Raw genomic sequence first — 56,769 nt, 5'->3', positions numbered from 1 at the left:
TGATAAACTGCCTTTCCGTCATTTTCGTGGGATCAACCTCCAAATTCAAAATATCCTTTATTTTATTTGAAAGTTTGGAGATGACGGATATGTCATCAATTTTCAGCGCCTTATGAAAGTTTTCTTTGATGATTCTAACGTCGTTATCCGAAAGCGCAATAACCTGTGGAAACCGCGGTATATAATCTTCTTTCAGATGTTCTAAAATAGTGTGTGAAATATTGACTTGATTTTTCAGCGAAATCACCGCCGTTCCGGAGGCAATTCCGCCCAACCGCTGATTGTTTTTCGAAACAATCATACTAATCAGGCCCACAACGCCGGAATTGGAAAATACATCGACCAGCCGAAAAAACCAGCGCATCAGATAATCACCGAAACCCGCCTGAAAGCCATCGATTTTCACCACTTTTATTTTCAACATTCTCTTTCCAAAAGTTTGGCCTTCCATCAAACTTTCTGAGACTAAAGTGTAAATGTGAATTGGAACGGTTAGAATGATATAAACCGCCATCACCGACCAATTATCAAGACCGTGTAATATTGAACCTAAATTCAAAATTCGAAAGAAGAGGAAATAAATTACTAAAATATAAGCGCCTTTTATCAGGAGGTCGATCGCGAATGCGCCAATCCTTTCCCCGATACTGGCAACGCTAAAATTAATATTTACATTTTGGGAAGTATTTATGGCGATCTGCGACATTTTTCATTATTTTAGCTTCCTATGAGAGAGGTGGCATTCATCAAACAAAATAAGGAAAAATGGTTGGGAATCGAGCAGGTAATCGCGGGAAAATTGAAAAAAAATCCAGATGATCTCTCTTCCCTCTACATCAATCTTGTGAATGATTTATCCTTTGTCCAAACCTACTACCCGAAAAGCAAAACCACCATCTACCTGAACAATCTTTCCGCCCTGGTTTTCCAGAAAATTTATAAAACCAGAAGAGTAGAGAAAAACCGGTTCTTTTATTTTTTTAAAACAGAAGTTCCGCTGTTAATTTATCAGTACCGCAGGTATTTGTTTTATGCCTTTGGTTTTTTCATCTTATTCACGCTTATCGGTTTCATGTCTGCGTACTATGATAAAGAATTTGTTAAAATTATCCTGGGCGAGGATTACGTAAATATGACCATTGAGAATATTAAAAAAGGCAACGCAGTTGGTGTTTATCAGCAAGGATCGAATTGGGGAAGTACCATTGCCATTACCTTTAACAATTTAAAAGTGGGTGCCGTTCTTTTTATTTTCGGAATTTTTGGCGGTGTCGGAACTTTATTTGCTCTTTTGCAAAACTGCATCATGCTTGGTTCTTTTCAGTACTTTTTTCACGAGCACGGTGCTTTAAAAGACAGTGCGAAAGGGATTTGGCTACACGGCATTTTCGAAATTTTCAGTATGGTTGTCGAAGCGATGGCGGGTTTAATTCTGGGCGCTTCTATTCTTTTTCCGAAAACCTTTTCACGGTTTAATTCTTTTAAAATAGGATTTAAAGATGCTTTCAAAATATTTCTCAGCACCGTTCCTTTTACCATTTTTGCCGGAATCATCGAAGGCTTTTTTACCAGATACGCACTTACAATGCCTGCAGTTCTAAATGGTTTTATTATTTTTGGAACGCTGTCTCTCATTGGTTTTTACTATTTTATTTACCCTTATTTTATTTCAAAAAGACAAACTTATGATGCAGTTTTATAAGAAGCGTGATTTCGGTGCGTTTATCAGCGATACTTTTCTATTTTTTAAGGAGAACGGCAGAAATTATTTCAAGAATTATCTTTTGATCAATGGATTACTGCTCATTCTTCTGGTCTTTATTTTTGTTTTCGGCTACCGCGAATTATTTTCGCAGATGTTGGGCTCCAACACGGGTGGGCAAAATTATTATTTCGAAGCTTATTTTCAGCAGAACAGTACCATGTTGATTTTGGTTTCAACCATTGCCTTTATCCTGTTTCTAGCAGTAACAATGGTTTCTTACTCCTATCCGATTTTATACATGAAAAGATTGAGCGAAACCGGAAATAAGAATATTAAAGCCGACGAAATCCTATCCGACTTAAAAAATAATACCGTCAGATTTGTTAAATTTTTCTTCGGTTTGGTATTTATTATTGCGCCTTTAGCAATGATTATTTTTGGAATTTCTTTTATGTTGATCGTCCTTTTGATCGGGTTTTTTCTTTTGATTTTATTAGGACCTGCAATGATGAACGTCATTAATTTTTTGATGTTTGATTATTTTCACACGCAAAAAGGCTTTTTCGAATCTTTGAGTTACGCAGTACGAGCACAGTTTTCCTACAAACACGGCCGCGAAAAATCACCTTTTTGGAAATATTGGGGTTCCACCGCGGTCATTTATTTGATGATCCAAATGATCTCCGGCATCTTTACGTTTATTCCCCTGCTTTTGATGATGGGCGGAATGTATACTGTGCCGCAAAATGGCGGTGATGACAATCCTTTTCAGGGAACCATGGGCGTCTTGTTTTTTATCATTTACGGCATCTCAATTTTAGTCTCATTTATAATGATCAATGTGGTGTTTATAAACGCCGGACTGCAATATTACGACAGCAGAACCGACCTTCACAGAAATGTAGACCTGTCCGAAATCGACACGATTGGAACTCATGAAATTTAGAATTTTAATTTTCTTTCTGCAGTTTTCGGTCTTCGGTTCTTCGCAGGAAATTCCGCCGGTGTCGCGCGTTATGGATTCACTCACTTTATCTTCTCCGGGATTACCTGCAGATTCATTGCTTCGCGAAAATCCATTATCTGATAATAGTATTTTCCCGAAAAATTTCGACGAAAATTTTCAATCTAAATACAAAGGATCAGACTTTGATTATACGACCGTAAAACCTAGAGAATCTCTTTGGCAAAGAATTCAAAAGCGCGTTTTCAAATTTATTCAATCTATACTTGGCGACGTAGATCCGACCAAAACCGGAAAATATGCCGAAATGATAATGCGGCTTTTCGCGATTGTAATCACCGGCGGCGTTCTTTATTTTTTGGTGAAATTTCTTTTGAATAAAGATGGCAATTACTTTTTTGGTAAAAAGAATAAAAAAATTACCATTTCCGATCAGGATTTAAATGAAAATATTCATGAAATAAATTTTAACGAAACCATCCAAAATTTCGAACAGAGAAATGAGTATCGTGCAGCAATCCGCTATCAGTTTCTCTTCATTTTAAAGAATTTGGCAGATCAAAAACTGATCGTCTGGAATGCAGAAAAAACGAACAAAGATTATTTAGCGGAATTAAGAAAGGCGACTTTACAAAGCAGTTTTAAAGAACTCATTTATATTTTCGACTATGTTTGGTATGGCGAATTTGAGGTTGACGAAACCGATTACCGTTATTACAAACAAAAATTTCTGAATTTTAAAACAGCGCTTTAAAAAATCCCAAGGAGCAAAAATTGGGGATTAAGAGAACTATGAATAAAACGTTCAAATTATACGGTATTATTTTCATCATTGTGATGGCGGTTTTGGCTGTGCTGGAATTGAACAGAACGGAAGTCACGGATTGGCGAAAAAATTTCGATCTGACCAAAAAAACGCCGTTTGGCCTTTTCGTCTTTAACAAAGAAGTTAACAAACTGCTTCAAAATGAAGTTACAAAGACGGATTTGTCGCCCTATAATTTTTACAAAAATTCTCAAAAAAAGCCACATAATATTCTTCTGATACAATCTAAAATTGACGCTGAATCCTGGAATAAAATCCTTCGAAGTGTATATTCCGGTTCCGATGCTTTGGTGATTTCCGAAGATTTTCCTCCGTCACTGGCAGATTCCTTAGGGTTTACGCCTGCAAATGTGAGTTTACGAACAGAAAATACGCTCAAACTGACGGATGAAAAATTGAAGACAGATTCTCTCATTTTAGATAAATTGCCCGGCGGACAGGGATTTTATTCGGTTCAAAAATCCCACGGGATTTTAGGAAAAGCCGTTCTGGATGGAGGTAAAGTAAATTTCATCAAGATTAAATACGGGAAAGGTCATTTTTATCTGCATTCAGAACCTTTATTTCTTACCAATTATTACTTGCTGAAACCGGGCAACCAAAAATATGCACAGGATGTATTTTCTTATCTTCCGGCTCGGGAAACGGTTTGGTTTTCCGGCGCCAATAAACCGACAGCCGAATCTCCTTCGCCTTTGCGCTTCATATTATCGAAACCCGCCCTAAAATATGCATGGTGGCTTTTTCTGGGCGGACTTTTATTATTCGCTATTTTTAATGCCAAAAGAAAACAGCGCATTGTGCCCATCATCGAACCTTTGAAAAATAAATCGGTCGAATTTGTGAAAAGTATCGGAAATCTCTATTTGCAGGAAGGCGATTTTCACGATATGATGGAAAAAAAAGCGCAGTTTTTTCTTCACCGCGTTCGAATGGATTTAATGATAGATACGCAGCATCTGGACGAGAAGTTCGCTCACTTGCTTCACTTAAAAACAGGGACGGATTTGAAGGAAATAAATGACGCCATCGATCTTATAAAAAGAGGCCAGGATCCCTACGCCAGCGTAATAAAAGACGATTTGGTAAGAATGAATACCTTGCTCGACAAAATATTAAAATAAAAAAACCACAGTAGAAATAATAAGGCTCAAAATAGTAATTATGGAAAACATGGAAAATTTAAATCAGGAAAATATCAGTCCGGAATTTCACTCACGGCTCGATATGGCTGAACTTCAACAAAGTCTGGAAGCGGTAAAAGCAGAAATTGGCAAAGTGATTATCGGACAGGAGGTGATGATCGAACATTTGTTGGCAGCGCTGCTATCCAACGGACATGTTTTAATCGAAGGCGTTCCCGGTGTGGCAAAAACCATCACCGCAAAATTGTTGGCCAAAACCATCGATGTCGATTTCAGTCGTATTCAGTTTACGCCGGATTTAATGCCGTCCGATATTTTAGGAACCTCTATTTTTAATGTAAAAAATTCGGAGTTTGAATTTAAAAAAGGTCCTGTATTTTCCAGTTTTATTTTGATTGATGAAATCAACCGTTCTCCCGCAAAAACCCAGTCCGCTTTGTTTGAAGTAATGGAAGAGCGCCAAATTACGATGGATGGGAAACAGTATGAAATGCAGGAGCCTTTTTTGGTTGTGGCGACGCAAAATCCTATCGAACATGAAGGAACATATCGCCTCCCAGAAGCGCAACTCGACCGTTTTCTCTTTAAAATAAATGTGGGCTACCCGAATTTAGCACAGGAAGTTCAGATTATAAAAAATCAACACCAAAACAAACTCGAAGATAAAACCGATGCAGTTCAGAAAGTGATGACGGGAGTTCAGCTGAAAAACTACCAGCATTTGGTGCGGAATGTTCAGGTAGAGCCCCAATTGCTGGAGTATGTGGCGAAAATAATTGTGAATACGCGCGAGAATCAATTTCTCTATTTGGGTGCTTCGCCGCGGGCCAGTTTAGCCTTATTAACGGCCTCCAAGGCTTTTGCAGCGATTCGTGGAAGAGATTTTGTAACGCCGGAAGATATTAAAGAAGCGAGCTACGCTGTGCTGCGCCATCGAATTATGGTTTCGCCGGAGCGCGAAATGGAAGGCCTGACCGCCGACGAAATCATCAGACAAATTGTCGATGCAATCGAAATTCCGAGATAGAATTTAACTGATAAACGAACGCTTCCTTTTGAGCTATAAAACAAGATTGCTCTTATAATTTTAATGCGACATAAAAGGTAATAAACATTTTGTCTTTTGTGGTAAAGGAAAAAATAAATGAAAAACTTATACATCAATAACCATTTTTTCTTCGCGCTTTTCGGCGTGGGAATCGCGTATGTTCTGGCGTTTTTCTTTGCCTTTTTAATGGTCGTGGCGCATGGATTGTTGATTGTACTTTTCCTTTTGTTTATGATTGATTTTCTGCTTTTATTCAACCAGAAAAATGCGGTTCAGGCCCAGAGAATTTTACCCGAAAAATTATCGAATGGCGACCAAAACTCCATAAAGATCGATCTTAAAATCAATTATCCTTTTACCATTACAACGAAGATTATTGATGAAATTCCCTTTCAGTTTCAAAAGCGGGATTTTTTAATCTTACGGACCATTCAGCCGAAGAAAAATATCCTTTTTGAATATATTTTAGAACCGAAACAACGCGGTGAATACCGTTTCGGAAGCCTTAATATTTTCGCAAATTCTCCCCTCAACTTGGTTTCGCGGCGGTTTACTTTTCAAAAAGATGCTTTGTTACCAAGCTACCCGTCCTTTATCCATTTACGGAAATACGAATTGATGGCGCTTCAGAATGAATTTCTTTTGGGTGGAATTAAAAAGATCCGCAAACTCGGACACACAATTGAATTTGAACAGATTAAAGAATATGTTCCCGGCGACGATGTGCGAACAATCAACTGGAAGGCGACCGGAAAACGAAATCAATTGATGGTCAACCAGTTTCAGGATGAAAAATCACAAAGAATTTTTATGATTATTGATAAGGGACGAACCATGCAAATGCCCTTCAACGGGTTAAGTTTGCTCGATTATTCCATTAATGCTACGCTGGCTCTCAGTCACATTATCCTCAAAAAAAGCGATCGCGCCGGAATGATGACTTTTTCTAAAACAGCGGAGAACAAAGTGGCGGCGGATAACAAATCGGGACAGCTGAAGAAAATTTCCCAGGCGTTGTATAATATTCAGACCAATTTTTTCGAAAGTGATTTCAGCAGATTGTATCAGGAAGTGAAATTTACAGTCGGCCAGCGCAGTTTAATTTTACTTTTTACCAATTTTGAAACGCTGGATGCCGTGAACCGGCAAATGAAATATTTGCGCGGTATAGCGAAAAATCATTTACTCGTGATTATTTTCTTTAAAAATACCGAACTTCAACATTTAATTCAAAAAAAGCCGGGAAATATGCAGGAGATTTATGACCAAATTATAGCCGAGAAATTTGAGTATGAAAAAAAACTGATTATTCAGGAACTTAAAAAATACGGGATTCACACGGTTTACACCTTGCCCGAAAACCTGAATATCGAAGTCATAAATACCTATTTGGAAATTAAAGCAAGAGGAATTTTATAATTATTTTGATACATTTGAAAGATGAAAATTACACTGAACAGAATTAACGACGATTATCTATTTGAATGCAAAAACTCAATCGGTAATTCGATCCTTTTAGATAATATTTCGGAGTCGGCAGGAACAAAAGCCGTGTCGCCGATGGAAAGTTTATTAATGGCAGTTGCAGGCTGCAGCGGAATCGATATGGTTTCCATTATGAAAAAGCAACGTCAGGATTTAACCCGGTTCTCCGCAGAAGTTGAAGGCGAAAGAATTCAAAAAGATGAAGCAAAACCCTTTAAAAATATTATGGTGAAGTTCTTTCTGGAAGGAAAAATCAATCCAAAAAAAGCCCAAAAAGCGGCGGAACTTTCCTTTGAGAAGTACTGTTCGGTTTCCAAAACTTTGGATCCTAATGTCTCAGTAAGTTATGAGGTTTTTGTGAATGGGGAGAAAGTGGAATCTTAAACAGATTCATCGGAAAACTAAAAAGCAGCGTTTAAAAACACTGCTTTTTTATTTTTTTATCGTGGTCGCGATCCCATTCTCGGTTGAATGAGTTTTGCAATCGTCGCCGTCCAGCCGGTTTGGTGTGAGGCACCAATTCCTTTTCCTGTATCACCGTTAAAGTATTCGTGAAACATAATGTAATTTTTGAAAAACTCGTTGTGATTCAGCAGGTCATTTCCACCGTTGAAGGCGCGGTTTCCGTTTTCGTCTTCTTTAAAAATGGAGTAGAGTCTTTTGCTTAAATCGGTCGCCACAAAGTCGAGATTTCGCATTTCGCCGCTGTTCGAGGGATATTCCACCTGCAGGTTATCGCCATAATAATAGTGAAATCGCTGCAGACTTTCGACAATAAGAAAATTGATGGGGAACCAAATGGGCCCGCGCCAATTGCTGTTCCCACCGAACATGCTGCTGTCGCTTTCCGCCGGCGTATATTTTACCGTAAAGTTTTTCCCATCCACATTAAATTCATAGGGCTCATTTTCGTACACTTTCGACAAAGAGCGAATACCGTAGTCGGACAAAAATTCTTTTTCATCTACCATTCTGCATAAAACCCTTTTCAATCGTGTTTTGCGGAGGATACTCATTAAATGTTTTCCGCCTTGTCCTTCTACTTCCCAATGCGAGACCAGTTCTGCCAGTCGTGGTTTGTTCCGAAGGATCCATTCCATTCTTTCCAGAAAGTTGGGTAATTTTTGCAGCAAACTGTGTTCTACAATTTCTACCGCGAAAAGTGGAATTAAGCCCACGATACTCCTCAATTTCAATGATTTTGAATCACCGTCATTCAATTGCAGAACATCATAGAAAAAACCGTCATCTTCATTCCACAAACCGTTTTTGGCATCGCCTAAATTTTCCATTGCTTCGGCGATATAAAGATAGTGCTCGAAGAATTTGATTGCCATATCTTCATAAATCGGATTATAAAGGGCCAATTCCATAGAGATGCGCATCATATTTAAAGCAAACATGGCCATCCAACTGGTTCCGTCGGCCTGTTCCAAGTGATCACCGTTTTTAAACTCCATATTCCGGTCAAATGCGCCGATGTTGTCTAAGCCCAAAAAGCCCCCGCCGAAAACGTTGTTTCCGTTCTTGTCTTTTCGGTTGACCCACCACGTAAAATTCAAAAGTAATTTTTGAAAAACACTTTCCAGGAAAGGCACATCGGCTTTTCCGTTGAGCCTTTCATCAATTTTAAAAACGCGAAACGTGGACCATGCATGAACAGGCGGATTAACGTCGCTGAAATCCCATTCGTAAGCAGGCAGCTGACCGTTTGGGTGAATGTACCATTCTTTGGTTAGCAATTTGAGCTGGTGCTTCGCAAAACCAGCATCTAAAATGGCAAAGGGAACACAGTGGAAGGCCAGATCCCACGTCGCAAACCACGGATATTCCCACTTGTCGGGCATCGATATCACATCCTTATTTTGCATGTGCTCCCACTCTGCGTTGCGCGCAAACAAAGTGGGATCTCGGTCGATATCCAGTTTGGGGTCGCCGTTCAGCCATTTCGAAACGTTATAATGGTAAAACTGTTTGTTCCACAGCAGGCCTGCAAAAGCCTGTCGCTGAATGTTTTTTTCTTCCGGATCGGTGAGTCCTTCTTGGATATCGGCGTAAAAATCTTCAGCCTCTTCTTTTCTAAGCTGAATAATTTCGTCGAAGTCAAAAAAGGCGTTCTCCATGTCGTGCGGACTCAAACGAAAATCGAAGGTTTTTGTTTCGCCGGCTCCAATTTCTGCTTCCAGCATGAAGCTGGCTTTCGTTCCGACCTTTTCGGGATTTACGCTGTTTTCATTGCCATGAACAACAAAATTGTTAACTCCGTCCTTAAAATATTTTGCGTCGGGGTTCGCCCCCTTCACTACGGCGGGATTGCTTTCGTTGTTGCAAAAAATTGCCTCGGTGTTTTCCTGGCGCGAATATAATTTTATGATGGGTAAGGATTCGTGATGAATCTCAATTTCGCCACTGGCCGAAGATTTTAGTTGAGGAATGTAATCGCCGTAACCCCAACTCCAGTTGTTTCGAAACCAAAGAGTTGGCAACAGGACCAAAGGGGCTTTTTCTGCACTTCTGTTGGAAACGGTAACACGAACCAGAATATCGTCGTGATTTATTTTGGCGTACTCGATAAAAATATCGAAGTAATTGTTCTCCTCAAAGATGCCGGTGTCTACCAGTTCATATTCTTCCTCCTGTTTATTTCGTCTCGCATTTTCTGCGATCAGTCTGTCATAAGGAAATTCACCGATTGGATATTTATACACCATTTTCATATAGGAATGCGTGGGCGTATTGTCTAAATAGTAGTAAATTTCTTTGAGGTCTTCGCCATGGTTTCCTTCGTGATTACTCAGACCAAAAAAACGTTCTTTGATCATTTTATCTTTACGATTCCAGAACGAAAGGGCGAAACACAGGCGCTGTTTTGTGTCGCAAATGCCGGCAATGCCATCTTCGCTCCACCGGTACGTTCTGCTGATGGCTTCATTGTAAGTAGTATGTCCCCAGGCATTTCCGTTGTGGCTGTAATCTTCGCGCACCGTTCCCCACTGTCTATTGCTAACATACGGACCCCATGTTTTCCACTGGTCATCCTGCATTCTTTGTCTTTCAGTCATTGTTGAAAAAAAATTATTCTTGCGCAAAATTAGGGAATAAAAATTTTATTAAAGTTTGTGTGTTCTTATTATAATTCTTTCCTTTGCACCAGATTCAGTTCATTTACATATTGAAAATGTTATTAAGAAAGGTGGAGAGATAAGACTCTATGAAACCTTGGCAACCCTTCGGAAACGGAGAAGGTGCTACATTCTTACCCAATATGGGTGAAGATAACATATACTTTTTTTACCTTTCTCGGTAGCATTTTCAATTTTAATTTTTACATAAAAATTGGAAAATCCGCTACAACATATCACGCTCAAAAATCAAATTTTAGCATCAGGAAAAATTCTGGATGTCCATTTGTCGTATCAGATATTCGGGCCGGATTTACATTCAGCCCCGATCATCCTCGTAAATCATGCCTTAACGGGAAATTCTAATGTTTCCGGAAACCGTGGATGGTGGAATTCTTTAATCGGCGAAAATAAAATTTTAGACACGCGCCAGTATTCTGTGATCTGTTTTAATATTCCGGGGAATGGTTTTGATGGGAATATACTGGAGAATTACGAAGATTTCGGGACCCGCGACATTGCACAGATTTTTCTTGCAGGACTTTCCATTTTAAAAATTTCTACGGTTGAAATCCTTATCGGCGGTTCCCTGGGCGGCGCCATCGGTTGGGAAATGCTCGCCCTGAAAAGTGATTTGGCAGAAAATTTCGTGCCCGCAGCCTGTCACTACAAAACCTCCGATTGGCTGCATTCTCAATGTCTTGTTCAGCAATTTCTTTTAGATCATTCCCACGAACCCTTAGAAAAGGCGCGGCTCCACGCGATGTTATGTTATCGAACGCCGGAATCTTTAAATCATCGCTTTAAAAATGAAATTCATCCGCAAGCAAAGATTCGAAGGTCGCACGACTGGCTCAACTTTCATGGAAAAAAGCTCGGCGCAAGGTTTAGTCTAAAAGCATATCGTTTTATGAATCAATTGTTAATGTCGATAAATGTTGATCAAGAAGCCATAAAAAAGATTAAGGCAAAAATCCATTTAGTTGCGGTCGATTCGGACCAGTTTTTTCCGGCTCGCGAAATCAAGGAGTGTTATGAATTTTTAAACAAAACCAAGGCAATCGTCTTTTACCACGAGATAAAATCCATTCATGGTCACGATGCTTTCTTAATGGAATATGCGCAACTCAATCAAATATTAAACAGGGTCCTCCATGAAAAATAAAGAAGAAATAAAGATTTTAAAAAATAAATCCATCATTAAATTCGAAGGAAAAGATTTTCTGGGAGAAGTTGGAATCGACGGCAGAATCTTTAAAGCATTGACCTACGCAAGAATCAGCGTAGGCGTAATTTCTCAACAAGCCGTAGAAAATGGAATTTCTGTTTTAGTCAATGAAAGTGATTCTGAAAATGCAGTAAATTGTTTGATTGATGAATTTGAAAACGAAAGGAAGTCCGGAAAAGTAAATCAGATCTACAGCATCAATAATGTTTCAGTCTTAGGATTTAAAGCCAATGATTTCAATAGAATTTTGTCAGAATTGGGTAGAAATAATGTGTTCCCTTTGATTTTGAATCAAGTTTCCGCCGAGAATAGAATCAATCTGGTTGTGACTTCTACCCAGGATGAAAAAGCTAAAAATATCATTGAAGCAGAAATTTTCGCAAGACCGAAAATAGTTCATTTAGCCATTATTGGTCACGGAAAAGTAGGTTCTACTTTAATTGAGCAAGTTCTTCAAAAATCTAACGATATCAGAAACCGAAAAAAACTGGATCTAAAAATAGTTGCCGTTGCTAATTCCCGAAAAATTGCCTTTAATAAAAGCGGTTTTAATAAAAGCTGGGAAGATGATGTTTTGGTTGCAGAAGAAAAATCCAGTGTGGATTCCTTGATTCAGTTTTCCCAAATTCACCAACTGGAAAATTTGATTGTTGTTGATAATACCGCCAGTACAGATTTTGTTAAAAATTATTCACGTCTTGCAGAAAACGGTTTTGATCTGGTTTCCTCCAATAAAATTTTTAATACGCTGCCCATTTTAGAGTACCGCGATTTTCGGCATATTTTGGCAAAGAGAAATAAAAAATACCTCTACGAAACCAATGTAGGAGCCGGCTTACCTTTAATCGACACCATCAAACTATTACATCTTTCCGGCGAAAATATCACCAGGATTAAAGGCGTTTTTTCGGGCTCGCTCAGTTATATTTTTAATAATTTTTCGGTGCGCGACGAGAAATTTTCAACGATTTTAAAAGAAGCCATGGAAAAAGGGTTTACAGAACCCGATCCGCGCGAAGATCTTTCCGGAAATGATGTCGCCCGAAAACTGCTGATCTTAGCAAGAGAACTGGATTTGAGTAATGAATTTAGTGACATAAAAATTGAAAATTTAATTACAGACGATTTGTCAAAATTGAATAAAGATGAATTTATTAAAAATTTAGCTCATTTAGATGAACATTTTGACGCGGTTAAAAAAAATCAAAAAGAAGATCACGTTCTGCGCTTCGTCGGAGATTTACACGGCGATCTCCAACAGGAAAAAGGCGAGCTGGATGTGAAATTAATTTCCGTTCCTGCGAATTCCGCACTCGGACAATTAAAAGGTTCCGACTCCATTTTCGAAATATATACCGAAAGTTACGGCGAAAATCCACTCGTAATAATGGGAGCTGGAGCTGGAGCAAAAGTAACTGCAAGAGGCGTTTTCGGAGATATTTTAAGACTTTCAGAAAATAAATAGTAAAGAAGAAGAGAAAAGAATCAAGATAAAAGATGATGAATATAGATAAACCGACAACCGACAACCAACAATTAACAACCAATTTCGAAACTCAAGCAGTTCGAATCCAGTCAGAGCGCTCACATTTCGATGAACATTCTACACCATTATATTTGACCTCAAGTTTTGTTTTTCAGGATGCTGAAGATATGCGCGCAAGTTTTGCCGAAGAAAAAGAGAAAAATCTTTACAGCCGATTTTCCAATCCAAATGTGAATGAATTTACCGAAAAAATGGTGCAATTGGAAGGTGCAGAAGGTGGATATTCTTTCGCAACTGGAATGGCTGCAATTTTTTCAACTTTTGGAGCGCTTCTAAATTCGTCAGATCATATTTTAAGTTGTCGTTCCGTTTTCGGTTCTACACACACGCTTTTTACCAAATATTTCCCAAAATGGAATATCGAAACCACATACTTTGAAGCCGACGAAACTGATCTGGAAAAATACTTGACGCCAAATACAAAAATTCTCTACATCGAAACGCCTACAAATCCAGCGATTGAAGTTCTCGATTTAGAATTTTTAGGAAAATTCGCAAAAAAACACAACTTGCTTTTTATTGTAGATAACTGTTTTTCAACGCCTTATTTGCAACAACCCATAAAATATGGAGCCGATTTAGTCGTACATTCCGCCACCAAATTAATTGATGGACAAGGTCGCGTTTTGGGCGGAGTCACCGTTGGAAAAAAAGAATTGATTCGAGAAATTTATTTATTTTCCAGAAATACTGGTCCCGCAATGTCGCCTTTCAACGCCTGGGTTTTGAGTAAAAGTTTAGAAACTTTAGCAGTTCGTGTAGAGAAACATTGCGAAAATGCCTTGAAAGTGGCAAGATTTTTAGAAACCCAAAGAAATGTTTCTTTGGTGAAATATCCTTTTTTAGAATCGCATCCAAGTTACGAAATCGCAAAAAAACAAATGAAATTAGGCGGAAATATCGTGGCTTTTGAAATAAAAGGCGGAATCGAAGCGGGTCGGAATTTCCTTAACAAAATAAAAATGTGTTCCCTTTCTGCAAATCTCGGAGACACCCGAACAATTGTCACGCATCCCGCTTCCACAACACATTCCAAGCTATCTGTTGAAGAACGGAATGCCGTCGGAATCACCGATGGTTTGGTGCGTTGTTCCGTAGGTTTAGAGCATTTTGAAGATATTACTAACGATCTAAAACAAGCATTGGAGTAGCAAAATTTTAGAAATAAGGAGCAGGAAAATTTCGCTTCAAAACAAAACCCGTCCCGCTTTCCGCTATATCTTTTTTGCTGGAAAATTTTGTAATCAATAAGAAAATTATGGAATATGCAAAAAAGGATGTCGCTGCAATCGGGGCTAAAATAAAAATTTGTTCTTCGAATTAAAAGAAAAAAATGAAAAACACCGAAAAATTACATAAAGCATTATCCGAAAGAATCCTCATCCTCGATGGAGCGATGGGAACCATGCTGCAACGCTACAATTTTACCGAAGAAGATTACAGAGGCGAAAGATTTAAAGATTGGGAACATCCCTTAAAAGGAAACAACGATCTTCTTTCATTAACGCAACCAAAGGCGATTGAAGAAGTTCACCGAAAATATTTAGAAGCCGACGCGGATATTATCGAGACCAACACTTTTTCCGGAACAACCATCGCAATGGCTGATTATCACATGGAAGATCTGGTTTACGAACTCAATTTCGAATCGGCAAAAATTGCCAGAAAAGTTTGTGACGAATTTACCGCGAAAAATCCAGAAAAACCAAGATTTGTGGCAGGATCTATCGGACCAACCAACAGAACCGCAAGTTTAAGTCCGGATGTAAATGATCCGGGATTTCGCGCCATTACTTTTGATGAATTGCGAATTGCTTACAAACAACAGGCAGAAGCATTGTTAGATGGCGGTTCAGATATTCTTCTCGTTGAAACAATTTTCGATACTTTAAATGCAAAAGCCGCGCTTTTTGCCATTGATGAAATCCAGGAAGAAAGAAATATCCAAATTCCAATCATGGTTTCCGGAACAATTACCGATGCTTCCGGAAGAACTTTGAGCGGACAAACCGCCGAAGCTTTTTTAATCTCCGTTTCGCATCTTAATTTATTGAGTGTCGGATTAAACTGCGCTTTAGGAGCGGAGCAATTAACGCCTTATTTGGAAACTTTATCCAAAAATTCTGAATTTTATATTTCTGCTTATCCAAATGCAGGACTTCCGAACGCTTTTGGGCAATACGACGAAACACCAGAATTTATGGCAGAACAAATCCGGGAATATGCGGAAAAAGGTCTCATCAATATCATTGGAGGTTGCTGCGGAACAACGCCGCCTCACATTAAAGCGATTGCAGATTTGGTGAAGAATTATGAACCGAGAAAGATTAATCAATTTACCAATTTATCAGTTTAACAATTTACCAATATTTATCATCGTTAGCTTATTACACTGATAAATTGCTACATTAAAAAATGAAATACTTAAAATTATCAGGTTTAGAACCATTAATCATCACTCCCGAATCCAATTTCATCAATGTTGGAGAGAGAACCAATGTTGCGGGTTCCAAGAAATTTCTGCGTTTGATTAAAGAAGGAAATTATACAGAAGCACTCGATATTGCAAGAAATCAAGTGGATGGAGGTGCGCAAATTCTGGACGTCAATTTTGATGATGGTTTGCTTGACGGGAAATTCGCGATGGTGAAATTTCTTAATTTAATTGCTTCAGAACCCGATATTTCCCGTATTCCAATTATGATCGATTCTTCGAAATGGGAGATTTTGGAAGCAGGTTTACAGGTCGTTCAGGGAAAATGTGTCGTGAATTCCATCAGTTTAAAAGAAGGCGAGGAAGAATTTATTTCTCATGCAAAAACCATCAAAAGATATGGTGCAGCCGTAATTGTCATGGCTTTTGACGAAAACGGACAAGCTGATAATTACGAAAGAAGATTAGAAATTTGCTCAAGATCCTATGATATTTTGGTGAACGAAGTCGGTTTTCCTGCTGAAGATATTATTTTCGATCTTAATATTTTCCCCGTTGCAACAGGAATGGACGAACATCGCAGAAACGCCATTGATTTTATTGAGGCGACAAAATGGGTCAGAGAAAATCTCCCAAATGTTTCTGTAAGCGGCGGAGTTTCCAATGTTTCTTTCTCTTTTCGAGGGAACGATAATGTGAGAGAAGCGATGCATTCCGTTTTTCTTTATCATGCCATAAAAACGGGAATGAATATGGGAATTGTAAATCCAATGATGCTGGAAGTTTACGACGAAATTCCAAAAGATTTGCTGGAGCTGGTGGAAGATGTCATGCTCGACCGACGAGAAGATGCTACAGAACGGCTTTTGGATTATTCAGAAAGGGTGAAATCCACCAAAAAAGAATTTGTAGAAGAACTGGAATGGCGAAAAGATTCTTTGCAGGAAAGAATTACTCACGCTTTGGTGAAAGGAATTGATCGGTTTGTCATCGAAGATGTGGAAGAAGTCAGGGTGAATTCTAAAAGACCTTTGGATGTGATTGAAGTAAATTTAATGACCGGAATGGGCGTTGTAGGTGATTTATTTGGCAGCGGAAAAATGTTTTTGCCACAAGTTGTAAAATCGGCGAGGGTCATGAAAAAAGCCGTCGCTTATCTGCAACCTTTCATCGAGGCTGAAAAAGATGAAAAACAAAAAGCCAACGGAAAAATTCTCATCGCAACTGTGAAAGGCGACGTTCACGACATTGGAAAAAATATTGTGAGCGTGGTTTTGGGTTGCAATAATTATGAAATCATCGATTTGGGAGTAATGGTTCCGGCTGAAAAAATAATTGCTGCAGCCATTGAACACCAGGTTGATGTGATTGGTCTGAGCGGCTTGATCACGCCGAGCTTAGATGAAATGGTTCATGTTGCTGATGAATTACAAAGAAAAAACCTCAGTTTTCCTCTATTAATTGGTGGAGCAACGACTTCTAAAGCGCATACTGCCGTTAAGATTTTTCCGAAATATGGACACACCGTTGTTCACGTGAATGATGCTTCCAGAGCAGTTGGCGTTGTTTCGCAGTTGTTGGATCATAATAACGAAAAGTACAAAGCAGATCTCAAAATTGATTATGAAGATTTCCGTCAGAAATTTTTGGATCGACAGATTGAGAAAGTTTACGTTCCGATTGAAGAAGCCAGAAAGCAGAAATTTTCCATCGATTGGGAAAATGGGCAAATAAGTAAACCGAAATTTTTAGGAATTAAAGTTATTGAAAATCAGGATTTACGGGAATTATTAGATTTTATGGATTGGTCACCGTTTTTCCGAAGTTGGGAACTGCACGGAAAATTTCCACAGATTTTAACCGATGAGGTTGTTGGCGCACAGGCGACGGAATTATTTAAAGAAGCCAAAGTTTTACTCGACAAAATTCTGGACGAAAAGCTCTTTACAGCAAAGGGAATTTTCGGAATTTTCCCCGCAAATTCAAACGAGCAAGATGATGTTTTGGTTTTAAATGGAGAAGGAAACGAAGTGGCGAAATTCCATACTCTAAGACAACAGCTAAAAAAATCTGCCGGAAAAGAATATATTGCGTTAAGCGATTTTATCGCCCCAAAAACTACCGGAAAAGAAGATTATATGGGAGCTTTTGCCGTAACGACAGGTTTCGGAACGGAAGAACTCGCACAAAAATATTACGATGAGGGCGATGATTACAACGCAATTATTGTAAAAGCTTTGGCAGATCGGCTCGCAGAAGCCTTTGCGGAATTTCTGCATCATAAAATCCGAACGGATTTTTGGGGTTACGCGGAAAATGAAAATTTAGAAAACGAAGATCTGATCGCGGAGAAATATTCCGGAATTCGTCCGGCGCCCGGTTACCCGGCGTGTCCCGATCATCTGGAAAAGAAAACGATTTGGGAACTTTTAAAAGTTCAAGAAAATATTGGTTTAGAGTTAACGGAAAGTTTGGCCATGTTTCCCACTGCCGCAGTGTCCGGCTATTATTTTGGAAATCCGAAAGCAAAATATTTCGGTGTTGGAAAAATTAAAGAAGATCAATTGAAAGATTACGCAGAAAGGAAAGGTGTCGATTTAGAATACGCCAGAAAATGGCTGAGTCCCAATCTGGCGGATTAAGAAAAGCCGCCACGAGGTGTAATTAATTAGCACGGACAAAGCCCTGAAAGGGCGCGATCAAAAGCAAGGAGCGAAGCCCGTTGCAATTAGGGTAATATTCCGACAAACTTTGAAAAAGCGATATCAAAAAGAGAATGGAAATTTTCTAAATAATTGAAAAGATTAATTGTACGCACAATCCGCAGCCCGACTTGAGTGGAGCTCTTTTTTCTTAAAATTTTTGCAGGGGAAAGGATGTCGGAGAAATTTTAAGAAAAAAAGCGGGAACGGAAGGCGGAAAAAGCTGCCCAAAAAAACATTTTACTTAGTCAGGGCAATTATAATATTAAAAAACAAACCATAAAAAATACTTCACGTACTCGCAACGCCAACATGAAAATCACAGAACACATAAAAAACGCCAACGGAAAAACCTTATTTTCCCTCGAGGTTGTACCGCCACAAAAAGGAATCGGAATCGAAGATCTCTACAAAAACATCGATCCGCTTATGGAATTTAAACCGCCGTTCATCGATGTCACGACGTCGCGCGAGGAATATATTTATCTGGATAAAGGTAATGGTTTAATGGAGCGCAAAGTCACCCGGATGCGGCCTGGAACCTTGGGGATTTGTTCCGCGATTCAGCATAAATATAATGTAGATACTGTTCCGCACGTTTTGTGTGGCGGTTTTTCGCAGGAGGAAACCGAATATCTTTTGGTAGACTGTATGTATCTGGGCATCGAAAATGTAATGGCGTTGCGTGGTGATGCGATGAAAGGTCAGCAATATTTTGAGCCGACCGTTGGTGGGCACAAAAACGCTATGGATCTTGTGCGCCAAATGAATGATCTCGGCCGCGGAAAATACCTTCACGACGACAGAATTTGCGAGGAAAGCAATAAATTCTGTATTGGTGTGGCGGGTTATCCGGAGAAACACATTGAGGCACCGTCCATGAATTACGACCTGAAATGGTTGAAAGAAAAAGTGGATGCCGGTGCAGATTACGTAGTGACGCAGATGTTTTTCGAGAATAAAAAGTTCATTGATTTCGTGACACAGGCGCGGGAAATTGGAATCGACGTGCCGATTATCCCCGGCATCAAACCGATTGCCACAAAAGGTCATCTGCAAATGCTGCCGAAAGTTTTCAAAATCGATCTGCCGGAAGATTTGATTTCGGCGGTAGAAAAAGCAAAAGACAACGCTGCGGTTAAACAGATTGGAATCGAGTGGACCATCAATCAGTGTCGGGAACTGTTAGATTTCGGTGTTCCTGTGCTGCATTTCTATTCTATGGGAAAAAGCGATAACATTAAGAAGATCGCTGGAGAACTTTTTTAGAAAGAATATTTAAAAACCACAAGGAAATATGGTTTTGATTTTTCGTTCAATTACTAAAGAACTTTATACTATTTCCGTTGAAAAAATTTCACTTTACTTTGAGGTATTTAAAAACTGCGTCAATTTGATCAGGTCGCTTTCCACGTTCAGTTTTATCTTACTTTTTTTGTCGAAATTGGCGATTGCATCTTTTTGATCGGGCAAAAGGTTTGCGAGATCTTTTATTTTTTTTGGTACTTCAATGTATCCCGATTCATTTTTGATATAGTAAATTGGATTGGTCGCGACGAAACTCGGGGAAATTGCCGGAGTGAACGAATTAACCGCCTTGGAACCTTCCCGAAATTCCGTTTTCGTCTTTTTCAACAAAGTGAATTTTCCTTTTAAAAGTTCGAAATAATAGCCCGCAGGTAGAGATGCTTCATTGATGAAAAGCAGCGTAGAAGTGGGCTTTTGAAATACAATCCGGGAATATTTCGCAGATTTTGGCAATTCAAAAATGTTCTCATCCTGAAGCAATTCCACAGTATCCGTGTACATATTGTATCGTGCCTTAATCGAACTCGTGGCGTTTTCGATTGTCGCGGGCACAAAAGTTTTTGTAAAATACGCGGTCCCGTCGATATCGCCGTATGTAAGCTGTTGGCCCTGCGGTGAATTTACCCGATCCATAAATTTATTGAAGCGGTACGCTTCGTTGTAACTGATCTGTGCCGCCGCACTATAAAATGTTAAGATACTTAACGCCAATGTGAAAAATATTTTCATCATTTTAAAGTTTTATTAAAGATAAAAAATAATACCTGGATTCCCCAGGAGATAACTTCTTTTTTTACCTAAGTACAAAATATAGAATCGTTTATGAGTCCAGATTGTTGTATTTCTTCATCAGCTTTTCGTACACATTCTGCGGCAGTACCCATTTCAACGGCACTCCAATTTTTTGTCCGAATTTTCCGAAGTAATAATGGGCCTTCCACGATTTTTTATTCAGAAGTTTTTCGATGTAAATGGCGACTTCCGCAGGCTCCGTTCCGTCTTCCACGTGCGCATTCATCAATTCGTAAACTTTTGAAAATGTTTTTTGGTAAGGTTCGGAAACCTTTGTTTTTACCCTATTCTCCGCGATTTTTGTTTTAATGTCGCCTAAATGAAGGGTACAAACCTCGATGTTCCAGGGAGCAACTTCGTAACGGATGGCTTCCGTTACTTTATCCAGCGCCGATTTCGAGGCCGAATAAAACCCCCGGAAAGGCAAACCCATCTCCGACCCAATGCTAGAGATATTGATGATTTTTCCGGCGTTTTGTTTTCGCATTGTCGGTAAAACGGCGGTCATCATTTGCACAGAACCCACCAAATTTAAATTGAATAATCTTAGGATTTCGTCTTGTGTTGAGTCTTCCACCGCGCCAACCATGCCCATTCCGGCGTTATTGATGAGGACATCGATCTGCTTCTCCGTTTCTAAAATTTTTGAAACGGCGGCTTGAACCTGTTGATTATCCGTAATATCGGTGAGAATGGTTTTAAAAAGGTCAGAATTTGCAGGTTTTCTGCTCAATCCAAAGACCTGATGTCCTTTTTTCCCGAAAAATTCAGCCAAAGCGAAACCAATTCCTGCTGAAGCTCCTGTAATGATAATGGTCATTTTTTAATCTGTTTTTTCGATGACTTGGTTAAAGTTAGCCCAGAAATCGGGATAGGATTTCTCTACCACTGCGTCGTCTTCGATGTTGAGTTTTTTTACTAAACAAAACGGCGCAAAACTCATGGCCATTCGGTGGTCGTTGTACGTTTGGATGGAGATATTTTCGTTCGGTTCGAAAAATTTGAGAGAAGAAATCGAATCCTCCGTAATTTCCGATATACAGCCGATTTTAAATAGTTCATTTCTCAAAGCCAAAAGCCGATCTGTTTCTTTTACTTTTAAGGTAGATAAACCCGTGATCTCAAAGGGAATTTTTAGTGCCGTTGCTGTTACACAAAGCGTCTGCGCGATATCCGGACAGTCATTCATATCTAAATTAATTTTATCCGGAAAATTAAAAAAGTTGTCTGGTAAGAGCGAAATGCGGGACTCTGCACCTTCGGAAATCGTGTTAACGCCAAAGTATTGCCAGTAGATTTCCTTTAAAACCGAGTCACCCTGTAGCGAATAAGGTTTGAAGCTTTTTAAATTTACCGTTTCGCGTGAGATCGCGGCAAGGGAGTAAAAATAGGAGGCCGAGCTCCAGTCACTTTCTACGACAAATGGAATGTTATGAGTGTTTTTTAGAAATTCGGTTGTGGGAAATATGTTGATTGTATTTTCTTCCCATTCATAAGCAATATCGAGCGTTCTCAAGATTTTCAAAGTCATCTCAAGATAAGGTTTTGAGGTAATTTTTCCTGCCAGATTTATTTCCAGACCGTTTTCAAGTTTGCCACCGATCAGCATCAGCGAGGAAATAAACTGGCTGGAAATGTTTGCGGGAATTGTAACGGAGCGTTTTGCTAATTTTTTACCCGTGATTTTCAGCGGTGGAAATCCCTCATTTTCGAGATAGGTAATTTCGGCACCCAGATCGCGCAAAGCCTCAACCAAAAATTTAATCGGTCTTTGTTTCATGCGGTCGGAACCTGTTAAAATAACTGTTTTACCGTCCTGAATTGCGTAGTAAGAAGTCAGAAATCGCATGGCAGTTCCGGCGTGATGAATGTCGATAACTTCGGAAGTGCTTTGTAAAGCCGCCGCCAAAAGTTGAGTGTCCTGAGAATTGGACAAATTTTCAATACTGAAATTTTCAAAAAGCTGATGCAGAATCAACAAACGATTCGAAATGCTTTTCGAACCGCTGATTTCTATGGTTTTGTTGCCAATTAATTTAGATTTTTCTAAAAGCATTTATTTCTGTCGAATTTATTTGAGTTTTTCGTTATTCTGGTGCCTTTCTGCGTCTCGCCGGGTTTTAACTTTCATTTTTCTGTCGAAAGCTTCCTGCAGATTGGTACCCGTTTGATTGGCAAGGCACAAAGTTACAAACAAAACATCGGCTAATTCTTCGCCCAGATCTTTATTTTTATCGCTTTCTTTCTCGCTTTGTTCGCCATATCGTCGGGCAATAATTCGTGCAACTTCTCCCACTTCTTCCGTGAGCATCGCCATATTGGTGAGCTCGTTAAAATAGCGGACACCGACGGTTTTTATCCAGTCGTCTACTTCTTTTTGAAGCGTTGTAATTTCCATGTTTATCATTTATTTCTGTCCAAAGGTCCAGATTAAAGCTTTCTCTTTGGTCGCCCGAAATATGGTGCCGTGGTCCTCTTTCAGTTCGGGTGAATAATGCCATTTGACGTGCGGAAGATTGGCAGATTTTAAAATTTTCTCCATTTCAACCGTATATTCTGAAATACCTTCCGTGCCCGAACCTGCAAACCACAATGTTTTTTCCGCTCCGGAAAAATCTGCTAACTCTTCAGCTGCATTTTTTACTAAATCATGATCATTCCACCACAGCGAGGGATCGAAAGCGATGTAATCATCGAACATTTCGGGATCGTGCAGAAAAGTTTCCATCACAAAAAGTCCGGAAAGCGATTCGCCTATTATTCCTTTCTTTGGTGAAGTTCTGTATTTTTTTTCGATAAAAGGAAAAAGTTCTTCGCCAATAAATGCGCGAAACGCCTTCGAACCACCAACAACAGGCGCAATTTTTTTGTCTTCTTCAACCTGAGTTGGGCCCGTTAAATCTCGTCTCCGTTGCGTGTTTTCAATCCCGACCAGTATGATGGGCGGAATTTTTTTAGATTTGATGAGGTCTGAAAGCGTATTGGCAATGTGCGGAAAATCTTCTTTAATGCCACCATCTGCCATATAAAGTACCGGAAATTTTTCGGAGGAGCTGGCGTAATTAGAAGGTTTCCAAACATTAACAGTTCTTGTTTCCCCCAGAAATTTAGAGTCTATCGAAAAAGTTTCATGCGCAGGAATCGGATCCTGAAGGGGTTTTGAACTTTTGCAACCGGTTAGAATCAAAAAAAATAAGGTAAGACAGCTGATCAGTTTCATGCGCGAAGTTTATAAAACTGCTTATTGGTAAGCACCAAGGGTGGGTGAAACAGTTCTCGAAACCTTCACGATATCCAAAGGGACGCTGGCTGCCACGGCTACATTTCCTTTGCCTTTTGCCGGCGAATCATCTTTTAGCCTCAAATTCATTTTCTGGGTGAAGTAATTCTGGAATTTGGGATCTTCATTTTTGATATTGGAAGGATCAACATTGTAACCTGCGTCTGCTCCGTATTTCAACAAATTGTTTTGAAATACCGTGGTGAAAATTTGTCCCGCGGTTGGTTTAAATTCAATTGCATTATCCTTGATGCCGTAAATAATAGAATTGCTGATATTTAAAGTAAGCGGTCCTGTTTCTAAATTGGCATCGTTTTGATAGTCGTTCGTCGCGAAAATTCCTAACGAAGGAAGGGAGGTGTTAAAATCCCAATAGTTGGCCAGGGTGGAATGCGTTATGTTGTACGTTCCACCTTTGAAAATTCCGAGATCGGCTTCACCACAATTATTCATGACGAGATTCTTCGCAGTGAGGGTCGATTTTACCGCATAAATTCCGTATTCCTGGTGTGTATGAATAATTGAATTGTTAATGACTGCTGTGGTTTCCATCATTTCCAAACCTCTTGTGCCGCCGAAAATTCTGGCATAATTCATATCCAGCTGAGCGCCGGCAGCGAAAGAAATTCCCTTCCAGTTTTTCGGAATGGTGTCGTATTTTGTATCGTTGCGGTCGCCGCGGAAAATAACTTCCTCGTCCAGATCGCCCATGACATTCAACTTGGCGTTTTTGGAGATTTTTAAACCACTGTTTTTAAAAAAATAGACTTTCGTTCCTTTTTGAATGTCTAAAGTTTTACCTGCATCCAGTGTTAAATCACCGAAAATGATTTTGGCTTTATCGTTCGTCCAGGTGGTATTATTTGCTAAAATGTTTGGATTGGTGTCGCTTTCAATATAAAATTCGGCGTCCTGCACCACGGAAAATAAGGTGACGTGTTGCGTACCGGCGGGAGTTTCGAAATTAATTTGATCTTCTGCGATCGCTTCGGGCGCGTTGGCAACAGGCGCGATTTCTACAAAAATATATAAACTGTCTTTTTTTCGCAGCGGAATATCGGTGAAATCGGTTCCGGCTTTGCCATCCACATTAATCCGATACAGAGAAGCATTTCCGTTACCAAGCGAAATTTTCGGAATCAGCACATCTTTATCTTCATTATTGTAAATTTTAACGGCATACGTTTCGGACCGAACCTGATTATAAACGGTATCGCAAAAAACGGTATCCGCGGAAAAACGCAGCAGTTGGGAAGGACCGTCGAAACTGATGTCGTCTCTGTTGCAGCTGACTGCCGTTAAAAGCGCCCAAAAGGCAAGGCCGAGAAAAATCTTAAATTTATTCATTACATTAAAATAGGATGTGGTTTCAAATTTAATTAAAATTGTTGAACATAAAAATTTATAATTTATCTTTGTCGGTGTTTGCAGATTAAAATAATATTCGTACTTTTGCGGTCTAAAAATTAGCAGAGGAATGTCCATTACTATTTCTGAAGCAAAACTTTAATTTATTAAACTTTTTATTATGAAAAACGGAATCCACCCGGAAAATTATAGACTTGTTGTTTTCAAAGATATGAGTAACGACGAAATGTTTCTTTGCAAATCTACATCAGATACAAAAGACACTATAGAGTACGAAGGAGAAACTTACCCATTGATCAAAATGGAGATCTCTTCAACTTCTCACCCTTTTTACACAGGGAAAGTAAAATTAGTCGACACTGCCGGTAGAGTTGATAAATTTATGAACAAATACAAAAAATACGCAAAGTAATTCTTGCGTCCATAAAGATATTAAGGTCTCTCAGTTTTTCTGAGAGATTTTTTTTATTGTAAATTTGTAAGAAGTTCGCGCTGGCATCCAGGAATTTATTGTCTGTCAGCGATTACCATTTATCCATCATCAAATTTATTCTATGCAAATTGCTTTTTCTGATGCCCAGTTTTGGGAAGATTTTTTACCGCTTACTTTTACAAGACCAGTTGCAGAAATGCGGTGCGGAATGTTAACTTTCTCGGAAAGATGGCAGAAATTGCTGAATACAGAGGAGATTTCGTACCTCACGGAAGATTATCTGCAGGAAAAATTTCCCAAGCCTGCAAACACAGAAAGTCTTTTGCTTGTTCCGAATTTTCTGCCGAGTGAAAACGTTTTGCAGCAGATAAAAGAGCTGCAAAAAGGCGAAGCGCTCGTTTATGAAAACGAACTGCTTGCGGCGAAAATCAACATCGAAAATTTCTCCCTGAATCAGATCGAAAAAATGACGGACATTCATGAGGAACTTCTGTTTTTCAAGCAGCCAACCGATCTATTTTCTTATAATGAAAAAGCCATTAATTTTGATTTCGAACTGTTGACGAAAGGCAGAAATTCGGCAGAACTTTCGGCGACGAACGGATTTCTGGGTGAACCCGCCGATTTGTTTATCGAAGAAGGCGCAACGATAGAATTTTCGACGTTAAATGCAAAAACGGGTAAAATTTATATTGGTAAAAACGCCGAAGTGATGGAAGGCTGTAACCTGCGCGGCCCGATTGCGCTTTGCGAAGAATCTAAGTTCAATTTGGGCGCGAAAATTTATGGCGCGACCACCATTGGTCCGCACTGTAAAGTTGGTGGCGAAGTTAATAACATCGTGATCTTTGGCTATTCGAATAAAGGGCACGACGGCTTTGTCGGGAATTCGGTGATAGGCGAATGGTGCAATATTGGTGCAGACACCAATTCCTCAAATCTAAAAAATAATTACGCTGAAGTGAAAATGTGGAATTACAGAACGAAGCGTTTCGCGAACACCGGACTTCAGTTTGCGGGATTAATTATGGGCGATCATTCGAAAACCGCGATCAATACACAATTAAATACAGGAACTGTGGTGGGCGTGGCGGCGAATATTTTTAAAAGTGGATTTCCGCCCAATCTGATCGAAAGTTTTTCCTGGGGTGGCATGAAAGGTGATGAAAAATTCAATTTGGAAAAAGCCTACGAAGTTGCAAAATTAGCGATGGCGAGACGGAAAGTTGAGTTTACAGAAGCCGACAGAAATATGCTGAAACATATTTATACAGAATTCTAATTTTTTTTTACCTAAAAGTAAGTTTCAACAGAAGACCGCTCGTGTCGCAGCCCGACCTGAGTGGAGCTCTTTTTTGGTTTTGCGGCTTCGGAAGATTTTGATGGAGTGCTCTGCTCTGGCCGCAAAACCAAAAAAAGCGGGAACGGAGGGCGGATAAAGCTGCCCAAAAGTCGCTGCATACGCACTTATTCAATTTTCAAATCTATTTTCTTATCTTTGCGCTCACAATTTTCTACCCTTAAACCGTTTATAGCATGCAACTGTACAACACCTTAAGCGCAGAAGAAAGAGCTCAACTTATTGATGAAGCCGGTAAGCAACGTCTTACTTTGTCTTTCTATGCGTACGCCAAAATCCTGGATCCCAAAAAAATTTCGCGACGAATTATTTATAGCCTGGAACGCCCTGGATGCGCTTGGGCGTATTTATGTCGCTCACGAAGGCATCAATGCTCAGATGAGTATTCCCGCCGAAAACATCGATGCTTTCCGCGAAACGCTGGAAGGGTATGATTTTATGAAGGGCATTCGCCTGAATGTTGCCGTAGAGCAGGACGACCATTCCTTTTTAAAGTTGACCATAAAAGTTCGGCACAAAATTGTCGCCGATGGTTTGAATGATGAAACTTTTGATGTTACCAACAAAGGCATTCATCTCAAAGCACAGGAATTTAATAGTTTGCTCGAAGATCCAAACACAATTGTTGTCGATTTCAGAAATCATTACGAAAGTGAAGTCGGGCATTTTGAAGGTGCGATCACGCCCGATGTGGAAACTTTTAGAGAAAGTTTACCTATTATCAACGAGCAGTTACAGGATTTTAAGGAAGATAAAAACCTTTTAATGTATTGTACAGGCGGAATCCGGTGTGAAAAAGCCAGTGCTTATTTCAAACATCAGGGTTTTAAAAACGTTTATCAGCTGGAAGGTGGAATCATTGAATACACGCGCCAGATTAAAGAAGAACAGATCGAGAGTAAATTCATCGGGAAAAACTTTGTTTTCGATCATCGGTTGGGAGAACGGATTACCGATGATATTGTTTCGCAGTGTCACCAGTGCGGCAAGCCGTGTGATAACCATACCAATTGCGCCAATGATGCGTGCCATCTGCTTTTTATCCAGTGCGATGACTGTCAGGCCGCCATGGAGAACTGTTGCTCTGTAGAATGTTTGCAAATAACACATTTGCCGGAAGCTGAACAGATTAAACTGCGACGCGGAAAACAAGTTGGAAATAAAATTTTCAAAAAAGGAAAATCGGAAGCTTTGAAGTTTAAAAATTCCGGAGATCTGCCACAGAAACCTTTGGCGAAAGCAAAAAATATCCGGCAGAAAATTGCAGTTAAAAAAGTGTTGCTCGGAAAAGCCGAACATTATTATACCAAATCGAAAATTGCGCAGTTTCTTCTCGAAAACAAAGAACTTTCGCTTGGCGATGAAATTTTAATCTCGGGTCCCACGACTGGTGAGCAGAAAATGACAGTGACAAAACTATTCGCTAACGGGAAAGCTTGCGAAACCGCACAGTCCGGCGATCAGATCACCTTCGAAACGCCCTTTAGAATCCGGTTGTCCGATAAATTATACAAAATTTTGGAGGCGTAATTTAAACTTTGGCGTAACTTAGATACCTAAAGACTGCTCCATGACAAAATCTGATTTAAGAATACGATATACTGAAAAACGGCAAACCTTATCGCAAGATGAGGTTTTGTCTTTATCCGAGAAAATATTTGAAAATTTTTTAGTACAATTTAAACCGGTGCCCTCTCAAAAAATACACTGTTTTTTGCCTATTACGGAGAAAAAAGAGATCAATACGCGGATTTTTATCCAGTATTTTTTTGATCATCAAATTAGGGTATATGTTCCGAAAATTTCCCATGGGAAATTAATTTCTGTTGAGATTACGCGCGAAACCGCTTATATTAAAAGTTTCTGGAATATTCTGGAACCCGAAAGCAACATCGATTCGGAAGAAAAAGATTTTGATTTTGTCATCACGCCTTTACTTTATTGCGATGACAAGGGTAATCGCGTGGGTTACGGAAAGGGATTTTACGATGAATTTTTCGGGAACATCAGTTCAAAAGCTTTGAAAATAGGCGTCAGCATCTTTCCGCCGGCAGAAAAAATTGATGATGTTTTCGAAGGTGATATTCCCCTAGATTATTTGGTAACGCCTACTGAAGTGCTGTCTTTCCGCGGCTGAATGTCGAAATCCACAAAATAAAATTTAAATTCTTTTTTAAATTTCACGGGCGAAAGTTTCAGCATATACTGCGCATTTTTCTCAAACTTTCCGATAAGCCGGTCTCGCGAATCGAAGTACTCCACGTCAAATTTGGCAAAATCCAAAGTGTCTTTATCGGTGATTTTTTTCGTCACTTCGATATTTCCCACTTTTACGTTTTTGACTTTAAAACTGTCGAGCTGTTTCAAAATAGGCTGAAGTTTGTTAGAATCGCTTTCAGCGAAATAACTTTTCATTTGGGCATAGATCACGGAATCGATTTCCGTATCGCGGTTTCCCGAAGTGTAAAGCGTGGAAAGATCCAGGAGTTCCTGAATTTTCTGCTTTGTAATAAACGAAATCGCCTGCGCACTGTCCATTTTTGTGGCCGGGTAAAATTTTTCGTTCGTATTATTTCTAACTTTTTGAAGATCGGATATTTGCGTATTTTCTTTTGTGCAAGCGAGAATCATCAAAAGAAAGGTCGATAAAATAAGGATCAATTTATTATTTTTCTTCATCAGTGTCAATTTTAAATTTAATCATAACAATTTTCCCGGCTTTGTCTGTTTGCGTATCAATCACGTCGAGATTTTCCAGAGAAGCCGAGGGAAGCGTGACGAGATTGATATACCGCTGCTTATTCATCGTTTCCACGCCGTAAAACTGATTGTCGAAAACCTGATAGATTAAAGCGTTGTCGTTGATCAAGTAGTTTAAACTTTCCCGTTTCTTTTTTAAATCTTTTAGCGATTTGGAGTAGTAAAACAGCATGATTGCATAATCGTTTGGCTTCAGCTCTATATTTTCCGCTTCCGGCGCGCTTTCGAGATTTCTTTGAATCGTGTCGGTCCTGTAATAAGGCGACGACACCACCATCGTTAAGGTCTTGGATTTCGTAGTGTATACAAAAGGTTCGTTCGGTTTCGCCACGTAGAGGATGGGCGATTCGTTTTCTTTTATAATCTGAACCTGAAGTTCGGCATTGATTTTTGAGTTTCGATCGGCATCAATAAAACTGTAATAGAATTTTTTACTGAAAAGTTCGTCCTTGAAACCTAAGATGCCAACCAAAACGGCAAGAATTGCCGAAATTCCCAACCACAGATATTTTTTTACAAGAGAAACGGTGGAGCGGATATCCTTATTTTTATCAGTCTCAAATTTCTCTGATATTTTACTAACAGATTGATTTTCAGTATTTGTATTTTGTAAATCAGTGTTTTCGAAGCGAATTGTTGAAAGCTCTTCGGGTGATTTTACTAAATTTTCCGTAGTTTTCTCCTCGGTACCTAAATCTTCTGAATTTTCGACTTCTTTTTCCAGTTGATTGATCTCAGTTTGTTCTAAATCTTCAAACTCTTTTAAAATTTCATCTGTAAACAAATGATTTTTTTTGAAGTCGTACCACGATACGTAACCCGCGTAAATACTGAGAATATTCAACATATCAATGCGCGGAAGCTTGGTTACCGGAGAAGTTTTAAAGTAGGTGTAAAACGATTTTTCGCTGATGTTTCCTTTCGCTATTTTTCGTAAATCTTCCTGAAAGTAAATGATATCTATGCCCTTCCACTTCGAAATATCATCGAAGGAAGGCGTGTGATTTTCTAAATATTGAGTTTGTACCTCGCTTTTTAGCTGTTCAAAGTGTAATAAATCTAAATCGCTCAATGGCTAAAAATTATGTAAGAATTTGATTATCAGGATGTTTATTTTGTAAAACGATTTTACAAATATATTACAATTAATTTTCTAAAACAAATTTAAAACTCAGTATACCTTTGTCCTGTTCATATCGCTGAACATTATTATTACAACAAAACAATTAAATTTAATTTATTATGAAAAAGTCATTATTCGTAGCTGCTTTCGCTGCTTTAGCTCTTGTAGCTTGTAAAAAAACTGAAACTGTAGAAACTGCTAACGCTGCTGATTCTGCTACTGCTTCTTTAGCTGATTCTGCTGCTGTTGTAGCTGATTCTGCTGCTATGGTTGTTGATTCTGCTGCTTCTGTAACAGTTGATGCTGCTAAAGATGCTGCTTCTGCAACTACTGCTGCTGGTGCTGACGTAGCTAAAGATGCTGCCAAAGGTGCTGCTGATGCTGCTAAAGGTGCTGCTGATGCTGCTGCTGGTGCTGCTAACGATGTAAAAGAATCTACTAAATAATTAGTAATTACTTACAAATTAACCGTTTCTCTTCGAGAAGCGGTTTTTTTTTGCTTAACGCTGAAGTTTCTGGCGCAAAATCTCATAACAGCTTATCGCAACGGCATTGCTTATATTCAAGGAATCGATACTTCCGGCCATAGGAATTAATGTATTTTCGCCTTTGCCCACCCAAAAGTGGCTTAACCCCGAATGTTCCGTGCCGAAAAGTAGGGCCGTTCTTTCTGTAAAATTCTTTTTATAAAGATCTTCTGCGCTCTCGTCCATCAAAGTGGTGAATATCTTAAAGTGATTGCTTTTCAAAAACTCGAGAAGTTTCACGTTGTCCGACTGAAAGAAGTTCATCCCAAATAAACAGCCGACGCTGGAGCGGATGACGTTCGGATTATAAAAATCGGTCTTGGGATCGGTAACAATAATGGCATCGATGCCAAAGGCTTCACAACTTCGTAAAATAGCTCCAAGGTTTCCGGGCTTTTCAACGCTTTCTAAAATAATGATTGCGGCGTTTTCCTTCGGTTTAAATTGGTCCAGACCCGTATTTTTTGTGTGATAAACGCCGATAATTCCTTCCGAACTTCCGCGATACGCTAATTTTTCGTAAACTTTTCCGGATACTAAAGTGATTTTTCCTTTCGGAGAATCTCCCTCATAAATGCTTTCGCAAATAAAAAACTCCTCGCTTTGATAGCCGAAAGTAAGTGCCCTTTCATTTTCCTGTTGGCCTTCGACCACAAAAAAGCCGGACTTTTTTCGGAATCTGTTATCCGTAATCAGGCGGGTGAGGTTTTTTACTTTTTCGTTGTGCAGGCTTTCAATTAGCATATTTTTTGTGACTTCAAGGTGCAAATCTAATTATTCTCGTCGAAACCCAATAGATTCTCCGCAGACTCTTCCAAACTCTGTGGGATGTTTTTCTTGTTTTTAATGCCCAGACCTTTCAGTTTAATGGTTTGCGTAATAAGATTGTCGTTGCCTGTTGAAAGCTGTTTGAAAGCATCGTTATACACATTTTTTGCCTGATCGATATTTTTTCCCACCTTCTCCAGGTTTTCTACAAATCCCACGAACTTATCGTACAGTTTTGCGCCTCTTTCCGCAATCTCGGCGGCATTTTTATTTTGATATTCTCTTTTCCAAAGATCAGAAACCAGTTTTAGTGAAGTAATTAAATTGCTTGGATTTAAAAGAAGAATTCGCCGGTCGTAAGCAAAATTCCATAAAGCAGGATCGGCCTGCATTGCAGCGATGTAAGCGGATTCGCTGGGAATAAACATCATAACAAAATCCAGAGATTTGTCGTAGTCGTCGTAGGCTTTTTCGCTCAGTTGCTTAATGTGATTTTTAATAGAATTCAAGTGCTGATTTAATTTCACCTGATAAATCTCGGGATCAGTTTCATCAACCAGTTCAACAAAAGCGGTCAACGAAACTTTTGAGTCGATGATGACGTTCCGTTCGTCGGGATATTTCACCACCGCGTCCGGACGCATTTTTTTTCCGGAAAATTCGGAGAAAAGAGCTTTGTTATCTTCGTCCCGAAGTTCGTGTTCCAGAAAGTATTCGCGGCCTTTCACCAGACCCGATTTCTCCAGAATACTTTCCAAAATCATTTCGCCCCAGTTTCCCTGTGTCTTGCTTTCGCCTTTCAAAGCGCGCGTTAATTTTTTTGCGTCTTCGGAGATTTGCTGGTTCAGCAGCGCCAATTCCTTTACTTTTTCGCCCAAAGAAAACCGCTCTTTCGATTCTTTGTCATAAGTTTCGCCGACTTTATTCCGCAGTTCTACGATTTTTTCCTGAAAAGGTTCTAAAATGTTTTTGAGATTCAGTTGATTTAAAGTCGTAAACTTTTCAGTCTTTTCTTCCAGAATTTTATTGGCTAAATTTTGAAATTCACTTTTTGCCAACTCCTGCATTTTCGATATTTCTTCTTTTTGATTTTCGAGGAGTTTTTGAAGGTGTTCGTTTTGGGCAGAAAGCTGTGCTTTGAAAGCGATTAGCGCTTGTTTTTCTTCCTGTAAATTTTTCAGATCCGCCGTTTGCAGGGTATTAACTTCAGTCAATTCTGAAATCTTTTGATTCTGAGAACTGTTCACCGCAGAAATGGTGGCCATCTCATTTTTAAGTTGGTTTAAAATTTCCGTCTGCTGAATATTGGTGAGTTTTTCCGTCTGAAGAAAAGCTTCAATTTCGCTCCTTTTCGTAAGTGAATTTTCCAGGTCTGAGTGAGTTCGGATAAAATCGTGATTCATTTCATCGAAAGATTTTCGTTGAACATGCGTAGATTTTAAGACAAAATATAAAACAACGGCGCCAAGAACTGCGCCTAAAATAATTCCAATAAGTAAAGTTGTGATTTCCATCTTTCAAAAATAAGAAGAAAGAAATGATTTTTTTGCATTTTGAAAAAGTTCTTCGTTAAACTGTACTTTTAGACTTTGGTAGCGGAAAGAATTCCAATGTTTTTTGCAACATCGCTGCTTTCGCAGACTTTAAGTTTTTTCAGAAGCTGCGGCGGTGTTTTGGTTGAGAGGATAATGTTTCTGCCAACTAAGGTTGCGGCGTTATCGATCATATTAATTAAAGAAGGCCGAATAAACGAAACAGCGTTCGAAAGGACAAAGGCGCTGGCCCAGGAAGTCTGGCGCGCTTTGGAAATCGCGAAATCCAGCATCACATTATCTTCACCGTTCGAAATCTCATCTACCAGTTCGATTGGATAGCATATTTTACTTAATGCATTCTGAACATTTTGGTTGATGGCGGCAATTACTTCATTTATTTTATTAAAATCTTTTTTCAGCGGATTTATTTTGCGGTACGGCATGATCGACGCGGCAGAAACACCAAGATCCAGATTGATATGGGCGTTGATGCCGAGCAGAATATGCTGCATGATCAACAGCTCTTTATTTTTAGAAGCTTCGAAAGCGGTAAACCAGGCGTTCGTGCATTTTCGGTTGTTTTGAAAGTTGTCTAAAGCCTCGAAATAGCGGTTGGCAAAGGCGAGATCCAAAGCAATCATTCTTTTTCCGTCCTCGAATTTATTTTGCTTTACGCCATTTAAAACAGCCACGGTCATGCTGCGATACGTGCAGGCAAAATAGCCAAGCGGACTGTTATTCGTGGTGCTCCAGGCGATGATCTCGTCTAACTTTTGAATAACTTCTTCAATAGTGGTTAGGGTTTTCATCGGTAATGGTTTTTAGTTTAAAGTAAAATTACCATTTTCTGCAATATTAAATCACAGATTCCTTTGTTTTTTGAAAACGTTTTGTTCTGAAGATCAGAGCGCATCTTGCGATATTTGGTGGTGATATTTTAAATGCATGGGGATGGCTGCGGAACCGTAGAAAGGCAGGATTTCCACGCTGAAAATGCCGGCTTTTACTGTTGGGTCGTTCTGTAAAAGCGATCGCGCTTCGGCTTCCGTAGCAACATCCAGCAGGAAAATTCCGCGATAACCTAAATTATTCTTCGTGGCAAAAGGTCCGGCGAGTTTTAGTTTTCCGGCTTTTTCCATGGCCGTCATGTTCGAAAAATGACCTTTGAAAAGCTCCTCGCGTTCCTTTTTGTCTGTAATTACAGAGTCTTTCGGTCCCGTTTTCAAAATGACGAGCATATAGTTTTTCATGCCTCTTTCATCGGCTCCAAGAGAGTCCGCGAGCTGACGGTTGTACTTTTTATGCGGCGATTCCGCAGCTTGCACGGTATTTTGAGCTTTACCAGCGAGCGGAAGTACGGACAGAACCATTAAATAAAAATATTTTTTCATCAGTGAAATTTTTACCGTTATTTAACGTGCATTTTACTACTCTTTAATTCTCAAAAATTCTTTCGCGAGCTCGATCATTTTGGGATCGCCGGTATATTTGCCGTGTTCATCGGAAAGTTTTACAGTTGGAATCCACTCACCGTTCATGGATTGTACGCCGACGAGTTTCATGACGATGTTCATGGGTTTTAATCCAACATCATTGGTCAAGTTCGTTCCAATGCCGAATGAGATGCCGATTCTTCCTTTGCAGGCCGCAGTTATCTCTGCCACTTTTTCCAGATTTAAACCATCAGAAAAAATAATGTATTTAAACAAAGGATCGATGCCGTTTTTAACGTAGTGCGCAATGGTTTTATTGGCAAATTCGATCGGATCGCCGCTGTCGTGACGGACGCCGTCGAAAAGCTTCGCAAACTTTTTATCGAACTGCTGAAAAAAAACTTCGGTTGTATAAGTATCCGAAAGTGCAACCCCCAAATCGCCGCGATACACATCTACCCAATGCTCCAGCGAAAGGGCGTTGGCCATTTTAAAACCATATTCGGCCGCATGAAACATAAACCATTCGTGCGCATGCGTACCAATGGGTTTGATGCCATATTTCATGGCAAAATGAACATTCGAAGAACCAATAAATCTTTTGGTATCGTTATGGTGCGTTAAAGCTTCGACGACCAGAGCCTGAACCTGATAAGAATGCCGTCTGCGTGTACCAAATTCCGCAAAAGTGACACCAAGCGCGTTGAGTTGATTGGCTTTTTCCAGCGTTTTCGCCCGGACGGTTTCGTTAGGTTCTCTCTCCAAAGAATTGGTTTCGTAATAAAGTTCTGAGATCAACGCCAAAAGCGGAACTTCCCACAAAATGGTGCGGTACCATTCGCCTTCTACGGTAACTTCGAGATCGGTTCCCGTCTGAACGATATCCACTTCGGACGGATCGTAATGGTAGCCTGCGAGGAAATCCAGATAGGGCAAATCCATATAAGGACACGTAATCCGCAGGTATTCCTTTTCTTCTTTCGTAAGTTTCAGTTCGGCCATCGCGTTAACTGCTTTTCGAAGCTCGGTGTCGAAACCTGGCGGGAAATGATGTTTTCCGCGATTGATAAACTGATATTTCACCTTTTCGTTCGGAAAAAGTTTTACCACGGCATTTTGCATGGTGATTTTATAAAAATCGTTGTCGAGGATCGATTTTAAACGAACGTCATTCATCTTCAAAAGTATATTTTAACAAATGTAAATATTCAAAACAAAAATCGCCTCAGAAAGACGATTTAATGCTGAAATATTTAAATATTTTTTATTTACCGAGATACGAATTGTACATCCAGACTTCTTTTTCCTGCTCTGTAATGTAGTCGCTCATTTGAGAATTGGTGCCCTCGTCGCCGGCTCTTTCGGTAATTTCGAGAAGGTCTCTCTGCAGATCGATCACGACTTTAAAAGAAGCCAAAATATTCTCTACAGCTTTCGTAGCATCGGAAACTTCTTTGCTTTCTTTGATGGTAGAAAGGGTTAAATAGTCCGTATAGTTGTGGTTGGGTGTAGAGTCCAGTGTAAGAATTCTCTCGGCAATCTCGTCGATTTTCAACACCAAACTGTTGTACAATTCCTCAAATTTTGGGTGCAGCGTAAAAAACTGATCACCTTTGATGTTCCAGTGCGCCCCTCTCGTGTTTTGATAGAAGACAGAATAATTCGCTAAAAGTATATTTAGTTTTTCAGAAATGTTCAGACAGTCGACTTCGCTGAGCCCAATAATAGTAGGATTTTTCATAAATTTTATTTGAAGCTAATTTAGGAAAGTTATTATGGTTTTCCAACATTCCACGATTGAAGAAAGCGATATGACCGATTATGAACGGAAGCGCGTTACTTTTTGATCATTTTAAATGATTTTATTCCTTCGTCAGTTTTAATGGAAATAATATAATTGGCAGCAGGCAGATGACTGATATTGATGTCTTTTTTATCGTCCGTCAGGATCAGTTTCCCACTTAAATCGAAAATAAACACTTTTTCGATATGCTGTCTGATGGTTTTGATGTGGATGAAATCGGTGGCTGGATTGGGATAGACCACCAAATCGGTTTTTACTTCCGCTGTTCCTAAATCCTTTCCTAAAGTAACAGGCTCGCGAAAGAAGGAAATCTCCAGCAAGGCTTCTGGCAGTTTTTCGAAAGTATAAGCTTCGCAGGTATAATCGGTAAAATCGTCGTCTTCAACTTTGCTGATATAGTAACTTTCTGCGGTTACAGCGGTTTTTTGATCCAAATTTTTAAACCAGGTGAATTGATAATCCTCGCCTGAAAGAGATTGCGGCAACGTGGCTGAAGTTCCTAAAGCGGCGAAAACCGTTTTCTCTTCATCATATCTTTGGGGCGAATACGTAAAATCAGCCAGAATTTTATCTTTACTGATGAAGTTTTTAATATCCTGTCGGGTGTATCGGTTGTTTTCGAGAAAAGTCAGCGCGGGAATGTTATTGGGGATCTCGCCGGAAAGCTGATTACCCGTTAAAGAAATCATTTGTAATTGGGAGAGCTGCAGAAGCTCGGCGGGGAAAATTCCGGAAATTAAATTTTTATCAAGATACAGCTGTTCCAAATCCTTCAAAACCAATAAACTTCCGAAGCCACCGGAGATTTTATTATCTGAAATATTAAAATGGACCAACTTTTTTAGCTGAGAAAGTTCCGTTGGGAAGGCAGTAATCTGGTTATCTGCCAGGGAAAGCCACTCGAGATTTTTTAAACTGGCTAACGCCGCGGAATAATTGGTGGCGAATAAATTACGGCTTAAATCCAGAGAAGTCAGTCCGGTCAAGCTTGAAAGTTGGGACGGAATTTGGGTGAGCTGATTGCCGGAAAAATTGAGTTCCTTTAAATTGGCAAGAGCAGATAAAGCGCCGAAATTTTGAGAAATTGTATTGTTGCTTATATTAAGCGATTCCAGACTTGTTAAGGTGGAGATGTTCGACGGAACAGCTGTTAAACCAAGCTGTGACAAATCTAAAACCTGCAGTGTCGGAAAATTCTGAAGAAAGGTATTGAGATCCGCAAAGGCAAAATTGTTGTTGCCGACTGAAATTTCTTTAAGATTGAAGAGCGGTATAATCACCGCCGCCGGATCACCGCTTAAACGGTTGTTGCTGATATCTAAACGCACCAGATTATTGAGGGAGGAAAGCGCCGGCGCAACTTCGCCCATTAATTGGTTGGAACTCAAATCGAGTTTTTGGAGTTTGGAAAAACCTGAAACAGAGGGTGGGAAATTTCCTTTTAAAGCATTGCCACGCAGATTGATCTCGGTAACACTGCCGTTTTTTATTTTTACGCCATACCAATATTTCGGATCCTTTTCAAAGTCCCATTTCTGACTCCATTCCTCGCCAGACGTGGCCAAATATAGGTTGACGAGTGCGGTTCTTTCTGCAAAGGAAATACTGTACTGCTGGGCAAAGTAAAGCTGCGAAAAGAATAAAAAAAGGAGAAATTTTTTCACCGATTTGTGTTTATTTATGAGGTACAAATATATATTAAAACTTCATATTCAGAATAATTTTTTAAAATTTCGCATATTTGCCGTGTAACGAAAAATTTTGGATTCAGTTTATGAAGAAGTATGTTGTACTGGCGGTTGTAATCGTCTTAATTTATTTTTTTCAGTCTTTTTTTCTCGCTGCCGGCGGTATTGGCGCAGACAGCTTGTCCTACTTCGGCATTGCGTCGGATCTGCCGCGGCCGGAGACCAATCTTTTTCCTCTGGGTTTTCCCGTGCTGGTGCAGCTTTTTCATTGGATTTTCCAGGATTATTTCTGGGCAGCAAAATTGCTGAATATTTCCATGGTTATAGGAATTTTAGTCTTCTCCTGGTTCAAACGGTTTTACTTTAAAGAAACGGTGCTTTTGTTTACGGGAAAAACTGTTTTTTTTGTACTAAATATCGTTAACTCGGAAGGGCCATTTATCTTTCTGCTCTATTTTCTTCTTTATTTTCTTCATGAAAGGTTTCGGGACAAAATAAAAGCCGAGACTTTTATCATAGGTTCGTCCCTGGTTATGATCGCTATGTTTAGCGTGCGGTATTCTGCCATTTACATTTATTTAGGAATTGGTGTTTTTTGGATGGTTAAGATGATGAAGGGAAATTACACTCCTTACAAAAATGATCTGTTTAAATTTTTACTAGTTTCCGGAGCGGGGATTGCGGGCTATTTAGGATTTAATTATATGACATTCGGCAGTTTCACCGGAGAAAACCTCCGTGGCGCGCCGGCGCAATACCAGTTCATTTATCTCTTCCGCGATTTTTTGGGAATGACCAATGTGGTTGATCCGTTTATCGGTTTGAAACCGGCTTCGAACAGTATCGGAAGTATGACTTTTCAGGTTTTGGTTATGACGCTGGATGTAGGATTATTGATTTACTTCATCAAACTGTATAACAGAAAAAAAGCTTCGCTTGCGCTGGATTTTCATCACCTGCTTTGGATTATAGGAGGCTTTTATACGGTGACTTTATTTATTTCCGGTCTTTTTCAACAGATCGAAGAAATGAACGTCCGAATGTTGGCGGCGGCAAACTTCTGTTTGTTTTTCTCTTTCCTCCTTATTTATTTTAAGGATTTAAACTCCGATAAAATTATTTTTAGGGTCGGTTGTTTTTTTCTGATTTTCCTAACGGCATACAGCCTGAAAATGCCGGAGAACTATTTGGAAAATAAAAAAGAGATTGCGACGCAGATGCCAAAATTTAAATCTAAAAAATTTATCTTCGATGATGAAAAGGAGCGTAAATTGGTAACGACGTACGAGATTCCAATGTTGAAGACCTCCTTTCAGTATTCCCATACAAATGCACAGCAGGGCAACATTAAGCAAAGTATTGCGAGCACGGTAAATCCTGAGATTAAGTGGCTAAAATACGATACCATTCCCGACAAATCCCAGGTTCTATACACCTCGCAACTTCGTCTCAAATAATTTTACGTTCTTTATATATAGGAGTTGCTAATTTGGAAAATCATTATTAATGATTTGAGTTTGTGGGATAAAAAAATAATTATTACTTTTGCACCCTAAAATAAAAAGCAATTAATGCCTACTATTCAACAACTAGTTAGAAAAGGAAGAGTCGCACTTACCAAGAAGAGTAAATCGGCTGCCCTTGATTCATGTCCACAAAGACGAGGTGTATGTACAAGAGTATATACTACCACTCCTAAGAAACCTAACTCTGCACTTAGAAAAGTTGCAAGGGTAAGACTTTCAAACGGTAAAGAGATCAACGCCTATATTCCCGGCGAAGGACATAATCTTCAAGAGCACTCGATAGTATTGGTACGCGGAGGAAGGGTGAAAGACCTACCGGGAGTACGTTATCACATTGTTCGTGGAGCTTTGGACACCGCAGGTGTAGCTGGAAGAACTCAAAGAAGATCTAAGTACGGAGCTAAAAGACCAAAACCTGGTCAGGCTGCTGCAGCACCAGCAAAAGGTAAGAAAAAGTAATCTTTAAATTTTAAGAAACGAAACAATGAGAAAGACAAAAGCGAAAAAAAGACCGTTGTTACCGGATCCAAAATTTAATGATCAACTGGTAACAAGATTTGTAAACAATTTGATGTACGACGGTAAAAAATCCATCGCCTTCAAAATATTCTATGATGCAATGGATATCGTAGAAGCAAAAAAAGGAGAAAACGAAAAAGAATCTTTGGAGATCTGGAAAGATGCTTTAACTAACGTAATGCCGCACGTAGAAGTACGTTCACGCAGAATCGGTGGTGCAAACTTCCAAATTCCAATGCCAATTCGTGCCGACAGAAAAATTTCTATGGCAATGAAATGGTTAATCAAATATTCTAAAGCAAGAAACGACAAATCAATGGCTCAGAAATTAGCCTCTGAAGTAATCGCTGCTGCAAAAGAAGAAGGTGCTGCGTACAAAAAGAAAACAGACACTCACAGAATGGCTGAAGCAAACAAAGCATTTTCACACTTTAAATTCTAATCTGAAATGGCAAGAGACCTATTACTTACAAGAAATATTGGTATCGCTGCGCACATTGATGCAGGGAAAACTACCACAACAGAAAGAATTTTATTTTATTCCGGAAAAAACCATAAAATCGGTGAAACCCATGAAGGTGGTGCTACTACCGACTGGATGGAGCAGGAAGCGGAAAGAGGAATTACCATTACCTCTGCTGCAGTAACTGTAGACTGGAAATTTCCAACTGAACAGGGAAAACCTCTTCCGGAAGCGAAAGATTATCATTTCAACATTATCGATACACCGGGACACGTAGATTTTACCGTAGAGGTAAACCGTTCCCTTCGTGTACTTGACGGACTTGTATTTCTTTTCTCCGCAGTAGATGGAGTAGAGCCACAGTCTGAAACCAACTGGAGACTTGCAGACAACTACAAAGTTGCACGTATGGGCTTCGTAAACAAAATGGACAGACAGGGAGCTGACTTCCTTATGGTTTGCAAGCAAGTGAAAGAAATGCTTGGTTCTAACGCAGTTCCAATCGTATTGCCAATCGGCGACGAAGCTGATTTCAAAGGTGTTGTAGACTTGGTAAAAAACCGTGCGATTGTATGGCATGATGAAAACCACGGTTCTACCTTTGATATCGTAGAAATCCCGGCTGATATGGTGGACGAAGTGAAACAGTTCAGAGCACAGCTGATTGAAGAAATTGCTGCTTATGATGAAGATCTTTTGGAGAAATTTATGGAAGACGAAAATTCCATTACCGAAGAAGAAATTCACAGAGCACTTAGAGCTGCAACGCTTGATATGAGTATCATCCCGATGACATGTGGATCATCATTTAAAAATAAAGGAGTACAGTTCATGCTTGATGCTGTTTGTAGATACCTTCCTTCTCCAATGGATAAAGAAGCGATCGACGGTACAGACCCAAGAACAGATGAGCCTATCTCCAGAAAACCTTCAGTATCCGAGCCTTTCGCGGCCCTGGCCTTTAAGATTGCAACCGATCCTTTCGTAGGTAGACTGGCATTCTTCAGAGCCTATTCCGGAAGACTTGATGCAGGTTCTTATGTACTGAACACAAGATCCGGTAACAAAGAAAGAATCTCCCGTATTTTCCAGATGCATGCTAATAAACAAGAGCCTATTGAATTTATCGAGGCGGGTGATATTGGTGCAGCAGTAGGATTTAAATCCATCAAAACTGGTGATACGCTTTGCGATGAGAAACACCCTATCGTACTTGAATCTATGGTATTCCCTGATCCCGTAATCGGTATCGCGGTAGAACCTAAGACTAAAGCTGACCAGGATAAAATGGGTAACGCTTTAGCCAAATTAGCTGAAGAAGATCCTACTTTCCAGGTTAAAACTGACGAAGCTTCAGGACAGACGATCATCTCCGGTATGGGTGAACTTCACCTCGACATTATTGTTGACCGTATGAGAAGAGAATTTAAAGTTGAGGTTAACCAGGGTGAACCACAGGTAGAATACAAAGAAAACCTTACACAAGTTGCTCCCCACAGAGAAGTTTACAAAAAACAATCCGGTGGACGTGGTAAATTTGCTGATATCGTGTTTGAATTGGCTCCGGCTGATGACAACAAACCAGGTCTTGAATTCATCAATGAAATCAAAGGCGGTAACATTCCAAAAGAATTTATTCCTTCCGTAGAAAAAGGTTTCAAAGAAGCCATGAAAAATGGTCCTTTAGCTGGTTTCGAAATCGAAGGCATCAAAGTAACCTTGAAAGACGGATCTTTCCACCCGGTGGATTCCGATGCACTTTCTTTCGAACTTGCTGCTAAAATGGGCTTCAAAGAAGCGGGTAGAAAAGCCAAACCGGTAATTATGGAACCAATCATGAAAATTGAAGTGGTAACGCCGGAAGAATACATGGGTGATATCGTAGGTGACCTTAACAAAAGAAGAGGTACTGTAAACGGAATGGACGACCGTAACAACGCGAAAGTAATCAAAGGATTCGTTCCACTTTCCGAAATGTTCGGTTATGTTACCACGTTGAGAACCCTTTCTTCAGGTAGAGCAACATCTTCTATGGAATTCGAAAAATACGAAGCAGCACCATCAAACGTCGCTGAAAAAGTAATCGAAAAAGCAAGAGGTTAATATTTAAATTAGATTAAAATGTCACAAAGAATCAGAATAAAATTAAAATCTTACGATTACAATTTAGTAGACAAATCTGCTGAGAAAATCGTAAGAACGGTAAAAGCAACCGGTGCCATTGTAAACGGCCCAATTCCTTTGCCAACGAACAAGAGAATCTTTACTGTACTAAGATCTCCGCACGTAAACAAAAAAGCAAGAGAACAGTTCCAGCTTTCTGCACACAAGCGATTGATGGACATCTATTCTTCTTCTTCCAAAACGGTAGACGCCCTAATGAAATTAGAGTTGCCTTCCGGAGTAGACGTAGAAATTAAAGTGTGATAAAAGAAAAACCAAAATCGTAAGATTGAAGTTTTTCCAAGCAAAGCACTTTGCCATGATAGCAAATCCCTTTTCGAAAGAAAAGGGATTTTTTTGATCAAATTTGAACTATTAGGTATTGCAAGGTTCTATAATGTGTTTTATATTTGTTTAAAATTCTAACCATGAAAATTTTATTTTTAAGCTTCGTAATGATAAGTGCATCATTGCTGGCGCAAACACACCGCTTTATTTATGAATATACTTTTAAAACCGATTCCACCGCTACAGATAACCGTAAGGTAAATATGGTTTTAGATGTTAATCCAGATGACGTTAAATTTTACAACTACGATTTTGTGCAGACTGATTCCCTCAACATCACAAAGGGACAGAATAACGTCGTATGGGACGACACGCCGGCGGTCATCCGCAAGAAGAATTCCTTTAGCAACTCCAGTTATATCCATGTGCAGAATATGTTTATTGTTGATACCGAAGATCGGATAGACTGGAAGCTTGCTGACGACACACGGACCTTCGGCGGCTACAATCTGCAGAAAGCAACTGCGAAGTTTGGCGGAAGACACTGGACCGCCTGGTTCACCAAGGATATCGCCCTCAGCGAAGGACCCTATAAATTCAGAGGGTTGCCCGGTTTGATATTTGAAATTTATGACGATAAAGACAATTTTAAATTTACGCTTCTGAAGAGTTATAAATTGCCCAAAACATATGATACCTCAGGAATTATTGAGAACTTTGCCGGACAGAAACCGGTTAAAATTTCCGGGGAGCGATTGAAAAAGTTGATGCTGGAGAATTACAACGATCCGCTGCATGAGTTTAAAGAACATTATAAAAACAATACGGATCCCAGCGCCAGATTTATGGTGATGGGCATCGAAGTGAAGCGGCCCGAACAGCTGAAAGAACTTTCGGATATGGTTCAGGCGAACATCCGTAAAACAAATAATCCCCTCGAAATCGATAAAGCCGTGCATTATCCCGAAAAATAAACTTTTTTAAATACACGTAAAATGGCAAAGCCGAACAAGTCCTTTTTCGAAAAATTTTCCAATTGGGCAACCACGTTCACTGGAAGTTCCGCGACCTTTATCGGTGCGGTCACCATCGTATTGGTGTGGGGAATCTCGGGACCTATTTTTCAGTATTCCGAAACGTGGCAACTCGTGATCAACACAGGAACTACGATTATTACTTTTTTGATGGTTTTCCTCATTCAAAAAGCCCAGAACAAAGACGGCAAAGCCATCCAAATCAAACTGAACGAACTCATCGCAGCAAATGAAAAAGCCAGCAACCGTATTGTGGACATTGAAGATCTTTCGGAGAAAGAACTCGATCAACTTCATATGTATTACGAGAAACTTGCCGATTTTGCGGAAGACGACGGCGATATTCATTCCTCGCACTCCATCGACGCCGCGGCCCGCAACCAGGATTTAAAAAACGAAAGATTTAAAAAACGCCACGAAGAATGGCTTCAAAAGCAAAACGAAAAAAAGGAATCACACTGATTCCTTTTTAAATTTAATTCCGCTTCATAAAATAATCGAAATAAGAACAGCTGGTTTGCAGATTTCTTGCGGTTTGCGTGTCTGCGTAGTTCTTTTTCAATGTTGCAAAATACTTCCGGTATTTTTGGTTTTTCGTTTGTGCTAAAACCTGCATTTGATCCTCTTGCTTCTGCTGCCAGTTTGGATCGGAGTAATCTACGTCCGGATTATTGTTCGCTTCATACTGGTAATATTTTCCCTGTTCGGCGCTTGCCATTTGGAAGAGAATCCGGGCTTTCTCTTCCGGGTTCCGGCTTTGGTCTAACGCTTTTTGGTAATAATTCAGTGCCAGATCGAAATTGTCCGGTTCGGTGGCGATGTCCCACGTAAAATTCTTGTAGTAATATTGAAAGGCCGGCTTTTTCGTATTTTGAAAATGATACTTGCCGCCGTTAGCATTATTTACGTCCATCACAAAAACCTGACGGTAATAACCAAGTTTCGAAGTATTGTACAGTAAATTTCCGATAAGTTGATTGGCTTGCGCGGCTTTTTCGCCGGTTCCGCTGCCCGCTTTCTTCAGCTGAAGTAATGCATTTGCAAGATCCAGCTTATTCATATCATTTTTAATAAAGGGAAATGCCGCAAAGTTTTCCGCCCTCATGCTTTCGTGTTCGGGACTATCGAAACTCTCCCAAATATTATGGCCGAAAATGAGGGAAGAAATAGGTGCGTACCCATTGTAGGAATTTCCATAATCGATTTTTCGGACCGTCGGTTTTTCGCCGTTGCCCCAGTCGTATTCCGTTCTCGGAATCCCGCTGAAACCTTTTGCCACCTCATAATACTTTTTCGCTTTTTCGAAATTGGCCAAACGCATTTCGCGGTCGCCGTAAATTACATTAAAGAACGCGTCGATGTTGCCGACATCATCGATATTTTTTGCGATGATTTTTTCTTCCAAAATCGTTTTGTCCGGTTTTTTGTAAAAATCTTCCACACTTTTTACGAGTTCTGAATTGGGATTGTATTGTAAATCCGACAGTTTATTACTCATCAAAAACGATTTGCCTTTTTCTCCCTGAATGAAATACCGGTTTGCTAAAATGTCCCGCACAAATTCCCGCGTGGAGGGTTGGTCTTCTCCGTAGAAATTATTTTCATCATCGAGCATAGCCATATTTTCCGCGAAAATTTTCGGATAGGTTTTCATTAAATAATTTTCGTATTCTGGCGTAATTTTCGGTTCCGAAACGATATCGTTCAGCATTTTCATGCGGTCGATCTGCGCAAGATATTCCGGGTTTGCGGTTTTGATCTGGTTTAATGTTTCCGCGCTTTCTTCGTAATCCTTTTTTAGAAAAGAACAATAAGCATCTGCAATTTGCCAAAACTCATCATTCGACTTTTCTTTAATTTTTGAAGTGAATTTTTCAAAATCTGCCAAAAAATTATCTGAGCTTTTATCAGTCTCTGCATTTGAGTTTTTGGTGTAAAATGGAATTCGGTTCGGATTGTTCAGCAGATCATTTTCGCTTTGGTCCGCTTCTTTTTTCGGCGCTGAATTTTTATCGGAACTGAAAAGATTTTTAAAAAAATTTTTTATTTTCTGCCAGAAACTTTCTTTGGTAGAATGTTCAACCTTTTTATGTTCTGTACTGGCCTTCACATTCGGTGTATTCGCTGACGCATCGCCGTCGACATTTGCACTGAAATAGACGGGCAGATAATTCCGTTCCAGTTCGTTGATGCTTCGGGCAGCAAGAACTTTCAGGATCTCCGAATTAGGATCGATGTCGTACATTTTTTCCATCATCGGCAGCGGGTTGCTGAAGTCTTCGTAAGCTAAAAGAAAATAGGCCATGTTTTTTTCTTCGGGAGTTTGCGCTCTTTTCATGATGTTGTTAAAAGAAGCCGAATCCGAAAGTTTCATGGAGATGAAGGCGCTTTCTTTTCGGCTTTTGCTTTTAATAAAAACCTGAAAGAAATTCCAGTTCGCTTCGCCGCCCTTTTGCAGGCCGCGCTGTGCGCCCGCAAGCTGATCCAACGCCAAAAAGTACGGCGCGGATTTTAATTTTAAAGGTGCTACAAACTTTTTAAACGCTAAAGTGGAAGCCTCATAATTTCTCGTATAGTGATTAAACCGGACGAGCTGATACCCGTAGCGCAGTTTAATCTCCGGATTATTGGCAGCGTTGTAAAGCGAGGTTAAGGCCGCGACGGTTTTTTGGTAATCGAGTTGCGTCGCGTTTTTTGCATTTTCGTCGCCGGTGTAATAAAAAGAGTCGGGACTTTCAACATAATTGATGCGCATGAAAGGTTCCAGATATTTAGCTTCGATGAGATAGTCGAATCCTTCTGCGAATTTTTGGTAAGAACCTAATTTGGATAATATCTGATTTGGCGGATTTCCTTTCTTAAAAGAATTCAGTTCAGACATCGGCATTTTCTCCACCAAATTTTTCGTCTCGGCGTAATTGAGCGAATTTCCGAAGAATTTTTGCCAGTTTTCTATATTTTCATCGGGGATTTCGAAATGTTCGTGGCCGTAAAAACGGTTCGAAAAAGTATGCAGAAAAGGCAGATACGTTTTGTCTTTGATGATGCTTTGCGTGAAGAGATTGAAATAATCGTAGTCCGGATCGTACCACGCGCAGGCTTCGGCTTTCGGAATCATCAAAAAAAATAAGGCAGCAGAAAGAATAACTTTTTTCATAACTATAAATGGTGCTTCGAGACAAATTTACGATCTAAATGATAATAGACAATATGATAGTTTCCCAATTTTTGGGTGAGATACTTTTTTGTTTCCGTCAGCTGATCGTCGTCGATTTCTTCAACTTTAATGGTGAAACCTTTGTTCAGATAATTTCCGAAATAAAAACCGTCTTTTAAAACTTCTACCTGATCTTCGCTTAGCTTCTTAAAGTTTGGATTTTGCAGATCTTCGGTAGAAAGCGCATTGATGAGTTTATGTTTTCCCAAATGGTTCGTTACGATGCCCCAGGAATAAATAGGTAACGCTACATCGATATCTAAAGGATAACGGTGAACGTAGGCAAGGTAATTTTTGAGCGTAGGCAAATCGAGAATCGAATTTCGGGTGGAATTTTCCAGCGGCGAGGACGTGGAGTAGCACATAAGGTAAACTTTATCCACCGGTGGCACGCCGGAAAGCGTTCGGTCTTTCACCTGATGCAGCCTCAAAGTGCAGGTGATGTTTTTTCCGGAGAACTCTTTCAGCTTTTCCAGAAAGGCAAAATATTCTTTGTTCGTGCCGGCCGTCCAGTCGCAGTCGATCTGGATCTCGTCGGACACCTTAAAGCCAAATTCGCTTTGTTTCTTTTTGAGGAGGGAATTTACGTTTTTGGCGAGGAAGTTAATCTCCTCCAGCGTAATGTCATAAAAGACGTCATTTTTAATAAAAACCACGGGCACAATTTCTTTATCGGTCTGAAAACTTTCATCTTTTGTGATGGCTGCGACGGGTTGAAATTTGCCGTTCACCTTTTCGATATCGAAAAAGCGGGTATATAAATAGGGAATGGTGGCACTTTTTAATGCCGCTTTTTCTGCTGTGTTTAAGGAAAGGTGAGTTCGCCAGTAGTAGTAGGTGTAAGAATGCTCGTCAGGATTGGTGCAGGAGGAAAGAAATGCGAAAAGAAAGATTAAAGTGAATGATTTCATTCGATAAAAGTATAAAAATTTGTAATGTGTTAAAAATCAAAATATTTTTAGATGTTATATTGCCAATTCAAAAAAACTTCATACATTTGCACACTCAATTTAGGGAAGAAGTGTGCCTATTTCAAACGTAGAAATCGCGAAAGCCTCAATTGATTCTTCGGAGAATATAAATAATATATATAAACAATGTCAGGTATTATTGGAAAAAAAATCGGGATGACTTCTCTGTTTGACGAAAACGGCAAAAATATGCCGTGTACCGTTATTCAAGCAGGTCCTTGCTCGGTTTTACAGGTCAGAACCATAGAAAAAGATGGGTACAAAGCTGCTCAACTTGGTTTCGATGACAAGAGTGAAAAGAACGTTGGTAAAGCGTTAGCCGGCCATTTTAAAAAGGCAGGTTCAGCTCCAAAAGCTAAATTAGTAGAATTCTACCATGAATTCGTAGAAAAATTAAGCGTAGGAGATGAAGTGAAAGTAGACTTATTTGCTCAGGGCGAATTCGTTGATGTTACCGGAACTTCAAAAGGTAAAGGTTTCCAAGGGGTTGTAAAAAGACACAACTTTGCGGGGGTAATGCAGGCAACTCACGGACAGCACAACCGATTAAGAGCCCCGGGTTCTATTGGTGCAGGTTCCGATCCTTCCCGTGTATTCAAAGGAATGCGCATGGCTGGTAGAATGGGTGGTAAACAAGTTACCGTACAAAACCTTCAAGTGTTAAGAGTGGATCAAGAACAAAATCTTTTAGTAGTAAAAGGAGCTGTTCCGGGAGCAAAAAATTCTTATGTAATTATTAGAAAATGGAATTAGTAGTACTTAATACATCAGGAAAAGAAACCGGAAGAAAAGTAACTCTGGACGAAGCAATCTTCGGAATCGAGCCAAATCAGCACGCGGTTTACTTAGAAGTAAAGCAATATCTTGCCGCTCAGCGTCAGGGTACACATAAATCAAAAGAAAGAAGCGAAATCGTTGGTTCAACCAAAAAGTTGAAAAAACAAAAAGGTTCAGGTTCTGCAAGATATGGTGATATTAAATCCCCAATCTTCAGAGGTGGAGGTCGTATCTTCGGTCCAAAACCAAGAGATTACCGTTTCAAACTGAACAAAGCTTTGAAAAGATTAGCGAAAAAATCGGTGCTTTCTCAAAAAATGAGAGACAATTCTATCATGGTATTGGAAAGCTTCAATTTCGATGCGCCTAAAACCAAAGAATTCATCAATTTGAATAACGCACTGGGTTTTGAAGGTAAAAAAGCCTTATACATCTTGCCAGAAGCGAACAAGAATGCTTATTTGTCTTCCAGAAACTTAGCAAAAACTAAAGTTTTGACTTATAATGAAATCAGTTCTTATGACCTGGTTCATGCAGGCGAGATTGTATTCTTAGAAGGTGCTATCGAGAAATTTCAAGAAAATTTAAAGAAATAAATCATGTCTATTATTATTAAACCCATCATCTCAGAGAAAGCAAACTATCTTACGGATCTAAGAGGTGCTTATTCTTTCTTGGTTAGTCCTAAGGCGAATAAAATCCAGGTTAGAAAAGCGATAGAAGTACTTTACGGTGTGAAAGTTTCGGACGTTAGAACAATGATTTACGCGCCGAAAGTTTCTTCGAAAAATACCAAAAAAGGATTGCAGGTTGGTAAAACCAGCAAATTGAAAAAAGCGATCGTTACCCTTGCAGAAGGCGAAGTGATCGATATTTTCGCAACAGCTTAGGTTTTTGCCTTTGCTATAAAAATAATATTTTATTAATTATAAATAATTGTAATGTCTGTTAGAAAATTAAAACCTATCACCCCGGGACAGAGATTCAGAGTTGTAAACAACTTTGAGGAAATTACTACCAACAAACCAGAGAAATCTCTAACCGTTGGTATTAGTAAGTCAGGTGGTCGTAACAACACTGGTAAAATGACCATGCGTTACACCGGAGGTGGACACAAAAAGAAATACAGAATTATCGACTTCAAACGAAATAAATTCGATGTTGAAGCCACGGTAAAATCTGTAGAGTACGATCCGAACAGAACTGCTTTCATCGCTCTATTAGAGTACGCAGACGGAGAGAAACGATACATCATCGCTCCGAACGGTATTAAAGTAGATATGACGGTAATTGCTGCAGAATCCGCAGAACCAAATGTTGGTAATGCCATGAAGTTGAAAAACATTCCTTTGGGAACTGTTGTTTCCTGTATCGAATTACGCCCTGGTCAAGGTGCAGTAATGGCAAGAAGTGCAGGCTCATCGGCACAGTTAACTTCAAGAGACGGTAAATATGCCATCGTTAAATTACCTTCAGGAGAATCCAGAATGATCCTTACTGAATGTATGGCAATGATTGGATCTGTTTCTAACTCTGATCACCAGCTTACCGTTTCCGGTAAAGCAGGTAGAAGCAGATGGTTAGGAAGAAGACCTAGAACAAGACCGGTAGTAATGAACCCTGTAGATCACCCAATGGGAGGTGGTGAAGGTAAATCTTCCGGAGGTCACCCAAGATCTAGAAACGGACAACCGTCCAAAGGTTTCAAAACAAGAACTAAAAACAAAGCGTCTAACCGATTTATCGTATCTAAAAGAAAATAATTATGGCAAGATCACTTAAAAAAGGACCTTTCATCCATCATACTTTAGATAAGAAGGTTCAGGCAAATATAGAGTCCAGTAAAAAGACAGTAATAAAAACTTGGTCCAGAGCATCAATGATCTCTCCGGACTTCGTAGGACAAACCATCGCAGTACACAACGGGAAATCCTTTATCCCGGTTTATGTTACGGAAAACATGGTAGGTCATAAATTAGGCGAATTTTCTCCGACAAGATCTTTCAGAGGTCACGGTGGTAACAAAAATAAAGGCGGAAGATAATCATGGGATCAAGAAAAAGAGAAAGTGCTTTGGCACGTAAAATAGCAAACCAGGATGTGGCAAAAGCTTTACATAACGATTGCCCGTCGTCCCCAAGAAAGATGAGATTAGTTGCTGATATCATCAGAGGTGTTGAAGTGGATAAAGCTTTGGCAATACTTAAATTCTCCAAAAAAGACGCTTCTAACAAGTTAGAAAAAGTTTTACTTTCTGCAATGGCCAACTGGCAGTTGAAAAATGAAGGTGCGGATATTGAAGAAGCCAATTTAATCGTAAAAGAAATTATGGTGGACAGTGCAAGACAATTGAAGAGACTGAGACCGGCTCCGCAGGGAAGAGGTCACAGAATCCGAAAAAGATCAAACCACATCACATTAATTTTGGGTAACAAAGAAACTAAATAATCAAGGTATGGGACAAAAGACAAATCCAATAGGCAACAGATTAGGAATCATCAGAGGATGGGATTCTAACTGGTACGGCGGAAAAGATTATGGCGACAGACTTGCTGAAGACTATAAAATCCGAAGATACCTTGAAGCTCGTTTATCCAAAGGAGGAATTTCAAGAATTTATATTGAAAGAACTTTAAAACTGGTTACAATTACAATTACTACAGCCAGACCGGGATTAATCATCGGTAAAGGTGGGCAGGAAGTTGATAAACTGAAAGAAGAATTGAAAAAATTGACGGATAAAGATATCCAGATCAATATTTTCGAAATCAAAAGACCTGAACTCGACGCCGTTTTAGTTGCAGACAGCATCGCAAAACAAATCGAGAACAGAATATCTTACAGAAGAGCGGTAAAAATGTCCATCCAAAGCACCATGAGAATGGGCGCAGAGGGAATCAAAGTTCAGATCTCAGGTAGATTAAACGGAGCGGAGATGGCAAGAAGCGAATCTTTCAAAGACGGTCGTATTCCTTTGTCTACATTTAGAGCAGATATCGATTACCATATTGGTGAAGCTTTAACTCAATACGGTAAATTAGGGGTGAAAGTTTGGATTATGAAAGGGGAAGTATATGGTCGCAGAGATCTTACACCTTTGGTAGGACAACAGAAAAAAGGAGCACCTGCCGGAAGAGGAGACCGTAACGACAGAAATGATCGTGGCGACAGACAGGACAGAAGACCAAGAGATAGAAAATAATTATAAAAATTTTAGAGGACAGTTTTAAATGACCGTTACTTTTTTAAAATCTAAATTCTAAAATCTAAAATTTAAGAAATTATGTTACAACCAAAAAGAACCAAATTTCGTAAAGTTCATAAGATGAAAATGAAGGGGATTGCACACAGAGGCAGTCAACTTGCTTACGGAACTTTCGGGATCAAAGCCAACGAAGGCGCTTGGATCACTGCAAGACAAATTGAAGCCGCGCGTATCGCCGCTACAAGATATATGAAAAGAGAAGGTCAGTTATGGATCAAAATTTTTCCGGACAAGCCGATTACCAAAAAACCAGCCGAAGTAAGGATGGGGAAAGGGAAAGGTGCCGTAGAATATTGGGTATCTGTAGTGAAACCTGGTAAAATAATGTTCGAAGTAGGAGGTGTACCTTACGAAGTAGCAAAAGAAGCATTGCGTCTTGCTGCCCAGAAGCTTCCTGTAACTACAAAATTTGTAGTGGCGAATGATTTTGTTCAACCTCAATAATCTGAATTAGTATGAAAAAAGCTGACATCAAAAATCTAAGCGCGGGAGACATTCAAAATAAATTAACTGAAGTAAGAGCAGATTTCAATAAAATGAAAATGTCTCACAGCATCAGTCCCATTGAAAATCCTATTCAGATCAGAGACATGAGAAAAACAATCGCTCGTCTGGAAACTGAACTAACACTAAAACAACAATAGAATTTCATTTTATCATGGATAGAAATTTAAGAAAAGAAAGAATCGGAATTGTTTCCAGCAATAAAATGGAAAAGACCATTGTTGTAAGTGAAACCACGAGAGTAAAACACCCGATGTATGGTAAATTCGTTTTGAAAACGAAAAAATATACTGCTCACGATGAGAACAACGAGTGTACTGAAGGCGATACTGTATTGATTACAGAAACAAGACCTTTAAGTAAAAGTAAGAGATGGAGATTAGTACGAATTATTGAAAAAGCTAAGTAATGTTACAAACAGAATCAAGATTAAAAGTTGCTGATAACACAGGTGCAAAAGAAGTACTCGTTATTAGAGTTCTGGGAGGAACCAGAAGAAGATATGCTTCCGTTGGTGATAAAGTCGTAGTTACTATCAAAGATTCTACACCACAGGGAACTGCAAAAAAAGGAACCGTTTCCAAAGCAGTTGTTGTAAGAACCAAAAAAGCCGTACGTAGAAAAGATGGATCATACATCAAATTCGACGATAACGCCTGCGTTCTTTTAAACGCTACCGGAGAAATGAGAGGAACCCGCGTTTTCGGACCGGTTGCCCGTGAACTTAGAGATAAAGAATATATGAAAGTCATTTCATTAGCTCCTGAAGTACTTTAATTTTAAAATTTACAAAAAATGACAAAAGTTAAAATCAAAAGAGGAGATAACGTAATCATCACCACCGGAAAGAAAGAAATTAAAGGTAAAAAAGGGGAGGTTATAGAAGTGATCAGAAAAGAAGGCAAAGACGCGCGTGTGGTTGTTGCAGGTTTAAATATTGTTAAAAAACATACCAAACCCTCAGCTGGTAACCCACAAGGCGGAATTGTAGAAAAAGAAGCATCCATCCATATTTCCAACGTTATGCTTGTCGATAAAGACGGTAAACCAACGAAAACAGGATCTAAGGTTGATGGTGATAAAAAAGTAAGAGTTGCGAAATCAACCGGCGAAACTTTATAATTATAAAAGACGATGGAATATATAGTAAGACCAAAACAACAATATAAAGAGAAAATTGTTCCTGCAATGATGGAAGAGTTTGGGTACAAATCTGTTATGCAGGTTCCCAAATTATTAAAAATTGTTGTATCACAAGGTTTAGGAGCTGCTTCAGCCGACAAAAAAATTGTTGACTATGCAATCGAAGAATTAACAGCGATCACCGGCCAAAAAGCGGTAGGAACTATTTCGAAGAAAGATGAAGCTGCTTTTAAATTAAGAAAAGGAATGCCGATTGGAGCAAGAGTAACTTTAAGAGCAAACCATATGTATGAGTTCTTGGATCGTTTGGCTTCTTCAGCTTTACCCAGAATCCGGGATTTTAACGGAATCAAAGCTGATGGTTTCGACGGAAGAGGAAATTACAATTTAGGAATCACTGAGCAAATCATTTTCCCGGAAATCGTAATCGACAAAGTAAAGAAAATCCAGGGGATGGACATTACTTTCGTAACTTCTGCCAAAACAGATAAAGAAGCGAAATCATTATTAACTCACTTCGGTTTACCCTTCAAAAAGAACTAAAAGATGGCTAAAGAATCAATGAAAGCGCGCGAGCGCAAGAGAGAAGCAACGGTAGCAAAATATGCTGAGAAAAGAAAAGCTTTGAAAGAAGCGAATGATTATCTTGGTTTACAAAAATTGCCGAAAGACGCTTCACCAGTAAGACTACACAACAGATGTAAATTAACAGGAAGACCAAGAGGTTACATGAGAACATTCGGTCTTTCCAGAGTAACTTTCAGAGAGATGGCCAACAATGGTCTGATCCCGGGAGTGAAAAAAGCAAGTTGGTAATAATTTAGAACAATCGGGATGCGCAAGTTGATCTTCTAGATTATAGACGGATACACGGATATATAAAAGATTTCAAAGTCTATTATCTATTATCTGAAAATCTATTATCTAATTGTCAAAACTGCTCATCACAAACCAATAATTTAAAATAGAAAAATGGTAACAGATCCAATTTCAGATTTCCTAACCAGAGTAAGGAACGCACAAAGCGCAGGCCACAAAGTGGTGGATATTCCTGCATCGAAAATTAAAAAGGAGATTACAAAAATTTTGTTTGATCAAGGGTATATTTTGAACTACAAGTTCGAAGATAACGCTGTTCAGGGAAACATCAAAATCGCTTTAAAGTACGACAAAACAACAAACAAAGCCGCAATCAAGAGCATTCAAAGAGCTTCAAGACCAGGTTTAAGACAATACAAAGGCAGCGGTGAGCTACCAAGAGTATTGAACGGTTTGGGAATCGCCATTATCTCCACTTCAAGAGGGGTAATGACCGATAAAAAAGCACGTCAGGAAAAAGTTGGTGGAGAAGTAATCTGCTATGTTTATTAATAAATAATCAAAGGAAAATGTCAAGAATTGGTAAAGCAATTATAGAAATTCCCGCTAATGTGACCGTAACCGAGAAAGACGGTTTGGTAACAGTGAAAGGGCCGAAAGGCGAACTTACACAGCAATTGCAGGAGGGAATCACTCTTAAACAGGAAGACGGAATCTTAACTTTAGACCGCCCTTCTGAATCGAAATCGCACAAAGCATTACACGGTCTTTACAGAGCGTTAATCAATAACATGGTTCAGGGTACTGCCGAAGGGTGGACCAAAAAACTGGAACTTGTAGGAGTAGGATACAGAGCATCTAACCAAGGGAACAAGTTAGAATTGGCTTTGGGATTCTCCCACGGTATTGTATTGGATCTGCCCAAAGAAATTACGGTAGAAACTTTATCTGAAAAAGGTAAAAACCCAATCATTACCTTAACATCTTTCGACAAGCAATTATTAGGAATGGTAGCTGCAAAGATCAGATCTTTCAGAAAACCGGAGCCGTATAAAGGAAAAGGAGTAAGATTCGTTGGAGAAATTGTAAGACGTAAAGCTGGTAAATCTGCTTAATTTTTAAACTTAAGAACATGGCACTAAGCAAAGTACAAAAAAGAAATAGAATTAAAAGAAGAGTTAGAGGAAAAATCTCCGGCTCTGCTGAATTACCAAGATTATCTGTTTACAAAAGCAATAAAGAAATTTACGCGCAATTAATCGACGATAAAGACGGTAAAACCTTAGCCTCAGCCTCTTCCCGAGCGTTGTCTGCTAAAGGAAACAAAGTAGAAATCTCTGCAGAAGTTGGTAAAGCAATTGCTGAAAAAGCCAAAGCTGCTGGAATTGAAAAAATAGTGTTCGACAGAAACGGATTTGTATACCATGGTAGAGTGAAAGCTTTAGCAGACGGTGCAAGAGAAGGCGGACTAAAATTCTAATCATTAAATTTCGGAAATATGTTAGGACTAGATAATATAGAAAAAGTAAAACCGGGAGGATTAGAACTTAAAGATCGTCTCGTTTCAGTAAACAGAGTTACCAAAGTAACCAAAGGAGGTAGAGCTTTCGGGTTTTCTGCAATCGTGGTTGTTGGTGATGAAGCTGGAACCGTAGGTTTCGGATTAGGAAAATCTAAAGAAGTAGCTTCCGCTATT

The 56,769-nt window shown here is 39.4% G+C and carries 61 protein-coding genes, 1 pseudogene and 1 riboswitch (2 of these 63 cut by a window edge); of the genes and pseudogenes, 43 read left to right on the top strand and 19 right to left on the bottom strand.

Annotated features, from left to right (window positions below; all coding sequences use genetic code 11):
• Positions 1-706: the 5' portion of an RDD family protein gene (locus L0B70_RS03975; protein ID WP_235143007.1), read on the bottom strand. The gene continues 47 nt to the left of window position 1, outside the view; 706 of the gene's 753 nt are visible here — the first part of the coding sequence; the start codon lies at positions 704-706; the stop codon falls past the left edge of the window.
• Between the two features lie 21 nt (positions 707-727).
• Here L0B70_RS03975 and L0B70_RS03970 point away from each other — a divergent pair, with 21 nt between their 5' ends.
• From L0B70_RS03970 to L0B70_RS03940, 7 genes are all read left to right on the top strand, one after another.
• Positions 728-1,702 carry a stage II sporulation protein M gene (locus L0B70_RS03970; RefSeq protein ID WP_235143006.1) on the top strand — a complete coding sequence of 325 codons (975 nt, stop codon included), beginning with the start codon at positions 728-730 and terminating at the stop codon, positions 1,700-1,702.
• Positions 1,686-2,651 carry a DUF4013 domain-containing protein gene (locus L0B70_RS03965; RefSeq protein ID WP_235143005.1) on the top strand — a complete coding sequence of 322 codons (966 nt, stop codon included), beginning with the start codon at positions 1,686-1,688 and terminating at the stop codon, positions 2,649-2,651. Before L0B70_RS03970 ends, L0B70_RS03965 begins: the two co-directional genes overlap by 17 nt.
• Positions 2,641-3,423 carry a DUF4129 domain-containing protein gene (locus L0B70_RS03960; protein WP_235143004.1) on the top strand — a complete coding sequence of 261 codons (783 nt, stop codon included), beginning with the start codon at positions 2,641-2,643 and terminating at the stop codon, positions 3,421-3,423. The genes L0B70_RS03965 and L0B70_RS03960 overlap by 11 nt, the downstream gene beginning before the upstream one ends.
• A gap of 38 nt (positions 3,424-3,461) precedes the next feature.
• Positions 3,462-4,619: a DUF4350 domain-containing protein gene (locus L0B70_RS03955; RefSeq protein WP_235143003.1), complete on the top strand. Its 1,158-nt coding sequence runs from the start codon at positions 3,462-3,464 to the stop codon at positions 4,617-4,619.
• 40 nt (positions 4,620-4,659) lie between these two features.
• Entirely contained in the window at positions 4,660-5,667 is a 1,008-nt protein-coding gene (locus L0B70_RS03950) for a MoxR family ATPase (protein WP_235143002.1), read from the top strand.
• Positions 5,668-5,784: 117 nt separating this feature from the next.
• Positions 5,785-7,107, top strand: a complete 1,323-nt coding sequence (locus tag L0B70_RS03945; RefSeq protein ID WP_235143001.1) for a DUF58 domain-containing protein — start codon at positions 5,785-5,787, stop codon at positions 7,105-7,107.
• Between the two features lie 21 nt (positions 7,108-7,128).
• Positions 7,129-7,557, top strand: coding sequence for an OsmC family protein (locus tag L0B70_RS03940; RefSeq protein WP_235143000.1), 429 nt, complete (start codon positions 7,129-7,131; stop codon positions 7,555-7,557).
• A gap of 56 nt (positions 7,558-7,613) precedes the next feature.
• On the opposite strand, the gene L0B70_RS03935 is transcribed toward L0B70_RS03940, so the two are convergent.
• Positions 7,614-10,235 (bottom strand): MGH1-like glycoside hydrolase domain-containing protein, encoded by a 2,622-nt coding sequence (locus L0B70_RS03935; protein WP_235142999.1) that lies wholly within the window; start codon positions 10,233-10,235, stop codon positions 7,614-7,616.
• A 116-nt stretch (positions 10,236-10,351) separates the two neighbouring features.
• Positions 10,352-10,455: riboswitch (SAM riboswitch) on the top strand.
• A 54-nt stretch (positions 10,456-10,509) separates the two neighbouring features.
• Between L0B70_RS03935 and L0B70_RS03930 the strand changes: the two genes are divergently transcribed.
• From L0B70_RS03930 to metF, 6 genes are all read left to right on the top strand, one after another.
• Positions 10,510-11,460 carry an alpha/beta fold hydrolase gene (locus tag L0B70_RS03930; RefSeq protein ID WP_235142998.1) on the top strand — a complete coding sequence of 317 codons (951 nt, stop codon included), beginning with the start codon at positions 10,510-10,512 and terminating at the stop codon, positions 11,458-11,460.
• Positions 11,450-12,988, top strand: coding sequence for an ACT domain-containing protein (locus tag L0B70_RS03925; RefSeq protein WP_235142997.1), 1,539 nt, complete (start codon positions 11,450-11,452; stop codon positions 12,986-12,988). Before L0B70_RS03930 ends, L0B70_RS03925 begins: the two co-directional genes overlap by 11 nt.
• 32 nt (positions 12,989-13,020) lie before the next feature.
• Positions 13,021-14,220 carry a PLP-dependent aspartate aminotransferase family protein gene (locus L0B70_RS03920; RefSeq protein ID WP_235142996.1) on the top strand — a complete coding sequence of 400 codons (1,200 nt, stop codon included), beginning with the start codon at positions 13,021-13,023 and terminating at the stop codon, positions 14,218-14,220.
• Positions 14,221-14,402: 182 nt separating this feature from the next.
• Positions 14,403-15,425, top strand: a complete 1,023-nt coding sequence (locus L0B70_RS03915) for a homocysteine S-methyltransferase family protein (protein WP_235142995.1) — start codon at positions 14,403-14,405, stop codon at positions 15,423-15,425.
• A 59-nt stretch (positions 15,426-15,484) separates the two neighbouring features.
• The gene (metH, locus tag L0B70_RS03910) at positions 15,485-18,145 is read left to right on the top strand and encodes a methionine synthase (protein WP_235142994.1); all 2,661 of its coding nucleotides are present in this window, start codon (positions 15,485-15,487) and stop codon (positions 18,143-18,145) included.
• 372 nt (positions 18,146-18,517) lie between these two features.
• A complete protein-coding gene (metF, locus tag L0B70_RS03905; protein WP_235142993.1) occupies positions 18,518-19,474 on the top strand; it encodes a methylenetetrahydrofolate reductase [NAD(P)H] in 957 nt (318 codons plus the stop codon).
• A 93-nt stretch (positions 19,475-19,567) separates the two neighbouring features.
• Here the strand turns inward: metF and L0B70_RS03900 are convergent, their stop codons facing one another.
• The 6 genes from L0B70_RS03900 to L0B70_RS03875 all read right to left on the bottom strand — a co-directional run bounded on the left by L0B70_RS03900 (position 19,568) and on the right by L0B70_RS03875 (position 24,932).
• A complete protein-coding gene (locus tag L0B70_RS03900; protein WP_235142992.1) occupies positions 19,568-20,245 on the bottom strand; it encodes a hypothetical protein in 678 nt (225 codons plus the stop codon).
• A gap of 88 nt (positions 20,246-20,333) precedes the next feature.
• Entirely contained in the window at positions 20,334-21,125 is a 792-nt protein-coding gene (locus tag L0B70_RS03895) for an SDR family oxidoreductase (RefSeq protein ID WP_235142991.1), read from the bottom strand.
• Positions 21,126-21,128: 3 nt separating this feature from the next.
• Positions 21,129-22,361: a 3-phosphoshikimate 1-carboxyvinyltransferase gene (locus L0B70_RS03890; RefSeq protein WP_235142990.1), complete on the bottom strand. Its 1,233-nt coding sequence runs from the start codon at positions 22,359-22,361 to the stop codon at positions 21,129-21,131.
• Between the two features lie 15 nt (positions 22,362-22,376).
• Positions 22,377-22,703 carry a nucleotide pyrophosphohydrolase gene (locus tag L0B70_RS03885; RefSeq protein WP_235142989.1) on the bottom strand — a complete coding sequence of 109 codons (327 nt, stop codon included), beginning with the start codon at positions 22,701-22,703 and terminating at the stop codon, positions 22,377-22,379.
• Between the two features lie 9 nt (positions 22,704-22,712).
• Positions 22,713-23,525, bottom strand: a complete 813-nt coding sequence (locus L0B70_RS03880; RefSeq protein ID WP_235142988.1) for an alpha/beta hydrolase — start codon at positions 23,523-23,525, stop codon at positions 22,713-22,715.
• A 21-nt stretch (positions 23,526-23,546) separates the two neighbouring features.
• On the bottom strand, positions 23,547-24,932 hold the full coding sequence (locus L0B70_RS03875; protein WP_235142987.1) for a hypothetical protein: 1,386 nt from the start codon (positions 24,930-24,932) through the stop codon (positions 23,547-23,549).
• Between the two features lie 181 nt (positions 24,933-25,113).
• Between L0B70_RS03875 and L0B70_RS03870 the strand changes: the two genes are divergently transcribed.
• The 4 genes and pseudogenes from L0B70_RS03870 to L0B70_RS03855 all read left to right on the top strand — a co-directional run bounded on the left by L0B70_RS03870 (position 25,114) and on the right by L0B70_RS03855 (position 28,883).
• On the top strand, positions 25,114-25,365 hold the full coding sequence (locus tag L0B70_RS03870; protein WP_235142986.1) for a type B 50S ribosomal protein L31: 252 nt from the start codon (positions 25,114-25,116) through the stop codon (positions 25,363-25,365).
• A gap of 142 nt (positions 25,366-25,507) precedes the next feature.
• Entirely contained in the window at positions 25,508-26,668 is a 1,161-nt protein-coding gene (locus L0B70_RS03865; RefSeq protein WP_235142985.1) for a GlmU family protein, read from the top strand.
• Between the two features lie 254 nt (positions 26,669-26,922).
• Positions 26,923-28,276: pseudogene (locus L0B70_RS03860) on the top strand (rhodanese-related sulfurtransferase).
• 40 nt (positions 28,277-28,316) lie between these two features.
• Positions 28,317-28,883 (top strand): 5-formyltetrahydrofolate cyclo-ligase, encoded by a 567-nt coding sequence (locus L0B70_RS03855; protein WP_235142984.1) that lies wholly within the window; start codon positions 28,317-28,319, stop codon positions 28,881-28,883.
• Here the strand turns inward: L0B70_RS03855 and L0B70_RS03850 are convergent.
• Positions 28,841-29,425 carry a hypothetical protein gene (locus L0B70_RS03850; RefSeq protein ID WP_235142983.1) on the bottom strand — a complete coding sequence of 195 codons (585 nt, stop codon included), beginning with the start codon at positions 29,423-29,425 and terminating at the stop codon, positions 28,841-28,843. The genes L0B70_RS03855 and L0B70_RS03850 overlap by 43 nt on opposite strands.
• Positions 29,412-30,578, bottom strand: coding sequence for a hypothetical protein (locus tag L0B70_RS03845; RefSeq protein WP_235142982.1), 1,167 nt, complete (start codon positions 30,576-30,578; stop codon positions 29,412-29,414). The genes L0B70_RS03850 and L0B70_RS03845 overlap by 14 nt, the downstream gene beginning before the upstream one ends.
• A 170-nt stretch (positions 30,579-30,748) precedes the next feature.
• Here L0B70_RS03845 and L0B70_RS03840 point away from each other — a divergent pair, with 170 nt between their 5' ends.
• Positions 30,749-31,075, top strand: coding sequence for a hypothetical protein (locus L0B70_RS03840; RefSeq protein WP_235142981.1), 327 nt, complete (start codon positions 30,749-30,751; stop codon positions 31,073-31,075).
• A 54-nt stretch (positions 31,076-31,129) separates the two neighbouring features.
• Here the strand turns inward: L0B70_RS03840 and L0B70_RS03835 are convergent, their stop codons facing one another.
• The 7 genes from L0B70_RS03835 to L0B70_RS03805 all read right to left on the bottom strand — a co-directional run bounded on the left by L0B70_RS03835 (position 31,130) and on the right by L0B70_RS03805 (position 38,360).
• Positions 31,130-31,900, bottom strand: coding sequence for an RNA methyltransferase (locus L0B70_RS03835; protein ID WP_235142980.1), 771 nt, complete (start codon positions 31,898-31,900; stop codon positions 31,130-31,132).
• Between the two features lie 26 nt (positions 31,901-31,926).
• Positions 31,927-33,438 carry a DNA recombination protein RmuC gene (gene rmuC, locus L0B70_RS03830; RefSeq protein ID WP_235142979.1) on the bottom strand — a complete coding sequence of 504 codons (1,512 nt, stop codon included), beginning with the start codon at positions 33,436-33,438 and terminating at the stop codon, positions 31,927-31,929.
• Between the two features lie 68 nt (positions 33,439-33,506).
• Positions 33,507-34,268, bottom strand: a complete 762-nt coding sequence (locus L0B70_RS03825) for a DUF5995 family protein (protein ID WP_235142978.1) — start codon at positions 34,266-34,268, stop codon at positions 33,507-33,509.
• A 93-nt stretch (positions 34,269-34,361) separates the two neighbouring features.
• Positions 34,362-34,850: a YciI family protein gene (locus L0B70_RS03820; RefSeq protein ID WP_235142977.1), complete on the bottom strand. Its 489-nt coding sequence runs from the start codon at positions 34,848-34,850 to the stop codon at positions 34,362-34,364.
• 36 nt (positions 34,851-34,886) lie between these two features.
• The gene (pncB, locus tag L0B70_RS03815) at positions 34,887-36,068 is read right to left on the bottom strand and encodes a nicotinate phosphoribosyltransferase (RefSeq protein WP_235142976.1); all 1,182 of its coding nucleotides are present in this window, start codon (positions 36,066-36,068) and stop codon (positions 34,887-34,889) included.
• Positions 36,069-36,156: 88 nt separating this feature from the next.
• Positions 36,157-36,633, bottom strand: a complete 477-nt coding sequence (locus L0B70_RS03810; protein WP_235142975.1) for a Dps family protein — start codon at positions 36,631-36,633, stop codon at positions 36,157-36,159.
• A 95-nt stretch (positions 36,634-36,728) separates the two neighbouring features.
• Positions 36,729-38,360 (bottom strand): leucine-rich repeat domain-containing protein, encoded by a 1,632-nt coding sequence (locus L0B70_RS03805; RefSeq protein WP_235142974.1) that lies wholly within the window; start codon positions 38,358-38,360, stop codon positions 36,729-36,731.
• A gap of 110 nt (positions 38,361-38,470) precedes the next feature.
• Between L0B70_RS03805 and L0B70_RS03800 the strand changes: the two genes are divergently transcribed.
• The 7 genes from L0B70_RS03800 (at position 38,471) to L0B70_RS03770 (ending at position 44,839) form a co-directional block, all read left to right on the top strand.
• Positions 38,471-39,841 (top strand): hypothetical protein, encoded by a 1,371-nt coding sequence (locus tag L0B70_RS03800; protein WP_235142973.1) that lies wholly within the window; start codon positions 38,471-38,473, stop codon positions 39,839-39,841.
• Between the two features lie 114 nt (positions 39,842-39,955).
• The gene (rpsL, locus tag L0B70_RS03795; RefSeq protein ID WP_039349192.1) at positions 39,956-40,369 is read left to right on the top strand and encodes a 30S ribosomal protein S12; all 414 of its coding nucleotides are present in this window, start codon (positions 39,956-39,958) and stop codon (positions 40,367-40,369) included.
• A 25-nt stretch (positions 40,370-40,394) separates the two neighbouring features.
• Positions 40,395-40,871: a 30S ribosomal protein S7 gene (gene rpsG / locus L0B70_RS03790; protein ID WP_235142972.1), complete on the top strand. Its 477-nt coding sequence runs from the start codon at positions 40,395-40,397 to the stop codon at positions 40,869-40,871.
• Positions 40,872-40,877: 6 nt separating this feature from the next.
• Positions 40,878-42,995 carry an elongation factor G gene (gene fusA / locus L0B70_RS03785; protein ID WP_235142971.1) on the top strand — a complete coding sequence of 706 codons (2,118 nt, stop codon included), beginning with the start codon at positions 40,878-40,880 and terminating at the stop codon, positions 42,993-42,995.
• An 18-nt stretch (positions 42,996-43,013) separates the two neighbouring features.
• Positions 43,014-43,319, top strand: a complete 306-nt coding sequence (gene rpsJ / locus L0B70_RS03780; RefSeq protein WP_039349183.1) for a 30S ribosomal protein S10 — start codon at positions 43,014-43,016, stop codon at positions 43,317-43,319.
• 164 nt (positions 43,320-43,483) lie between these two features.
• Complete coding sequence (locus L0B70_RS03775) at positions 43,484-44,317, top strand: GLPGLI family protein (RefSeq protein WP_235142970.1); 834 nt, start codon at positions 43,484-43,486, stop codon at positions 44,315-44,317.
• A gap of 21 nt (positions 44,318-44,338) precedes the next feature.
• Positions 44,339-44,839 carry a low affinity iron permease family protein gene (locus L0B70_RS03770; protein WP_235142969.1) on the top strand — a complete coding sequence of 167 codons (501 nt, stop codon included), beginning with the start codon at positions 44,339-44,341 and terminating at the stop codon, positions 44,837-44,839.
• A gap of 13 nt (positions 44,840-44,852) precedes the next feature.
• On the opposite strand, the gene L0B70_RS03765 is transcribed toward L0B70_RS03770, so the two are convergent.
• Both L0B70_RS03765 and L0B70_RS03760 read right to left on the bottom strand, forming a co-directional pair.
• Positions 44,853-47,534 carry a hypothetical protein gene (locus L0B70_RS03765; protein ID WP_235142968.1) on the bottom strand — a complete coding sequence of 894 codons (2,682 nt, stop codon included), beginning with the start codon at positions 47,532-47,534 and terminating at the stop codon, positions 44,853-44,855.
• Between the two features lie 2 nt (positions 47,535-47,536).
• On the bottom strand, positions 47,537-48,505 hold the full coding sequence (locus tag L0B70_RS03760; protein WP_235142967.1) for a hypothetical protein: 969 nt from the start codon (positions 48,503-48,505) through the stop codon (positions 47,537-47,539).
• A gap of 186 nt (positions 48,506-48,691) precedes the next feature.
• Between L0B70_RS03760 and rplC the strand changes: the two genes are divergently transcribed.
• The 18 genes from rplC to rpsE all read left to right on the top strand — a co-directional run.
• Positions 48,692-49,318, top strand: coding sequence for a 50S ribosomal protein L3 (rplC, locus tag L0B70_RS03755; RefSeq protein ID WP_076385033.1), 627 nt, complete (start codon positions 48,692-48,694; stop codon positions 49,316-49,318).
• On the top strand, positions 49,309-49,938 hold the full coding sequence (gene rplD, locus L0B70_RS03750; RefSeq protein WP_235142966.1) for a 50S ribosomal protein L4: 630 nt from the start codon (positions 49,309-49,311) through the stop codon (positions 49,936-49,938). The genes rplC and rplD overlap by 10 nt, the downstream gene beginning before the upstream one ends.
• Positions 49,939-49,941: 3 nt before the next feature.
• On the top strand, positions 49,942-50,232 hold the full coding sequence (rplW, locus tag L0B70_RS03745) for a 50S ribosomal protein L23 (RefSeq protein ID WP_235142965.1): 291 nt from the start codon (positions 49,942-49,944) through the stop codon (positions 50,230-50,232).
• Positions 50,233-50,283: 51 nt separating this feature from the next.
• Positions 50,284-51,105, top strand: a complete 822-nt coding sequence (rplB, locus tag L0B70_RS03740) for a 50S ribosomal protein L2 (protein WP_235142964.1) — start codon at positions 50,284-50,286, stop codon at positions 51,103-51,105.
• 2 nt (positions 51,106-51,107) lie between these two features.
• On the top strand, positions 51,108-51,386 hold the full coding sequence (gene rpsS, locus L0B70_RS03735; RefSeq protein ID WP_076385041.1) for a 30S ribosomal protein S19: 279 nt from the start codon (positions 51,108-51,110) through the stop codon (positions 51,384-51,386).
• Positions 51,387-51,388: 2 nt separating this feature from the next.
• A complete protein-coding gene (gene rplV / locus L0B70_RS03730) occupies positions 51,389-51,790 on the top strand; it encodes a 50S ribosomal protein L22 (protein WP_235142963.1) in 402 nt (133 codons plus the stop codon).
• Positions 51,791-51,797: 7 nt separating this feature from the next.
• A complete protein-coding gene (rpsC, locus tag L0B70_RS03725) occupies positions 51,798-52,544 on the top strand; it encodes a 30S ribosomal protein S3 (RefSeq protein WP_235142962.1) in 747 nt (248 codons plus the stop codon).
• An 81-nt stretch (positions 52,545-52,625) separates the two neighbouring features.
• On the top strand, positions 52,626-53,051 hold the full coding sequence (gene rplP / locus L0B70_RS03720) for a 50S ribosomal protein L16 (RefSeq protein WP_235142961.1): 426 nt from the start codon (positions 52,626-52,628) through the stop codon (positions 53,049-53,051).
• Positions 53,052-53,062: 11 nt separating this feature from the next.
• Entirely contained in the window at positions 53,063-53,251 is a 189-nt protein-coding gene (gene rpmC / locus L0B70_RS03715) for a 50S ribosomal protein L29 (RefSeq protein WP_039349147.1), read from the top strand.
• An 11-nt stretch (positions 53,252-53,262) separates the two neighbouring features.
• A complete protein-coding gene (rpsQ, locus tag L0B70_RS03710) occupies positions 53,263-53,520 on the top strand; it encodes a 30S ribosomal protein S17 (protein ID WP_088263399.1) in 258 nt (85 codons plus the stop codon).
• On the top strand, positions 53,520-53,888 hold the full coding sequence (gene rplN / locus L0B70_RS03705) for a 50S ribosomal protein L14 (RefSeq protein WP_235142960.1): 369 nt from the start codon (positions 53,520-53,522) through the stop codon (positions 53,886-53,888). The genes rpsQ and rplN overlap by 1 nt, the downstream gene beginning before the upstream one ends.
• 18 nt (positions 53,889-53,906) lie before the next feature.
• On the top strand, positions 53,907-54,233 hold the full coding sequence (rplX, locus tag L0B70_RS03700) for a 50S ribosomal protein L24 (protein ID WP_235142959.1): 327 nt from the start codon (positions 53,907-53,909) through the stop codon (positions 54,231-54,233).
• 12 nt (positions 54,234-54,245) lie between these two features.
• Positions 54,246-54,797 (top strand): 50S ribosomal protein L5, encoded by a 552-nt coding sequence (gene rplE, locus L0B70_RS03695; protein WP_235142958.1) that lies wholly within the window; start codon positions 54,246-54,248, stop codon positions 54,795-54,797.
• Between the two features lie 3 nt (positions 54,798-54,800).
• Positions 54,801-55,070 carry a 30S ribosomal protein S14 gene (gene rpsN, locus L0B70_RS03690; RefSeq protein ID WP_039349136.1) on the top strand — a complete coding sequence of 90 codons (270 nt, stop codon included), beginning with the start codon at positions 54,801-54,803 and terminating at the stop codon, positions 55,068-55,070.
• Positions 55,071-55,226: 156 nt separating this feature from the next.
• On the top strand, positions 55,227-55,625 hold the full coding sequence (gene rpsH / locus L0B70_RS03685; RefSeq protein ID WP_235142957.1) for a 30S ribosomal protein S8: 399 nt from the start codon (positions 55,227-55,229) through the stop codon (positions 55,623-55,625).
• 17 nt (positions 55,626-55,642) lie between these two features.
• Entirely contained in the window at positions 55,643-56,188 is a 546-nt protein-coding gene (rplF, locus tag L0B70_RS03680; RefSeq protein ID WP_235142956.1) for a 50S ribosomal protein L6, read from the top strand.
• Between the two features lie 17 nt (positions 56,189-56,205).
• Positions 56,206-56,553, top strand: a complete 348-nt coding sequence (rplR, locus tag L0B70_RS03675) for a 50S ribosomal protein L18 (protein WP_235142955.1) — start codon at positions 56,206-56,208, stop codon at positions 56,551-56,553.
• An 18-nt stretch (positions 56,554-56,571) separates the two neighbouring features.
• On the top strand, positions 56,572-56,769 hold the 5' end (the start) of the coding sequence (gene rpsE / locus L0B70_RS03670) for a 30S ribosomal protein S5 (RefSeq protein WP_235142954.1). Its footprint extends 324 nt past the window's final position; the window shows 198 of its 522 coding nt (coding positions 1-198); the start codon lies at positions 56,572-56,574; its stop codon lies beyond the right edge, outside the window.

The sequence above is a fragment of the Kaistella sp. 97-N-M2 genome (genome assembly GCF_021513235.1).
Classification (GTDB): domain Bacteria; phylum Bacteroidota; class Bacteroidia; order Flavobacteriales; family Weeksellaceae; genus Kaistella.
This window is presented reverse-complemented; position numbering and strand designations above follow the sequence as displayed.

Bases quoted from the DNA above. Each gene is read 5' to 3' on its own strand.
- rpsS (WP_076385041.1), top strand. From the start codon at position 51,108: ATGGCAAGATCACTTAAAAAAGGACCTTTCATCCATCATACTTTAGAT.
- L0B70_RS03820 (WP_235142977.1), bottom strand. From the start codon at position 34,850: ATGAAAAAATATTTTTATTTAATGGTTCTGTCCGTACTTCCGCTCGCT.
- L0B70_RS03925 (WP_235142997.1), top strand. From the start codon at position 11,450: ATGAAAAATAAAGAAGAAATAAAGATTTTAAAAAATAAATCCATCATT.
- rplB (WP_235142964.1), top strand. From the start codon at position 50,284: ATGTCTGTTAGAAAATTAAAACCTATCACCCCGGGACAGAGATTCAGA.
- metH (WP_235142994.1), top strand. From the start codon at position 15,485: ATGAAATACTTAAAATTATCAGGTTTAGAACCATTAATCATCACTCCC.
- L0B70_RS03865 (WP_235142985.1), top strand. From the start codon at position 25,508: ATGCAAATTGCTTTTTCTGATGCCCAGTTTTGGGAAGATTTTTTACCG.
- rmuC (WP_235142979.1), bottom strand. From the start codon at position 33,438: ATGGAAATCACAACTTTACTTATTGGAATTATTTTAGGCGCAGTTCTT.
- L0B70_RS03950 (WP_235143002.1), top strand. From the start codon at position 4,660: ATGGAAAACATGGAAAATTTAAATCAGGAAAATATCAGTCCGGAATTT.
- L0B70_RS03960 (WP_235143004.1), top strand. From the start codon at position 2,641: ATGAAATTTAGAATTTTAATTTTCTTTCTGCAGTTTTCGGTCTTCGGT.
- pncB (WP_235142976.1), bottom strand. From the start codon at position 36,068: ATGAATGACGTTCGTTTAAAATCGATCCTCGACAACGATTTTTATAAA.
- rpmC (WP_039349147.1), top strand. From the start codon at position 53,063: ATGAAAAAAGCTGACATCAAAAATCTAAGCGCGGGAGACATTCAAAAT.
- L0B70_RS03765 (WP_235142968.1), bottom strand. From the start codon at position 47,534: ATGAAAAAAGTTATTCTTTCTGCTGCCTTATTTTTTTTGATGATTCCG.
- rpsL (WP_039349192.1), top strand. From the start codon at position 39,956: ATGCCTACTATTCAACAACTAGTTAGAAAAGGAAGAGTCGCACTTACC.
- L0B70_RS03825 (WP_235142978.1), bottom strand. From the start codon at position 34,268: ATGAAAACCCTAACCACTATTGAAGAAGTTATTCAAAAGTTAGACGAG.
- rplN (WP_235142960.1), top strand. From the start codon at position 53,520: ATGTTACAAACAGAATCAAGATTAAAAGTTGCTGATAACACAGGTGCA.
- L0B70_RS03875 (WP_235142987.1), bottom strand. From the start codon at position 24,932: ATGAATAAATTTAAGATTTTTCTCGGCCTTGCCTTTTGGGCGCTTTTA.
- L0B70_RS03835 (WP_235142980.1), bottom strand. From the start codon at position 31,900: ATGCTAATTGAAAGCCTGCACAACGAAAAAGTAAAAAACCTCACCCGC.
- rplC (WP_076385033.1), top strand. From the start codon at position 48,692: ATGTCAGGTATTATTGGAAAAAAAATCGGGATGACTTCTCTGTTTGAC.
- L0B70_RS03945 (WP_235143001.1), top strand. From the start codon at position 5,785: ATGAAAAACTTATACATCAATAACCATTTTTTCTTCGCGCTTTTCGGC.
- rplR (WP_235142955.1), top strand. From the start codon at position 56,206: ATGGCACTAAGCAAAGTACAAAAAAGAAATAGAATTAAAAGAAGAGTT.
- L0B70_RS03855 (WP_235142984.1), top strand. From the start codon at position 28,317: ATGACAAAATCTGATTTAAGAATACGATATACTGAAAAACGGCAAACC.
- L0B70_RS03800 (WP_235142973.1), top strand. From the start codon at position 38,471: ATGAAGAAGTATGTTGTACTGGCGGTTGTAATCGTCTTAATTTATTTT.
- L0B70_RS03940 (WP_235143000.1), top strand. From the start codon at position 7,129: ATGAAAATTACACTGAACAGAATTAACGACGATTATCTATTTGAATGC.
- fusA (WP_235142971.1), top strand. From the start codon at position 40,878: ATGGCAAGAGACCTATTACTTACAAGAAATATTGGTATCGCTGCGCAC.
- L0B70_RS03895 (WP_235142991.1), bottom strand. From the start codon at position 21,125: ATGACCATTATCATTACAGGAGCTTCAGCAGGAATTGGTTTCGCTTTG.
- L0B70_RS03760 (WP_235142967.1), bottom strand. From the start codon at position 48,505: ATGAAATCATTCACTTTAATCTTTCTTTTCGCATTTCTTTCCTCCTGC.
- L0B70_RS03935 (WP_235142999.1), bottom strand. From the start codon at position 10,235: ATGACTGAAAGACAAAGAATGCAGGATGACCAGTGGAAAACATGGGGT.
- rplF (WP_235142956.1), top strand. From the start codon at position 55,643: ATGTCAAGAATTGGTAAAGCAATTATAGAAATTCCCGCTAATGTGACC.
- L0B70_RS03970 (WP_235143006.1), top strand. From the start codon at position 728: ATGAGAGAGGTGGCATTCATCAAACAAAATAAGGAAAAATGGTTGGGA.
- rplV (WP_235142963.1), top strand. From the start codon at position 51,389: ATGGGATCAAGAAAAAGAGAAAGTGCTTTGGCACGTAAAATAGCAAAC.
- rpsN (WP_039349136.1), top strand. From the start codon at position 54,801: ATGGCTAAAGAATCAATGAAAGCGCGCGAGCGCAAGAGAGAAGCAACG.
- rplX (WP_235142959.1), top strand. From the start codon at position 53,907: ATGACAAAAGTTAAAATCAAAAGAGGAGATAACGTAATCATCACCACC.
- rplP (WP_235142961.1), top strand. From the start codon at position 52,626: ATGTTACAACCAAAAAGAACCAAATTTCGTAAAGTTCATAAGATGAAA.
- L0B70_RS03870 (WP_235142986.1), top strand. From the start codon at position 25,114: ATGAAAAACGGAATCCACCCGGAAAATTATAGACTTGTTGTTTTCAAA.
- L0B70_RS03965 (WP_235143005.1), top strand. From the start codon at position 1,686: ATGATGCAGTTTTATAAGAAGCGTGATTTCGGTGCGTTTATCAGCGAT.
- L0B70_RS03770 (WP_235142969.1), top strand. From the start codon at position 44,339: ATGGCAAAGCCGAACAAGTCCTTTTTCGAAAAATTTTCCAATTGGGCA.
- rpsJ (WP_039349183.1), top strand. From the start codon at position 43,014: ATGTCACAAAGAATCAGAATAAAATTAAAATCTTACGATTACAATTTA.
- L0B70_RS03955 (WP_235143003.1), top strand. From the start codon at position 3,462: ATGAATAAAACGTTCAAATTATACGGTATTATTTTCATCATTGTGATG.
- metF (WP_235142993.1), top strand. From the start codon at position 18,518: ATGAAAATCACAGAACACATAAAAAACGCCAACGGAAAAACCTTATTT.
- L0B70_RS03915 (WP_235142995.1), top strand. From the start codon at position 14,403: ATGAAAAACACCGAAAAATTACATAAAGCATTATCCGAAAGAATCCTC.
- L0B70_RS03840 (WP_235142981.1), top strand. From the start codon at position 30,749: ATGAAAAAGTCATTATTCGTAGCTGCTTTCGCTGCTTTAGCTCTTGTA.
- L0B70_RS03850 (WP_235142983.1), bottom strand. From the start codon at position 29,425: ATGAAGAAAAATAATAAATTGATCCTTATTTTATCGACCTTTCTTTTG.
- L0B70_RS03885 (WP_235142989.1), bottom strand. From the start codon at position 22,703: ATGGAAATTACAACGCTTCAAAAAGAAGTAGACGACTGGATAAAAACC.
- rplE (WP_235142958.1), top strand. From the start codon at position 54,246: ATGGAATATATAGTAAGACCAAAACAACAATATAAAGAGAAAATTGTT.
- L0B70_RS03775 (WP_235142970.1), top strand. From the start codon at position 43,484: ATGAAAATTTTATTTTTAAGCTTCGTAATGATAAGTGCATCATTGCTG.
- L0B70_RS03920 (WP_235142996.1), top strand. From the start codon at position 13,021: ATGATGAATATAGATAAACCGACAACCGACAACCAACAATTAACAACC.
- rplW (WP_235142965.1), top strand. From the start codon at position 49,942: ATGTCTATTATTATTAAACCCATCATCTCAGAGAAAGCAAACTATCTT.
- rpsG (WP_235142972.1), top strand. From the start codon at position 40,395: ATGAGAAAGACAAAAGCGAAAAAAAGACCGTTGTTACCGGATCCAAAA.
- L0B70_RS03900 (WP_235142992.1), bottom strand. From the start codon at position 20,245: ATGATGAAAATATTTTTCACATTGGCGTTAAGTATCTTAACATTTTAT.
- rpsH (WP_235142957.1), top strand. From the start codon at position 55,227: ATGGTAACAGATCCAATTTCAGATTTCCTAACCAGAGTAAGGAACGCA.
- L0B70_RS03810 (WP_235142975.1), bottom strand. From the start codon at position 36,633: ATGAAAAATCCTACTATTATTGGGCTCAGCGAAGTCGACTGTCTGAAC.
- L0B70_RS03890 (WP_235142990.1), bottom strand. From the start codon at position 22,361: ATGCTTTTAGAAAAATCTAAATTAATTGGCAACAAAACCATAGAAATC.
- rpsC (WP_235142962.1), top strand. From the start codon at position 51,798: ATGGGACAAAAGACAAATCCAATAGGCAACAGATTAGGAATCATCAGA.
- rplD (WP_235142966.1), top strand. From the start codon at position 49,309: ATGGAATTAGTAGTACTTAATACATCAGGAAAAGAAACCGGAAGAAAA.
- L0B70_RS03880 (WP_235142988.1), bottom strand. From the start codon at position 23,525: ATGAAACTGATCAGCTGTCTTACCTTATTTTTTTTGATTCTAACCGGT.